A 56,408-nucleotide genomic window follows, 5' to 3' on the forward strand; every position below is an offset into this window, starting at 1 on the left:
CGACAACACCAGGCCCGCACCAGCCACTACAAACGACGCGGACATATCCCCTGACCTGGCCACCAGTCACGGCAAGCACCGTTGCAGTACTAGGATGCCGCCATGAGCCAACCACTGCGGGCGGTGCTCGGTGAAGACCAGCCGATCGTGCGCGAAGGCATCGTGACCATCCTGCGCAAGGCCGGGATCGACGTCGTCGAGGCCGTCGAGGACGCGGTGGACCTGGTCCGTGCCACGGAGGAGCACCTTCCCGACGTGGTGATCACCGACATCCGGATGCCGCCGGGTCTGCAGGACGACGGTCTGCGGGCCGCGCAGAAGATCCGTGCGACATGGCCCGAGACGGCCGTGATCGTGCTCTCCCAGTTCCTGGACGCCTCCTACGCCCTCGATTTGGTGGGCGACGACCCGAGCGGAGTGGGCTATCTCCTCAAGGAGAAGGTGGCGAGCCCGCAGATCCTGATCGACGCCGTCGAGCGGGTCGTCGCGCGTGACTCGGCGCTCGACCCTGACGTGATCTCAGCCCTGCTGGGACGCAAGCGTCCGGAGGATCCGCTGGCCGCGCTGACACCGAAGGAGCGCGAGGTCCTGGCGCTGATGGCCGAGGGTCACTCCAACACCGGGATCTCCCAGAAGCTCTTCGTGAGCGTGGCCGCTGTGGAGCGGCATGTGACCGGCATCTTCATGAAGCTGGGGCTCAGTCAGACGGCCTCGGGGCAGCACCGGCGGGTCCTGGCGGTGCTGCGCTACCTCGGCCAGTAGCCCCGAAGCGACCCCGCGCGGCGGCTGACGGTCAGGGTGCGGAGCGGGTGAACAGGCTCCGCAGATCGGCGTCGAAGAGCCGGTCCTTGGCGACGAAGGACTCGATTCCCGCTGGGCGCAGTTCCTCCGGCGACCACAAGGACTTGTCGGTGGAGGTCAGCACGATCCGCGGCGGGTCGTCCTCCTCGGCCAGCCGACGCGCCACGCTCAGCCCGTCCAGGTCGGGAAGGTGCAGATCCAGCAGCAGCCCGTGGGGGTGATGTTCGCGCACCGCGGCCAGAGCCGAGGCCCCGTCCCCGGACTCCGCCACGACACGCAGGCCCCGTGCCGTCAGCAGCGTCGTGGCGATGCGGCGGAATCCGGGGTCGTCGTCGACGACGACGATGTTGATGCACATGGTCTCAGCATGCACAGCGCCCTCGCGGCCGGACCATAGGGGGAGCCCTACGGTTTGGGTGTCGCCCTCGGGGCGCCCCACCCTGAACACTGGGGCCGGGAGGTGGTCACGCGGGACGCGCCGCACCGACAGGATCCGGCCTGAGGCGAAGCCTCGACTGCCGTACACCTCCCGGCCGATGGTCTTTCGGCCAGCGGCGACTCACCGGCCGACACGACGTCTAAGGTCGACCGGTGACGAGTAGCAACACGACAGGTTTCCCCGTCCTCGACGAGACCCGTCCGGCAGCGGCGCCCGGAACCTGGCAGGAACGTCTTCGCTGGTTCGGTTACGTGGCACGCCCCGGCACCGGGGTTCGCGAGCGACTTGTTCCGCCCTTCCCGAAGCCGCCCGCCCGCCTGTGGGAGTTCACACGTGTCGCGCCGGAACGGGCGTACCGCCTCACGAAGGTGATGGAGTGGCTCGGGCCGGTACTCGTCGCCGTCCTGGCCGGGGCCATCCGCTTCTGGCACCTCGGCCGGCCGCGGGCCGTCATGTTCGACGAGACGTACTACGCCAAGGACGCCTGGTCCATGTTGCGGCTCGGATACGAGGGCACCTGGCCGGACCGCAAGATCGCCGACCCGCAGATCCTCGCCGACCCCCAGGTCATCCCGCTCTCCGATCCCGGGGCCTTCGTCGCGCACCCGCCGATGGGCAAGTGGGTGATCGCCGTCGGTGAGTGGATGTTCGGCCTGGACCCGTTCGGCTGGCGCTTCATGACGGCCGCTCTCGGCACCCTGTCGGTGCTCATGCTGTGCCGAATAGGCCGCCGCCTGTTCCGGTCGACGTTCCTGGGCTGCCTCGCCGGTGCGTTGCTGGCCATGGACGGTCTGCACGTGGTGATGAGCCGTACCGCGCTGCTGGACCTCGTCGTGATGTTCTTCGTCCTGGCCGCCTTCGGCTGTCTGCTGATCGACCGGGACCATGCCAGGGCCCGGCTCGCGGCGGCCCTGCCGGTCGGCGCGGACGGCACTGTCCGGCCGCACGCGCATACCGGTGACCGCGTCGGCACGGGGCTTCGTCCCTGGCGGCTCGCCGCCGGTGTCTGCCTGGGACTCGCGGCCTCCAGCAAATGGAACGGCCTGTACGTCCTCGTGTTCTTCGCCGTCATGACCTTGCTCTGGGACGTCGGTGCCCGCCGCGTCGCCGGGGCTCGCCGGCCGTACCGGGCCGTGCTGCGCAAGGACTTCGGCTGGTCGGCGCTCTCCCTGGTTCCGGTCGCCGCGCTGACCTATCTGGTGACCTGGACCGGCTGGTTCCTGTCGGACGACGGCTACGGCCGCCACTGGGCGGACGGCCGCGGCGGCACCTGGTCCTGGATACCCGGGCCGCTGCGCAGCCTGTGGCATTACGAGCACGGGGTCTACGAGTTCAATGTCGGGCTCCACTCCGCGCACACCTACGAGTCGAACCCGTGGAGCTGGCTGGTCCAGGGCCGGCCCGTGCTCTTCCACTACGAGTCCCCGAAACCCGGACAGGACGGCTGTCACACGGCGGCCGACTGCTCGCAGACGGTCCTCGCGCTCGGCACTCCACTGCTGTGGTGGTCGGCCTGCGCCGCCCTCGTGTACCTGCTGTTCCGCTGGGCGCTGCGCCGCGACTGGCGCGCCGGCGCCGTGCTGTGCGCGGTGGGGGCCGGCTATCTGCCGTGGTTCCTCTACCAGGACCGCACGATCTTCTCCTTCTACGCGGTCGTCTTCGTGCCGTACCTGTGTCTGGCCGTGGCGATGGCGCTGGGGGCCCTGGCGAGTCCGAAGGGCGCGTCCGACACCCGCCGTACCGTGGGCGTCGCGGCGGCGGGCGTGCTGGTTCTGCTCATCGCCTGGAACTTCGTCTACTTCTTCCCGCTCTACACCGGCCAGACGATCCCGTACCCCGAGTGGAACTCGAGAATGTGGCTCGGCACCTGGGTGTGAGACCCCCGCGAAAAGTAACCACCTTGACAGGTGACGTCTTTCCCTGCGAACCTCGCGTCACCAGTCAGAGCAGTTACTTCGCGTAAGGACCACCCATGACAGTCGTACGGTTCGATCTCGTCTCCCGGCTCAGCCAGCAGGAGGTGCTGGCGGTACTGACGGACTTCAGCCCCTCACGCGCGGAGTCCTGGCCCACGATCGACGCCGACCACTTCGAGGTGCACGATCTCGGTGACACCTGGGCCGAGGTGACCGAGGGCACCGCCGCCGCCTGGGAGCGAGCCCGCTACGAGTGGGAACCGGACGGCGACACGGTCACCATCACCACCCTGGACTCCAAGCTCTTCGGGCCCGGCGGCGGCTGGGTGTTCCGGATGACCCCCGAGGGCGACGGCACGCGGGTCGACGTCGAACTGACACGGCAGCCGGCCACCTTGAAGGGCAAGATGCTCGCCGCCCTCCTCCCACTGGCCGCCCCCGCATCCTTGCGCAAGTCTTTCGCGGGCCCCCTCCAGGGCAGGCAGGCGCCCACAGCACATTGACTCACGGCAGCTTTCCCGCCGCCCGCACGATGGACCCCGGCGCCGTCAGCCACCGCGCGCGGCCCCACCCTTTGACCGTCAAGTGACCGATGTGCGGGTTCCGTCCCAGGCGAAGAGTGAGAGTCACAGAATTCTTCCCACGGAGGGGACCCCCTGCCATGCAACGTGACCACTCACCACTGCGGGCCCGCTCGTCGTCCGACCTCGTGCCGCCGCTGCTACTGGACGTCGATCAGATGCTCGACGAGTTCACGCGAGTGCCGATGCGGGCGAGGTTCCGTTTCGACCCGGACATGGCGTCGGTGATCACGGTCGAGTTCCTGACCGGGCGAGGGCCCGGCCTCCTCTGGCACATCGGCCGCGAGCTCCTGCACCGCGGGGTGTCGTCGATGAGCGGCACGGGCGACGTCCGGATGTGGCCGACACTGCCCGGGACGCGGCCCTCGTCGTGGCTGCTGCTGGAGTCCGAGGAGGTGGAGGCCCTGTTCGAGCTCCCCACCGAGGCGCTGACGCGATGGCTCGACGCCACCTATCAAATCGTCGCGGCCGAGGCGGAGATGGACGGTCTGGACTGGGACGGCTTCCTCATGGGACTGCTCGACGGGCCAGGGGCACCGCCGGAGTGACCGACCGACCGGTCCGCGCCTGCTTCCCACTGCGTCACCTGTCAAAGCGGTGACGCAAAGGGATTGCCGTCATCACCCGGGCGCCCGGAAGCTGACACATGTGTGCCAACCCCGGCGCCCGACGACAAATGCCTTGCGACAGGCCGCGCACGCGGCGGACGAGGAGGAACGACGTGAGGACCAGTAACCCGATCTTCTCCGGCTGGGGCGCCGCCCGTGACGCGGGCCCGGCGGGCATGTACCAGCGCGAGCCCGCGCCCGCCACGGTCGGCGCAACGCCGACCGGCGACTACGGGACCAATCCCTACGCCTCGCCCGCCGCCACCCGCATGCCGGTCGGCTCGGCCGCGGTGACCATGGACGACGTGGTCGTCCGCACCGCCACGACCCTCGGCGTCGTAGCCCTGACCGCCGTACTGTCCTGGCTGCTGCTGCCCGTCGACGAGGCGAACATCGGCCGGTCCTACGGCATCGCGCTCGGCGCCGGTCTCGCCGCTGCGGTGCTGTCCCTGATCCAGGCGTTCCGGCGGGCGCCGGCTCCGGGCCTGATCCTCGGATACGCGGCGTTCGAGGGCGTCTTCCTGGGAGTGCTGTCCAGCGCGGTCTCGACCTACCTCTCGCCGGGTGTGGTCGCCCAGGCGGTACTCGGCACCCTGGCCGTCTCCGCGGGCACGCTCGTGGCGTACCGGATGCGCTGGATCCGGGTCACCCGGCGGTTCACCGGCTTCGTCCTCGCGGCCGCGACCGGATTCCTGCTGCTGCTCTTCGCCGACCTGCTCTTCTCCGCGTTCGGCGCGGGCAACGGGCTCGGTTTCCACAGCGGCATCCTCGGCATCGCCTTCGGTCTCCTCGGCATCGTGCTCGGCGCGGCTTTCCTCGCCCTGGACTTCAGGCAGATCGAGGATGCCGTCGCCTACGGCGCACCGCGCGAGGAGGCCTGGCTCGCGGCTCTCGGGCTCACCATGACACTGGTGTGGATCTACCTGGAGGTGCTGCGCGTGCTGACCCTCTTCAACAGCGACAACTGAAGCCTGTCGACGAACGCCTCAGGGGCATGCGCGGTGCGCATGCCCCTGAGGCGTTTTCCGGACGCGTTTCCGCATGGCCCGAACTCCGTACCGGGCCACGCTCGTTGCCATGACGAAGCCCTCGGAAACCACGAGAACGCAAGGACGGGAGAGAGGTCCCATGAGCCTCCACGAGCAGTGCCTGTACGAGGACGGCGGGGTGAACCTGGGTCCGGCCTTCAAGGCGGACGCCCCCCAGCGGTACGCCCGGCTGCGCGAACTCGGCCCCATCCACCCGGCCCACTTCCACCTCGGTCTGCGCGGCTGGGTGGTCGTCGGCCACGACCTGGCCCGGGAGGCCCTCACGCACCCGGGCCTCCTCAAGGACTCCACGCCCGCCGCCGAGGCCCTGGCCGCCGCCGGATACGTCCTCAACAAGCCGTCCGTGGGGCTGGGCGCACAGATGCTCGAGGCCGATCCGCCCGAGCACGGCCGCCTGCGCCGGCTGGCCGCGGCCGCCTTCACCGCGCGCCGCACGGCGGAACTCGCCCCGCGCGTCGAGCAGATCGCCCACGACCTGCTCGACGCCCTGCCACGGACCGGCGAGACCGACCTCGTCGAGGCCTTCAACGCGCCGCTGCCCGCCACCGTGATCGCCGAACTCCTCGGCATCCCCGAGCAGTACCACGCGGACTTCCGCCGCTGGTCGAGCCACGCCCTCCAGGTCACCTCGCCCGAGCACCGCCCTGCGCTGGCCGCCCTGCACGGCCTCCTGACCGACCTGATCGCGGACAAGCGGCGTGCTCCCCGCGACGACCTGCTGTCCGCCCTCGTCGGCGTCCGCGACGAGCGGGACGGCCGGCTGTCCGAGGAGGAACTGGTGGGCACCGCCCTGATGCTCGTCGTCGCGGGCCATGAGAGCACGGTGAACCTGCTCGGCAACGCCACCCTGGCTCTGCTGCAACACCCCGACCAGCTCAGGCTCTTGCGCGAACGGCCGGCGCTGATGCCCTCCGCGGTCGAGGAGTTCCTGCGTCACGACACCTCCGTCGAGCGGTCCACGAGCCGCTACGCGGCCCACGACCTGGAACTGGGCGGAGTGCTCATCCCGCGGGGAGGCATCGTCGTCGTGGCTCTCGGCTCGGCCGGCCACGACGCCCCGCAGGCCGACGACACCGACCCCATGGTCCTCGACGTGACCCGGCCCGGCGCCCGCCATCTGGCCTTCGGACACGGTATCCATCACTGCCTGGGCGCCCCCCTGGCCCGGCTGGAGACCGCCGTCGCCCTGCGGACCCTGCTGTCCCGCGTCCCGGAGCTGGAACTGGCCGTGCCGGTGGAGTCGTTGGAGTGGATCGGCTCCGGCATCATCCGCGGCGTACGGTCCCTGCCGGTGCGCTACCACCTCGGCTGACCGTCGTGCCACCCGACCCGCACAACGGCAAGTCCCGGCCCGCGCCACGGGGCGCGGGCCGGGACGGCACCGGAAAGGGTACGGCGGTCAGACGGTGCGGGTCCGCAGTTGGCGGGTCTTCCAGCCCAGCAGGCCGGCCTGGGCGATGAAGAACACCCCACCGCCCGTGGCGTAGACGGACAGCACGTCGAGCGAGGGATCGTCACCCGCCGCCTGGATGTTGTAGAAGACGCCGACGAGGAAGGACAGTCCGCCCGCGATCAGCATCGGCCTCTGCTTGCCCAGCTCGGGGCCGCGCCGCTGGAGCCCGACGACCACCTGGGCGGCGCCGGATACGACGGCCCAGGCGCCGAACACATGGAGCACCGGGACGACGCCACCGGCCCCGGCGATGCCGACCGCGACGGCCGCGAGCGTGCTCAGCACGCCGTTGAACGCCGTGACCCGGCGCTCCGAGCCGTCGGGCAGGGCGCGGTGGTCGATCAGTGAGGACACCGCGTCGATGAGCGGGTAGACCACCAGCAGGGTGATCGCCACGGCGTCGACGTCCTCGTGGGCTCCGGCGAACGCCAGCGCCCACGCCACGGCCAGGACGCCGCGGCCCAGGTACAGCCTCAGCAGAGAGGAGCGGCTCTCGGTCAGCGCCGAGTCCGTCGGCGTCGTGGCCTGCGTGCTCATGATGGTTCGGCCTTTCTCAGGTCATAGGTGTCGAAGGTCCGGTCAGTGCCGGGAGGGGGAGACGCAGCGGAAACTGGCGGCGGCGTCCGGGTCGCCGTAGCCCTGGTAGCGGGACATCTTGGGGTAGCTGCACAGGTTGCGGGCGAGCTGTTCGCCGTCGGCGTTGACGAGGGTGGCGGGCAGCGTCTTGGGCGCCTTGCCGTGCTCGACCCAGGCGGTCAGAGCGGCGAGGCCGTCGGCCGAGCCGTCCTGACCGTTGAGGCCGCAGTGGTTGGTGCCGGGGGCGAGGAAGAGACGGTGGAAGTCGTCGACCTTCTTGGCGCCGCCCATCTCGCGCTCGACCTGCTCGCGGTAGTCCACGGTGCCCTGGGTCGGGATGAACTCGTCGGCCTGCCCGTGCCAGGTCAGCAGCTTGCCGCCGGACTTGCGGAAGGCGGACAGGTCCGGGTCGGCCGTACCGATGACCTCGTCGTACTCGGCCCGGGACTGCTGGAACAGCTGGGTGAACTCGCCGTAGGTGACCGTGGAGAGGTCGAAAGACGGGTCCTTCTTCACCCAGTACGACAGCCAGGCCGCGGGCACCGGGAAGGGGGCGCCCTTGATGACGCCGTCGGGGTCGGGCGCGCTGGAGGCCAGGCCCCTCAGGTCGGCGCCGACCGGGACGCCGGGCCAGAGCTTCTTGCCCGTGGTGGTGCGCGGGCCGTCCCAGATCTTGCGTACCACGGCCGCGTCGGCCGCCGTGATGGTCAGCTCCTCGCCGTTGCACACGACCTTGGTGCCGATCAGCCGCCGGGGGTCGAAGTCGCACCGGGAGGCGTCGTTGACGAGGCCGTCCCTGGCGCCGTCGAGCGGGTCGCAGGCCTTGACGGCGGCGTTGGTGAAGGCGTCGAGCTCGCAACCCGTGGGATAGGTCCGCTCGTTGTTCATGACGACCTGCGGCCAGAGTGTGGCGACCTCGTACTCGGCCCAGCTGACGGCGGGCGCGTCGGCGAGGATGCCGTCGTAGTCCTCGGGGTAGCGCTGGGCTTCCATGTAGCCCTGGCGTCCGCCGGTCGAGCAGCCGGTGAAGTAGGAGTAGGCGGCGCTCCTGCCGTAGACCGCGCCGACGACCTGCTTGCCGACCACGGCTGCCTCGTGCTGGGAGCGGGAGGCGAAGTTCTTCAGCAGGGCGGTGTTGACCTGTCCCTCACCGTTCAGTGCCCAGCTGGTGTCGAGGACGTCACCGACGCCGGCGTCGGTGGTGGTGGCCGCATAGCCGTTCTTGACGGCGGTGGCCAGATCGACGCCGTTGTCCCCGGCCCGGTAGGCAGCGCCCCCGAGCCCCTGGAAGCGGCCGTTCCAGCCCTGCTCGGGCAGCCAGGTGCGCACCGTGGCGTGGTCGTCGGCGCCGGGGTGGGAGATGGTGGTGGTCACCTCGCAGAAGGCCGGCACACCGCTGACCTCTCCCCCCAGCAGGCCGGTGCCCTTGACGGTGCCGCCCGGCCGGCTGACCGCCGTCACGGACTCCACCTCGGTGCCGGCCGGGGCCTTCACCGTCACCGGGCCACAGTTGAAGGGGTGGGCGGCGTCGGCCGACGCCGTCGGCAGGTACACCGCCGCGGTCAGTGGCACGCCGGCCGCGAGGGCAACCAGAAGTCGTCTCATGGGATTCCGTCCAAGAAGTAGGTGTGCGCCTCGACCGGGCGGCACATATGTACAACTCTGATCAGGCAATGGATGTACGACAACAGTCAGTTGACGGTCCGCGCACCCGGCCCTCGAAGGGGATCAGGTACGAACGTGTTAGGTCATTCGGCGGTCGAGGTGTGCCCGGGGGGTCACCTCTTGTCCGCGCTTTCGTCGCGCTCCTCGCCCAGCCACTTCGAGTGGTACCGCCGCGCCCAGGACCGGCTCACGTAACCGGTGCGCATCCCGAGCCGCGCCTCCGGCTCCTCCATGGCCCGGCGCACGTGCTCGCATACGGCGATGGTGATGGCCCAGGCCAGCACGTCGTGGACGAAGATCGCGCTGGTGCGGGAGAGGGAGGGCAGAAACTCCATGAACCACATCAGCAGGCCGGTGAACATCATGACCAGCACGGCGCCGGCGATCCAGCCCGCGTAGACCTTCTGCCCCGCGTTGAACTTGCCGGCCGGGCGTGCCTCGGGCGAGGTTCTGCGGTTGCGTACCGCTCGCAGCCACTGCCGGTCGTACGACGCGAAGCGGTTCAGTCTGCGCAGGTCCGCGCGGAACTCCGCGGAGAGGAGCCCGAGGAGGAAGGGCAGCGGCAGCAGGATGCCCGACCATTCGTGAACCGTGATCATGAGGTGCCGCCGCCCGACCAGCAGGGCGAGCGGGCTGATGTACAGGCATGCGGCGGTGATCAGGCACAGCAGCATCAGGTAGCCGGTGGCGCGGTGGACCAGGCGCTCGGCGGTGCTGAAGCGGCGCACCCGGCCGGAGGAGTCAGGCTCCGTCGCCGTCCCGGTCGGCGCCGTCGAGCCAGCCGTCGATCGCATATCCGCGTTCCTCCCAATAGCCCGGGATCACCTTGTCGGTGACCGATATGCCGGACAGCCACTTGGCCGACTTGTAGAAGTACATGGGCGCCACATACAGGCGGACGGGTCCGCCGTGCGCGTGGGTGACGGGCTTGTCCTGCATCTTCAGAGCCACCAGGACGTCCGAGCGGCGGGCCTGTTCCAGGGTGAGGCTCTCGGTGTAGGCGCCGTCGAAACAGGTGAAGCGGATCGCCGTACCCGGCGAGCGCACCCCGGCGGCGTCGAGAAGGTCCGCCAACTTCACCCCCTCGAAGGGTGTTTGGTTCACGCGCCAGCCGTCGGTGCACAGCACGTCGTGGACGACCCGGGTCTGCGGCAGCGCGCGCAGATCGCCGAGGGTGTAGGTCTTGGGTCGGTCGACCAGTCCGTCGACCCGCAGCGTGTAGTTCGTCTCGTCCTTGTGGGGCACGGAACCGACGACGCTGTAGTACCGGAATCCGCCCGGATTGGGCAGCAGGCCGGTGAGGCCGGTCGAGTCGACCTCGGAGGCGGCGGCGAGGACGTTCTCCCAGCCGCGCTGGAGATAGGGCGCGGCGGCGAGCCCGGCGGCCCCCGCACCGAGCATGCCGAGCATCGCCCGCCGCGCCACCGGCGCGCCCTCGGCCCCTGGTTTCGACTGTCCTGCCATGGTCAGTGTGCTCCTTCAGACGGCGGGTCCACACGTGTGAACGCCATCGGCCGAGCACCGCGACGTCACCGGTTAAACTGGTGACGATCGTGGCACACCGCCACGGCGGCCGTCAACCGGGGGTCCCCACACATGTGCGGGAAGCACGCGACGCGGGCTGCTACGCTGGCCCGCGACACAGACCTTCGATCGAGGAGTCGCAGACGTGGTGGGTGACGACGACATCTCCGGGTGAGATCCGGATCTGACGGCCACCGGCCGGCGCGGAGAGCGCTGCCGAGGTGGTCCGCTTCGTCGTACCCCCTTTCCCCACGTCTGCCCAGGGCAGAGATACGAGTCCTGCCCCTCCGTACCTTCGAGGTCACTGCCATGTCCGACGCCGCCGTCGTCTGCTCGAACCTGTCCTTCGCCTGGCCCGACGACACCCCGGTCTTCCAGGACCTGTCCTTCTCCGTGCCCCCGGGCCGTACCGGCCTGGTCGCCCCCAACGGCTCCGGCAAGAGCACCCTGCTCAAGCTGATCGCCGGTGAACTCAAGCCCGCCACCGGCTCGGTGACGGTCACCGGGACGCTGGGCCACCTCCCGCAGAGCCTGCCCCTGACCGGCGATCTCACGGTCGCGGAGGTCATCGGCGTCGCCGAGGTGATCCGCGCCCTGGACGCCGTCGAGTCCGGAGACGTCAGCGAGGAACACTTCACCACCATCGGCGACGACTGGGACATCGAGGAGCGCACCCGCGCCCAGCTCGACCGCCTGGGCCTCGCCGGCCTCACCCTGGACCGCAGGCTCAGCACCCTCAGCGGCGGCCAGGTCGTCTCGCTCGGGCTCGCCGCCCAACTCCTCAAGCGCCCCGAGGTGTTGCTGCTGGACGAACCCACCAACAACCTCGACCTGGAGGCCCGGCACCAGCTGTACGACGTCCTGTCCGACTTCACCGGCTGTCTGCTCCTGGTCAGCCACGACCGCGCCCTGCTCGACCGCATGGAACGCGTCGCCGAACTCGGCAGCGGCGAACTGCGCCTGTACGGAGGCAACTTCACGGAGTACGAGGAAGCCGTCCGGGCCGAGCAGGAGGTCGCCGAGAAGAACGTCCGCAACGCCGAGCAGGAACTGAAGCGAGAGAAGCGGGAGATGCAGCAGGCCCGCGAACGCGCCGAGCGCCGCGCGAGCAACGCCGCCCGCAACCTCGGCAACGCGGGCCTGCCCCGCATCTTCGCGGGCAACATGAAACGGGGTGCGCAGGAGTCCGCGGGCCGGTCCGGCCAGATGCACGCCTCCCGGGTCAGTGAGGCCAAGGCCCGCCTCGACGAGGCCGGGCGCGCCCTGCGCAACGAACAGCGCATCACCCTGGAGCTGCCCGACACCCACGTGCCCGCCGGACGCAACCTCTTCTTCGGCAAGGGCCTGCGGATCCGGCTCGGGGGCACGCCCGTCTTCGCGGCGGGCGGGCTCGACCTGACCGTCCGGGGGCCCGAACGCATCGCACTCACCGGACCCAACGGCGCGGGCAAGAGCACCCTGCTGCGGCTGATCACCGGCGAACTCGCCCCGGACAGCGGGGAGATCAAGCGCGGCGACGGCCGCGTCGCCTACCTCTCGCAGCGCCTGGACCTGCTGAACCCGGACCGCACCGTGGCGGAGAACTTCGCCGCGTTCGCCCCCGAGCGACCCGAGGCGGAGCGGATGAACCTCCTCGCCCGCTTCCTCTTCCGCGGGGCGCGGGCCCACCTGCCGGTCGGGGTGCTGTCCGGAGGTGAGCGGCTGCGCGCCACCCTGGCCTGCGTACTGTGCGCCGAACCGGCCCCCCAGCTCCTCCTGCTCGACGAGCCGACCAACAACCTCGACCTGGTCAGCGCGGCCCAGCTGGAGAGCGCGCTCAACTCCTACCAGGGCGCCTTCATCGTCGTCAGCCACGACGAGCGGTTCCTCGCCGAGATCGGCGTCAACCGCCGGCTGCGACTGGCCGACGGGCAGCTCAAGGAGACGGGCGCACCCGAGGTGTGACCCGTCGGCGTGTGCAGTGGCCCGCGTCCGAGGCTCCGTGCCCGGCGGGCCGTACATCGATCACGTTGGACGGTTCCCCATGCCACAGCCCGCTCTGCTCGCCCACGACATCGTCCGCGACCTCGGCGGCCGACGCGTCCTCGACGGCGTCTCCCTGACCGCCTCCCCCGGCCGCCGCCTCGGCCTGATCGGGGAGAACGGCGTCGGCAAGTCCACCCTGCTACGGGTGCTCGCCGGCGCGGACGAGCCCGACTCCGGAAGCGTCACCCGCCCCGCCGACCTCGGCTTCCTCCACCAGGAAATGCCCTTCGACGCCCACGCCACGATCGCCGAGGTGCTCAACGAGGCACTGCGCGAGGCCCGCGAGGACCTCGCCGAGCTGGACCGGCTCGGCGAGGCACTCGCGCGTCTTGCCGAGGACGACCCCGGGCACCAGGAACTCCTCGACGCCTACGGCAGCCGCCTCGAACAGGCCCAGGACCGGGAGTCCTGGGACGCCGACCGCCGGGCCGCCATGGTGCTGGACGGACTGGGCCTCGCCGCGTTCGGGCACGACCGCGCACTCGGCTCGCTCTCCGGCGGACAGCGCGGCCGGCTGGCCCTGGCCGCGCTGCTCGTCCGGCGGCCTTCGGCCCTGCTGCTGGACGAGCCGACCAACCACCTCGACGACGGCGCCGCCGACTTCCTGGAGGAACAGGTGCGCGCTCTGCCCGGGACCGTAGTGGTCGCCAGCCACGACCGCGCCTTACTCGACGCCGTGTGCACCGACCTGATCGACCTCGACCCGGCGGTGGACGGCCCGGTCCGCTACGGCGGCGACTACAGCGCCTACCTGTCCGAGAAGCGCGCCGAGCGGGAACGCTGGGAGCGGCGATACGCCGAGGAGCAGGAGGAGTTGGCGGAGCTGCGCCACTCGGCGGGAGTCACCGCGCACCGGCTCGCCCCGGACCGGGGCCGCACCGACAACGAGAAGATGGCTACGGGCACCGGGCCGGACGGGTGCAGAACCAGATCTCCCGCCGGGTCCGCAACGCCGCCCGACGACTGGACGAACTCGAGCGCACCCAGGTCGCCGAGCCGCCGCGCCCCTTGCGCTTCACGGCCGGAGAACTGGCGGCCCGCGCCGAGGACTCCCGGCCCTTGATCTCCTTGCGCGACGCACGGGTGCCCGGCCGACTCGCTCTGTCCGGCCTGGAGGTGTCGGCGACGGACCGGCTGCTGGTCACGGGCGGCAACGGCGCGGGCAAGTCGACTCTGCTGGCCGTACTCGCCGGGCGCCTGCGCGCCGAGGGCGAGGTGCACCGGCCCCGGCGGCTGACGGTGGGGCTGCTCACCCAGGACACCGTCTTCGAGCGGCCGGAGCGCACCGTCCGGGACACCTACGAGCTGTCGCTGGGCGAGCGGCGCGCCGAGAAGGTACCGCTGGCCTCCCTCGGACTGATGCACGAGGCCGACCTGGGCAAGCCGGTCGGACAGCTGTCCGTCGGCCAGCGCCGCCGGCTCGCGCTGGCCCTCCTCGTGGCCCGTCCGCCCCAGCTTCTCCTGCTCGACGAACCCACCAACCACCTCTCCCCGCGGCTGTGCGACGAACTGGAGTCGGCGCTGGGCCCGGGCCCAGGCGCGATCGTCGTGGCCAGCCACGACCGCTGGCTGCGCCGACGCTGACAGGGCCGCGAGCTCAGACTGGAGCGGGGGCGCAGTCACCGGGAGGGCCGCTCCTGACCTGCACCGACAGCGCGAGAGGACGTCCTGCCACCAGGTGGGGCGTCCTGTCGGGTCCCAGGACTTCTTGCACCCCGCCCGAGTCACCTGTCAAGATGGTGATGTGAATCTTGACCATGTATTCGTGTGCGGACACCCGGCGCTCGACTTCGCGGCCACCCTCCGAGCCAGGCGCTCGACCCGGTTCGAGATGTTCGTGACCCCGGAGCGGCTGAATGCCTGGTACCTGGAGTCCGGTCTCGTGGACACCATCACCCCCGGCGACGAGATCGACGTGCGTGCGGCCACGACGCTGCGCGAGGCCATCTACCGGCTCGTCACCGACCGCCGGCTCGGCGAGGAGTTCGACGCGACGGCGCTCGACACCGTCAACACCGCCGCGCGCAAGACCCCGGTGACGCCCCAGCTCACCAAGGCCGGACGGCGCACCGAGGCCACGCCTGAACAGGCGCTCGCGACCGTCGCCCGGCAGGCCGTCGAACTCCTCAGCGGACCGGACGTCCCCCTGATGAAGGAGTGCAGCAACCCCGAGTGCACACGCGTCTACATCGACCGCTCCCGGGGCATGCGGCGCGAGTGGTGCGGCATGGAGTCCTGCGGCAACAAGATCAAGGCCGCCGCGTACCGGGCCCGCAAGAAGGCGGCCACGACCGCCTGAGGTGTCAGGGGTCCAGGGCGCCGCGCTCCCGGTAGTCCCGCGGTGAGGTCCCCATCACACGTTTGAAGGCGGTACTCAACGCGCTGTCCGAGCCGTAGCCGACCGAGTGCGCGATGGCCGTGAGGGTCTCCCCGCCCTGGCGGAGCCGCTTGGCCGCCAGCTCGATCCGCCAGGCCGTGAGGTACTCGTACGGACTTTGCCCGACCGCCTTCTTGAACCGCTCGGCGAGCGCGGTGCGGGACACCGAACCCGCGTGCGCCAGTTCGGCGACCGTCCACGGGCGAGCCGGGTCCCGGTGCACGCAGGCCAGCGCCGCGGCGACCGCCGGGTCGGCCAGACCCGCGAGCCAGCCGGGACCGGCATGCTCCCCGCCGGCCAGGTGGAACCGCAGCACGCGGACGAGCATGACGATCGCGAGGTGCCCCGCGATCAGGTCGGCGCCCATCCGCCGCTGCCGCAGCTCCTCGTCGATCGCGTCCAGCACCCACCCGACCGTCTCGGCCCGGCCCGTGCCGGCCGGCAGGTGGAGGACCGGTGGGAGTCCGTCGAGGAGCAGTTCCCGCGCCCGTAGACCGAAGGAGAAACGCCCACCCAGTAGGTGCACGTCCTCCCCCTCGCCCGCCCGGGCCACACCCGCGTCGGCCTTGGCGAAGAGCGACCGCGCCGGTACGGCCGGAACCTCCGGCTCGCTGCGGAGCGTGAAAGCACGTCCCTGGGTCAGCAAGAAGCAGTCGCCCGCCGACAGCTCGACCGGCTTCGGCACCCCCTCGACCTCCAGCAGGCAGCTCCCGCGCCGGACGGCGTTGAACTTCACACCGGGAGGCGGCGGGAACGCGACCGCCCACCGGCCGCCCGCCACCAGGCCGGCCGAGAGATGACCGCGCGTGTCGAGCAACGCGAGGACGTCCTCCAGCGGATCCACGCCGTCTTCCTCCCCTTGGCCGCGGACGCGTGTCCCGGTCCGCCGCCCACGTCGGGCGGGACCGGCGCAACGAGCCTACTGGCGTGGACGAGCGCGCAAGTCTCCCGGACGTCCGAACATGGTGCCCAGGGGGTCACGCTCTCTACTCTGATGAGCGGGAAAAGCGAGACATGTCTCTTCCCGCACGATGGCGTGCAGACACGTGTGCTCCTTCCCGCCTCCTCGTCCCGGAGCTCCACTGCCCCGAACCAGAGGCGTGCGCCCGCATGCGCCGCCGGTTCCCTTCGAGAAAGTCGTCTCCACATGAGCAGCGCGCTGCTCAACGTCCCCGTCATCCTGCTCGTCCACGGTGCCTGGCACGGCTCCTGGTGCTGGGAGCTGCTGGCTCCCGAACTCACCTCGCTCGGCTGGCGGGTGGAGACCGTCGACCTTCCGAGCGCGTCGGCCGACCCCCGCAACACAGCCGGGATGTACGACGACGCCCGCGTCGTGCGCGCCAAGCTGGCCGGGCTCGACGGCCCGGTGACGGTCCTCGCGCACTCCTACGGCGGGCTGCCCGTGACCGAGGCCGGGGCCGCTCCCCACGTGTCCCGACTGGTCTACCTCTCCGCCTTCCAACTGGACGAGGGCGATTCCCTGTCCGGCCTGAGCGGCGGTGCCCTGCCCAGCGGCGAGACCGGCACCCTGCCCGCCCACGAGGACGCGAGGAACCACCTGTACGCGGACGTCCGGGACGACGTGGCACGGCGGGCGGTCGACCGTCTGGTGCCGCAGACCGTCAAGTCCTTCAGCGAACCCTTGACCACCGCGGCCTGGAAGTCGGTGCCGTCCACCTACATCGTCTGCGAGCAGGACCGCGCGGTGGATCCCGGATTGCAGGAGCAGCTGGCGGCACGCTCGGAGCGGTCGTACCGGATCGCGGCCGGTCATTCCCCCTTCCTGTCGCTGCCGGTGGAACTGGCCCGGCTGATCACGAAGGACGCGGAGCAGTGACGAGGGCGCGCCGACGGCCCTGAGGGGGACTCGGGCCGTCGGCGCGGGAACGGGGGTGGACCGCGAAAGACGTCCTCGGCGAGTCCGCGGCCACCCAGCATCCTCACGGACTCATGAGGATGGCGAACAGCTCGGTTCGGGACGCATCACACGTGTGCCTACGCGAGAACCCGTACATGTGAGCGTCCGCCATGTTGCGCGAAGCAGCCGAGATTGTCGAGCCGCGAGCCCTTTCCGTCGGACGCCCGCCCGCTTGACCATCCGCCACCGGCAAGGGCCTTGACAGGGGAGGATCCGACGCAACAGCCTATGGCAACGTTGTCAGATCACGGGAGCCGCACCCGCAACAGCCGCCGCGCGGCTCCCGAGCACCCCTGGGATTGGACGACTCACCCATGGCCGATCAGCCGTGTCCCTCGCACCACCCCTCCCGACGCGCCGTCGTCGCGACCGGTTCGACCCTGCTGGCCGGCTTCGGCCTCGGCACGGTGTTCTCACCAGCGGCCGACGCCGCGGACCGCACCGCGAGCGCGGCCTCGACCGGCACGTCCGCACTGGCTGAACTCGCCGTCCACCGACCGGTCCGGGTCTCCTCGCAGGCCTACGCGCCCACCCAACCCGAGTTCATCGTGGACACGATCCCCACGCGCGGAGTGCGGGGAACCGGTTGGCGCGCTGAGGCGGGCGATCCGCAATGGGTCGAGGTCGACCTGGAGGCCGACTGCCGCGTCGACCGCATCCGGCTGACCTTCGAAGCCGACGCGAGCGACCCCGTGTTCACGCCGCCCACCAGCGGCAACCCCCGCCAGGGCACCACCGGCAAGGAGATCCTCTCCAGTTACGCGACCGAGTTCGTCGTGGAGACGTCGCGTGACCGCGACTCCTGGACCAGCGCGTACCGCACCACCGCGGGCACCGGCGGCGTCGTCGACATCCCGCTGGCCGCACCCGTCACCGCACGCTGGGTACGGATGACGGCCCGCAGGCGCTCCAGCCCCAACCCGCTGGGCCTCAACGGCTTCGAGGTGTACGGCACCGCCCCGGGACGCCGCCCCGAGGCCACCGGCTGGACCGATTGGGGCACCCACCGCGAGCACCCGCCCGCGCTCGCCGTGACGGACGACGGCACGGTGCCGCTCGAGTCAGGCTGGACCCTCACCCTCGACGACTGGGCGGACGGCGACGGCGCCGCCCTGTCGAGGACCGGCGTGGACACCAGCCGCTGGCTGCCGGCGACCGTACCCGGCACCGTGCTGGGTTCGCTCGTCGAACAGGGCAGGCTGCCCGACCCGGTCGCGGGCCTGAACAACCTGCGCGTTCCCGAGGCCCTGTCCCGGCACTCCTGGTGGTATCGACGGCAGTTCGACCTGCCGCGCGGCCTGCGCACGGGCGCGGGGCGACACGTCTGGCTGGAGTTCGACGGGATCAACCACAAGGCGGAGATCTTCCTCAACGGCCGCGCGGTGGGCGAGGTTACCTCCCCCTTCGCCCGCAGCGCCCACGACGTGACCGGTCTGCTGGCGGAGCGGGGCGACAACGCCCTCGCCGTGCGCGTCTCCCCCATGCCGGTGCCCGGCAGTCCCGGCGACAAGGGACCGCAGGGCGAGGCGTGGGTGGACGCGGGCGCCACCACGATGAATCTCAACTCGCCGACCTATCTGGCCTCTTCGGGCTGGGACTGGATGCCCGCCGTACGCGACCGGGCGGCCGGCATCTGGAACCACGTACGCCTGAGATCGACCGGCCACATCGTGATCGGCGACCCGCGTGTGGACACCGTGCTGCCCGCGCTGCCGGACCTGTCGGTGGCCGAGCTGACCGTGACGGTCCCCGTGCGCAACGCCGACTCCGCCGCCCACGAGGCCACCGTCACCGCCTCGTTCGGCGACGTCCGCGTCTCCCGTACGGTCACCGTCCCGGCCCGCTCTGACATCGATGTCATCTTCACGCCGGGCGCGTTCGACGCCCTGCGGGTCGACGACCCCGAGCTGTGGTGGCCCAACGGCCTGGGCGAGCCCGCGCTGCACGACCTCACGCTCGTCGCCCGCACCGGTGGCGCGGAGAGCGACCGGCGCACCACCCGTTTCGGCATACGGCAGTTCGGCTACGCGTACGACACCCCGCTGAAGTTCACCCCGTCCTCCGACGCCTGCACGCAGACCGTCCAGCTCGGCGCCCAGCGCGCACGCCACGTCCGCGTCCGCTGTCTGACCCGGGCCACCGGCTGGGGCAGTTCCCTGTGGACGCTGGCCGTGTACGACAGCGCCCGTCCCGGCAACGACCTCGCCCTGCACGCCCCGGCCGAGGCCTCCAGCACCGACGAGGACGGCCACGGCCCGGCCAACGCGACCGACGGCGACCCCCGCACCCGCTGGTCCTCCGCCCACGCCGACGACCAGTGGATCCGCGTCGACCTCGGCTCCGTGCAGAGCTTCGACCGGGTCGACCTGACCTGGGAACAGGCCTACGCGCTGACCTTCGTCGTGCAGGTCTCCGAGGACGGCGAGCAGTGGACCGACGCGGCCTCCGTGGACAACACGGCCGTCCCCCTGCCCTTCAACACCGCCGACGCCGCGCTGCGGGTGACCGACTTCGAGGCCCGGACCGCCCGGTACGTCCGTCTGTCCTGCGGGGTCCGCCACACCAGTTGGGGCAACTCCCTGTGGTCGCTGGCCGTCGTGGACAGCGCCAGGCCCGGCACCGATCTCGCCCTTCGCCGGCATGTGACGGCCTCCACCGAGGAGGACGACCACCCGGCCGCGCACGCCACCGACGGCAGCCCCGGCACCCGTTGGTCCTCCGCCTACGAGGACCACCAGTGGATCCAGGTGGACCTCGGCGAGACGCGGACGTTCGACCGCGTCGCCGTCCTGTGGGAGCAGGCGTACCCGAAGACGTACACGATCCAGGTGTCCGACGACGGTGAGAACTGGACCGACGTCACCACCGTCTCCAACACCCCGGACCCATTGAAGATCAGCGTCAACGGCGTGCGGGTGCTGGTGCGCGGCGGCAACTGGGGCTGGGACGAACTGCTGCGCCGGATGCCCGCCGAGCGGATGGAGGCGGCTGTGCGGATGCACCGCGCCATGAACTTCACGATGATCCGCAACTGGGTCGGCAGCAGCAACCGCGAGGAGTTCTACGCCGCTTGCGACCGGCACGGCATCCTGGTGTGGAACGACTTCCCCAACGCCTGGAGCATGGACCCGCCCGACCACGAGGCGTTCCTGTCCGCCGCGCGCGACACCGTGCTGCGCTACCGCATCCACCCCAGCGTGGCGGTGTGGTGCGGCGCCAACGAGGGCAACCCGCCCGCCGCGATCGACCAGGGCATGCGCGAGGCTGTGGAGGGCCAGGCGCCGGGCATCCTGTACCAGAACAACTCGGCCGGCGGCATCGTCACCGGCGGCGGTCCCTACGGCTGGGTCGAGCCGGAACGGTACTTCGACCCGTCGACCTACGGCAGCAAGGACTTCGGCTTCCACACCGAGATCGGCATGCCCGTCGTCTCCACCGCCGCCAGTACCCGCGCAATGGTCGGCGAGGACGGACCCGCGTGGCCGATCGGTGGTGCCTGGTACCACCACGACTGGAGCGAGCGCGGCAACCAGGCACCGCACACCTACAAGGCCGCCATCGAGACCCGCCTCGGCACCGCCCGCGACCTGGACGACTTCACCCGCAAGGCCCAGTTCGTCAACTACGAGAACTTCCGCGCCATGTTCGAGGCCTGGAACGCGCACCTGTGGGACAACGCCAGCGGACTGATGCTCTGGATGTCCCACCCGGCCTGGCACAGCACCGTCTGGCAGACCTACGACTACGACTTCGACGTCAACGGCGCCTACTTCGGCTGCCGAAGCGCCTGCGAGCCACTGCACATCCAGGCGGATCCGGTGAACTGGCAGATCATCGCGGTCAATCACACGCGCCGGGCGCTGCAGGACGCGAGGATCACGGCCGAGACGTACGACCTCACCGGCCGCGGTGTCGCGGCCACCCGGCACGCCCGTGTCGACGTGGCACCGGCGGCCTCGGCCAAGGCGTTCACCGCGGAGTTCACGGACGACCTGCCGGACCTGCATCTGCTGCGGCTGACCCTTCGTGACGAACGTGGCCGGGTGCTCTCCCGCAACACCTACTGGCGGTCCCGCACTCCGGGAGCCCTGCGGGCCCTGAACCAACTCCGACAGGTCCGCCTGTCGGCCTCCCTCACGCAGGTGTCGCGCGACGGGGACTGGCGCGAGGCGACCGCCACGGTGCGCAACCGCGGTTCCGTCGTGGCGGCGATGACCCGGCTCTCCCTGCTCGACCAGAAGGGCGACCGGGTCCTGCCGACGCTCTACGACGACAACTACCTGTGGCTGCTGCCCGGTGAGACACGCACGATCACGCTCTCCTGGCCGGCCCACGCCCTCGCCTCGGGCCGCCCTGTGCTGAGAGCGGAGGGCTACAACACTCCCCCGGTCACAGCGCGGGGGTGAACCTGCCGGGCCACATGTAACCGAGGTCGGCCTCCTTCCCTGTGGAGGAGGCCGACCTCAAGGCCCGCACATACGCCGGACAGCCACACACATTCTTCACCGGTCGGGAAGAGCAACTTGCCCGGAGCACCTGCCAGAGTTGACACTTATCTGCGAGAGGTCCACCGTGTGGGTACCATGCGCAGCGTCACCCGTGTCGAGGGAGGAACAGTGTGACCAGCCAATCAGCCGCCACGCTCCGGTCGCGTTACCTGGAGCAGGCCGCGTCGGACCTGGAGCAGAACCGTCGGCAGCAGCAGGAGTTGACGGAGAAGCTCACCAGGTTGAAGCACGAGGAAGGGCTCCTGGCGGGCATCCTGGACCTCGCCGAGCGGTACGAGGGTTTCTCGGACGCTTCGCGTCTGCCCGAGCAGGCGCAGGACGAGCCCGTCGTGGCGAAGCCCAGGCGGACGCCGTCCGCAGGCGGTTCCAAGCGTTCGGCGTCGGCGAAAACCTCCAAAGCCACGGCGAAGAAGTCCGCTGCCAAGAAGTCACCCCAGCCCCTGCTCGGTGACGTCCTGGCGGACCTGCTCTCCCATTACGAAGAGCCGCGTGCGGCCAAGGAGTTGCGGGACGAACTGCTGCAGAAACACCCCGACCGCAACCCGACCCCGCAGGTCGTGCGGAACACCCTCGAATCCCTGGTCGCCAAGGGGCGCATCGAGCGCCACAAGCAGGATCGCTCAGTCATGTACACCCTGGTGGAGCCGGGCGCGGCCGCCTGACGCCCGCCTCCACCGGAGCACCGCCTAACCTCGCCAGATGTTGTCGAAGGCGGCGTCCTCGACGTCCCTGCGCAGCCGTACGGCCCGCAGCTCCGTCACCGCGTCCCCGACGGCTCCCACCACCTTGGTGACCGCGTCCCCGTCGGGGCTTTCGTGGTGGTCCGACGATGTGTCCTCCATACTCAGGACCGACGTCAGAGCGGCGAGAACGGGCTCGCCCGATGCCTGGCGCTCCGCCGCGCGGCGGCGCTCCGGTGCGTCGGTCGGCACACTGCGCGAGGACCGCGGCCGAAGGCCGCGCGCCCTTGAGGGTTCGAGGAGCCCAGCCCCTTCCAATTCCTTCGCATAGACCCCGGCGAGTCCGCTGCCGCGACGCCACAACCAGTCCTCGACCGTCTCGTAGGGCTCCCGCCCGACGAGCGCGGTGACGGCCTGATCCAGCAGACGGTCGCCTGTCACCGGTTCGGGACCGGGCACCATGCGGTCGCCGTCCAGGGCCAGCGCCCCGGCCGCCAGCAGGTCGATCGCCTCGGCACCGGCCAGCGCCAGGGAGAGGTCGCCCCGCTCCACGGTCCGGTCGGGCGGCAGGCTCAGGGCGACGAGCGCGAGGTCACGTGCGGTGGTCATCGGTCCCTCCTCGTCTCCAGCAGGCGCAGCCATACCTCACTGATGGTAGGAAACGCGGGCACGGCGTGCCACAGACGCTCGACGGGCACTTCGCCGGTGATGGCGACCGTGGCCGAGTGCAGGAGTTCGGCGACCCCCGGCCCGGCGAAGGTGGCACCGACCACGGTCCGGCGGTTCCGGTCGATGACCAAACGTGCCCGGCCCTTGTAGTCGGAACGGTACTGATGGGCGCCGGCGAGCTGACCGATGTCGTAGTCGACGACCTCCACCGCCCGACCCTCGCGCTCCGCGCCGGCGGTAGTCAGCCCCACGGTCGCGATCTCGGGGTCGGTGAAGACCACCCCGGGGACGGCCACGCTGTCGGCGGCCGCGCTGTGCGGTGCCCAGCGTCCGGTGTCGAGAGCCTCGCCCCGGGCCCGCGCACCGATCACGGAACCGGCGATGCGGGCCTGGTACTTGCCCTGGTGGGTGTAGAGCGCCCGGCGGTTGACATCGCCGACGGCGTACAGCCAGTTCCCGGGTATGCCGGTGACGGTCAGAGTGTCGTCGGTGGTGAGCCAGTCGCCCGGTGTCAGCCCCACCGTGTCGAGCCCGATGTCCTCCGAGCGCGGGGCGCGGCCGGTGGCGAAGAGCAGTTCGTCGGCGGGGAGTTCACCGCCGTCCGCCAGGGTGATGCGCAGTTCGCCGTCAGCAAGCCGCTCGGCAGCGACGACCCACGTGTCGAACCGTATGTCCACCCCGGCTTCCCGCAGGCGCTCGGCGACCAGTTCACCCGCGAAGGGCTCCATCCGCGGCAGCAGCACGCCGTCCCGGGCGAGCAGCGTCACCCGGGAGCCCAGGCCCTGCCAGGCGGTGGCCATCTCGACGCCCACCACCCCGGCGCCGACGATCACGAGGCGGCCCGGTGGCCGCCGGGCGCTGGTCGCCTCGCGGCTGGTCCAGGGACGCACGGTCTCGATCCCCGGCACGTCGGGCAGCGCGGCACGGCTGCCGGTGCACACGGCGACGGCGTGCCGGGCCCGCAACCGCACCGTACGACCGTCGGGTGTCTCCACGGACACCTCGCGCTCTGCCACCAGGCGGCCGTGTCCGCGCAGCAGGTCGATGCCGGCCGACTTCAGCCACTCGACCTGACCGTCGTCCGTCCAGCCGGCGGACATGCGGTCGCGATGCGCGAGGACCGCCTCGGCGTCCAGAGGGCTCTCGAGGGCCGGGCCGAGACCTGGAACGTGCAGCGCGTCGGCGCGTGTCAGGACGGGGCGCAGCAGTGCCTTGCTGGGTTCACAGGCCCAGTACGAGCATTCGCCGCCGACGAGCTCACTCTCCACGACGACGGTGCTCAGGCCCGCGGCGGTGGTGCGGTCCGCGACGTTCTCGCCGACCGGTCCCGCACCGATCACGATGACGTCGTAGGTGGCTTCGGTCTCGGTCGTCACGTTTCCTCCGGTAGGCGGGTGGGTGTCGGTGGGACGGTGTCGGTCGGAGGTGGGTCGGCCGGAGGTGGGTCGGTCCCGGCGCGGCAGGGGGTGGCCGCGCCGGGACCGGGTCTCAGCGGCCGGGAGCGCGCTCCGTGACCTCCTGCAGGAACCACTCGTTGCCGTCCACGTCCTTGAAGGCGGCGAAGGTGCCGTAGCTGGCCCGCTCGGGGTGCGGGCCGGCGACGCGGTGCGCGTCGCCCGCGTGATGGAAGGCGCCGGTCTCGTCGCGGAAGGGCCCGGCTACCTCCACGCCACGCGCGGTCAGTTCCTTCTGCGCCTGGACGATGTCGGTGACGGTCAGCTGGAGGCCGTGCAGCGTGCCCGCTTCCTGCTGGGTGAGCCCGGTTCCGAAGATGATGGAGCACTCGGAGCCGGGCGGGGTCACCTGCACGATCCGGTAACCGTCGTTGATCGGGAAGTCTGCGTCGAGGCGCCAGCCGAGCCGCCCCACGTAGAAGCCCACGGCACGGTCCACGTCGGAGACGGGGAGAATGACGACTTCGAGCTTCATGTCCATGGCTGTGTTCTCGCTTTCAATGGTTCGAAACAGGCATACGTGTGAGTCGCCGAGTCCGTCTTCCAGGGGACACGTCACCTGAGAGGGGTCAAGGCCGCCGGGCCGTATCCCGAGAGCGTCACGCTCTGGACCCACAGCCACACCTGTGTGTCGGTGGGCCAGTCCCGGTCCTCGCGGTGTCCTTCTTCGCGGGGCGGCTGCCCGGCGTTGCCGCCGGAGGGGCTCTCCATGTCAGGCCGCGGCGGCCCTGATGGTGACCGGGACGTTGTCGCGCGTCGCCTTGGAGTAGGGGCAGATCTGGTGGGCGGCGTGGGCGAGTTCCTCGGCCGTGGCCTGATCGACACCGCCGAGGACGGGGCTGAGGACCGCGGACAGCGAGAACTCGCCGTCGTCGCCATGCGTGAGCGTGATCTCGGCGGTGATGGTCGTGCTGGTCAGCCGTATCTTGCGGAGCGTGGCAGCGCGGCGGAGGGCACCGAGGAAGCAGGCGGCCCAGCCGGCGGCCAGGAGCTGCTCGGGGTTGGTGGCCGTGCCCGCGCCGCCGAGCTCCTTGGGGAGGGCGAGGCCCGTCTCCAGCAGGCCGTCGGAGGAGCGGACGTGTCCGCCGTTCCGGCCCTCTCCGTCGACGTCCACAACGGCGGTGTAGCTGACTGCCATGGCTGCTGCTCCCCATCTGGGTTGAAAGGTGGTGGGACGCTCCCGACCAGGACTTTCCCATTCGTCACCGGTTGAGGCAGTGACGAAATCATGGCAGTGCGACAGTCACCCGTCAAGCCAGTGACGGAGAAATTGGCCGCCCATGCGGACGCCACCGGGAACGCGACGACGCCGTGGCTTCGGTGAGCCCCTCAGGGCTACCGAAGCCACGGCGTCGTCAGTGCCGGAACGTCTCGCGGGGGCCTACAGCCCCATGTCGAGAGCCAGACACGAGTAGTACTTCCAAGAACCTTCCGGGCTGTACATGGCGTTCGCCCCGCCGCCCGGTTCACCCTCGACCTCTTCGGTCATGTCCTCGAAGCGGATCCGCTCGGGGAGCTTGCCGAACCGTGCGTGCCGAGCCGCGGCAGCGGCGTCGATCGTGAGTCCCTCGTCCATGACCATTCCCCACTTCGCGGATCGTGTGCCACTTGTCGCCTTGGACGCCATCAGAATGACCCAGCTTTCATCACCTGTCAAACCGGTGACTAGCCCCTCCGAGGCGATTAACTCCTCCCCTTGAGGGCGTACATGAACGGGAGCTCCCCATGCCATGTCCCGGACGAGCGCGGGTCATACGGTGATGGTCTTGTACTCGGTGTAGGTGCCGAGGCCGACCGCACCGTACTCCCGGCCGATGCCGCTGGCCTTGAAGCCGCCGAACGGGCCGTCGAAGGCGACGGAGGCGCCGTTGACGGTGACGGTGCCAGTGCGGACCCGCCGGGCGACCGACAGCGCGTGCTCCTCGTCGGCGGACCAGACGCCGCCGGACAGGCCGTACTCGGAGTCGTTGGCGATGCGGACGGCGTCGTCCTCGTCGTCGTAGGCGATGACCACCAGGACCGGTCCGAAGATCTCCTCCTGCGCGATGCGCATGGAGTTGTCGACGTCGGCGAAGACGGTGGGGGTGACGTAATTGCCCTTCTCCAGGCCCTCGGGGATGTGCGGCCCGCCGGCCACCAGGCGGGCGCCCTCCTCGATGCCGAGCTGGATGTAGTTGCGCACCCGCTCCTGCTGGTCGGGGCGGATCATCGGGCCGATGAAGGTGTCGGGGTCGGCCGGGTCGCCGACCTGCAGCGACTCGACCAGTTCCTTCAAGGCGGCCACGACCTCCTCGTAGCGGCTGCGCGGGGCGAGAATCCTGGTCTGGGCGATGCAGGACTCTCCGTTGTTGAGGAGGGAGCCGAACTTCACGCCCGCGACGGCCTTTTCGAGGTCGGCGTCGGGCAGGATGATCGCGGCGGACTTGCCGCCCAGCTCCAGGCTGACCCGCTTGAGCTGCTCACCGGCGATCGCGGCGATGCGGCGCCCGGCCCGGGTCGAGCCGGTGAAGGCGATCTTGTCGACCTCCCGGTGCGAGACCAGGTGTTCGCTGGTCTCCCGGTCCGCGGGCAGCACACTGATCACACCCTCGGGCAGGCCCGTCCGCTCCAGCAGTTCAGCCAGGAAGCCCATGCTCAGGGAGTTCTCCGGGGACACCTTCAGGACGACGGAGTTACCCGCCAGCAGGGCCGGGATGATCTTCGAAGTGGCCGAGGAGAAAGGCGAGTTCCACGGGATCACCGCCGCCACGACCCCGATGGCCTCACGGCGCACCACGCTGCGTACGGGGGAGGCGGGGTCGGAGGGCGCGAGGGTCTCCTCCCAACCGAATTCCTCCGCCGCCTTCAGGTAGGCGTTCGCCTGCCGGGTCAGGCCGGACTGTCCGGCGCGGGTGAACCATCCGGCCGAGCCGTTCTCCAACGAGATCAGGTGTGCGATCTTCTGCGCGTTCTCCTCGCGCAGGCTGTTGAAGCGGCGCAGGAGCGCGATCCGCTCCGCGGGTGGGGTCAGGCGCCACTCCCCCGCCTCGAAGGACGCGCGCGCCGCGGCGACCGCGCGGTCGATGTCCGCCGGCTGCGCCTGCGCGGCGCGGCCGACCACCGACCGGTCGTGCGGCGAGGCGATGTCGAGCAGGTCCGGCCGGCTCGGCTCGACCCAGGAACCGCCGATGAAGAGCCGGTTGTAGGTGATCATGCGCTGTCTCTCTTCCGTGCTCTATTCACTCGGACCCTGCATCCAAGTGTCACATCAATGTAGCAATTGCCTGCGTTAGATGCGCGTAAGCGTGAAGGATGGCCCGCCGTAGCCGCCCTTCAGTCGAATGACCTCGCGCACGTCGGCCATCTCCACCCGCGACAGACCGTCACATGACTGATGTGTGTGCATGTGTCACGGGCGAGAGTGTGGGGCGTCGGCCCACCGGGGCGACAGAGCGCATTACGGAGGTTGTTCACATGATCAACAGGCGTACCTTCAGCAAGGCCGTCGGCCTGGGCACAGGCGCGGCCGCGGTCTCGCTGTCAGGCCTGCCGAGCAGCGCGTTCGCCGCGCCGGACACGGGCGACACACGTGTTCCCACCGTGCCGACCGTCACCCCGGGCACGCACACCGGATTCGCCACGCTCAAGCAGGTCAGGGCAGGGGTCCTCGACATCGGTTACGCCGAGGCCGGGCCCGCCCATGGCCCGGTCGTCATCTGCCTGCACGGCTGGCCCTACGACATCCACAGCTTCGTCGACGTCGCCCCGCTGCTGGCCGGCCTCGGCTACCGGGTCATCGTTCCCTACCTGCGCGGTCACGGAAGCACCCGGTTCCTGTCACGCCGTACGCCCCGCAGCGCCGAGCAGTCCGCCATCACGCTCGACATCATCGCGCTGATGGACGCGCTGAAGATCGACAGGGCCGTGCTGGCCGGCTTCGACTGGGGTTCGCGGACCGCCGACATCATCGCGGCGCTGTGGCCCGAGCGTGTCAAGGCCCTTGTCTCCACCAGCGGTTACCTCATCACCAACCGCAAGGCGCAGCTGGAGCCCGCGAACCCGGCCGTGGAGCGCAACTGGTGGTACCAGTGGTACTTCGCCACCGAGCGCGGCGAGAAGGCCATGGAGCAGGTCGACGAGCGCATCGCGCTGTGCCGGTACGTGTGGACCCTCGTCTCCCCCAACTGGGACTTCGACGACGCCACCTTCCAGCGCACCGCCGAGGCGTTCAAGAACCCCGACTACGCCGCCGTCGTCCTGTACAACTACCGCTGGCGGATCAGCCTGATCGAGGGCGAGCGCCGGTACGACCGCTACGAGAGGCAGCTGGCCGCCCAGCCGCCCATCGACGTCCCGACCATCACCCTCGACCCCGCCCTGGACCCCTTCACCGCGCCCGGCGACGGCTCCTCCTACCGCGGCCACTTCACGGGGCCCTACGAGCACCGCACGATCGCGGACATCGGCCACAACCTCCCGCAGGAGGCTCCCACGACGTTCGCCCAGGCCGTCGTCGACGCCGACCACCTCTGAGTCCGCCCGACCTCCGCCTCGGACGGCTGACACACGTACGGCCGGACAGGAGAAGCATCCCTGCCCGGCCGCGTGTGCGCTCGGAACTCAGAACTCAGGACTCAGGACTCACGCCTCGGCACGCTTCGGCAGCCGCCAGTTCGGCCGCGGGAAGTGGCAGGTGTAGCCGTTGGGGTAGCGCTGGAGGTAGTCCTGGTGCTCCGGCTCGGCCTCCCAGAACTCACCGGCCGGCACGACCTCGGTCACCACGGGCCCCGGCCACAGTCCGGACGCCTCGACGTCGGCGATGGTGTCCTGCGCGACGAGCCGCTGCGTGTCGTCGGCGTAGAAGATCGCCGAACGGTAACTGAGGCCGATGTCGTTGCCCTGCCGGTTGCGCGTGGTCGGGTCGTGGATCTGGAAGAAGTACTCCAGGATCGCCCGGTAGTCGGTGACCTTGGGATCGAAGACGATCTCGATCGCCTCCGCGTGCTTTCCGTGATCGCGGTAGGTGGGACGAGGCTTGTCGTCGTCGCCGCTGTACCCCACCCGGGTGCGCACCACCCCGGGAAGGGACCGGATCAGCTCCTGCATACCCCAGAAGCAGCCGCCGGCCAGCAGCGCCCTCTCCTCGACGTCACTCATGGCGCATCGCCTTTCTCTCCGCGTCTGTCCACGAGGGTCAACCTCGCACACCGGGCTCGAATTCCCGCATCTTCCGTCACCACCTTGACAGGTGATGAGAGGGATGACAAATTCGTCACCATTCAGGGCGGTGACGCGATCTGGTGAAGACCGGCCGTCCGCCCTTACTCGTAGCGCCTGGAAGGGGCATTTTCGTGCTGAGCATCAACGGTGGACGCAAGCGGCTGGTGACAGGTGTGGTCTCGCTGGCCACGGCGGGGCTGGCACTCGGAGCGTTCGCCCTCAGCGGCACCGCCTCCGGCGCGACCAAGACCACCGGCGCCGACCACAGCACCAAGCCGACCATCGTCCTGGAGCACGGCGCCTTCGCCGACGGCTCCAGCTGGAACGGCGTCATCGCCGACCTGCGCGCCGACGGCTACCCGGTCGTCGCCGCCGCCAACCCGCTGCGCGGACCCGCCTCCGACGCCGCTGCCCTGCGCACCCTCCTCGACCACGTCAAGGGCCCGAAAATCCTCGTCGGCCACTCCTACGGCGGCAACGTCATCAGCCAGGCGGCCACCGACGACCCCCAGGTGAAGGCGCTCGTCTACGTCGCCGCCTTCCTCCCCGCACCCGGGGAGACCGCCCTGGAGCTCACCAACAAGTACCCGGGCTCCACCCTCCCCGGCACCCTTGACCCCGTCACCTACCAGCAGGCCGACGGCACCACCGCCACCGACCTGTACATCCAGCAGGACAAGTTCCGCCGGCAGTTCGCCGCCGACGTCCCCGCGCGGCAGGCCGCCCTCATGGCCGCCGCGCAGCGCCCCATCGCTCAGGCCGCGCTGGAGGAGAAGGCCACCACGGCCGCTTGGAAGACCAAGCCGACCTGGGACATCGTCACCACCCGCGACCTCAACATCCCCGCCGCGGTCCAGCGCTTCATGGCCGAGCGGGCCCACGCCCACACCACCGAGGTCGCGGCCTCCCACTCGGTCGCCGTGTCCCACCCGCACCTGGTCGCGGATGTCATCGAGCGAGCCGCCCGGGCCACCGTCCGCTGACCCCCCGGACAGGTCCGGCGCACCGGACGACGCCGCCGCTCGCACCCCGGAGCGGCGGCGTCGCCGTACGGCCTGAGGCCCTTCACCACAGCGGACGTCGGCCGGGCCCGGGCCGGTCTCGCCGACGCACTGGACCCCAGGGGCAGGGCCACAGCCCGGAACCTGCCGGACGCTCTCGACCACGAAGGATGGGGCGAGCCCGTCGACGTCCCACAAGGGCCGCGACTCCCAGGGGCGGCCGCGGCGCGGAGCAGGACGCTGTTCACCGTCATCAAGTCGCCGACGACGAGCGGCACCGCGACGGAACCGTCCCCGGTCACCGGCTCCAGGTCCTGACCCGCCCCGACGCGATCCCGCGCCACCGTGACCCCGGTCCGCGACGCCCAGCCGCCGTGACGGTGCGGCGGCGGCCCTGGGGCGGCACTGGCCGAACCACCGGCCGTCCGTCGTCAGGTCAGTTCGCCAGCCCGTAGAAGCGCATCGGCGAGTTCGGCTCGAAACCGATCCTCGGATACACCGGCGCGCCGGCGACGGTCGCGTGCAGGGTGGCCCTCGTCAGTCCGGTCGCGCGGGCGCCCTCGTACAGCGCCTTTCGGGTGACCGCCTCGCCGTAGCCGCGGCGCTGGTGCTCCGGGTCGGTGGCGACGAGCACGACGAACAAGCGGCCATCGGCCTCGACAGTGGCCGCGCAGGCGACGGGGACGCCGTCGCGTACGGCCAGGAACGCGTAGACCTCCTCCTTCCACAGTGCGGAGCCCTCCAGCCCGTCACGGCCGTCCTCCAGGCTGAGGCCGTACGCGCGGGAGTTGATGTCCGCGTAGGCCCGCAGTTGTCCGTCCGTGGTCACGCGCTCGAAGGTGAGCTCCCGATGACGGGGCTCCGGGATGGGCAGCAGGTCGCCCGCCATACCGGTGCCGGGGAAGGCATGCGCCAGGCCGGACCGCCGTACGGCCTCGTCCAGGACCGCGCGCGCGTCCTGCGCGAGGAGGTCCTCGAAGAGCCACAGAAAGCCCGGCTGCCGCTTGGACCGCATGATGTCCGCCGCCTGACCGAGCCGCTGCTCCAGGAGCCCGGCGTCCGCCCCCACGTCGGTGAGGGTGATCGCGTTCCAGAACGCGAAGCGGCAGTCCGCCCAGCGCACGGCGACACCGGGCAGATCCCGGACGTCCGCGTCCTTGTCCCGGTCGAGCACCATGGCCCGCCACACCGTGGAGAGCTGCCCCACCGATTCGACCGCCGCCGCGAGATCCCTCATCGGCACTCCTCAACTCCTCTTTCTTTCTCGGCACCCGTCCTGCCCAGCACTCTGCTCAGGCGGGCGCGATGCCTGATGGGCGCCGGACTGCACCGCCACGGGCAGCCCGTGCCGCGCCGCGAAGCGGACCGCCGCACGCACGTCCGACTGGCCGGCCGCGCGCACCACCAGGATCGGCCGGAGGCCCCAGGTCCGGGACTCGTTCCGGCCGCCCAGCCATTCGGCTCTCGTGGTGCTCGGTGACAGGGAGAACCGGATGCCCGGTGTGTCGGACAGTCATCCCGATGGTCGAGGAGGACACCCATCACGTCCGGTTCCACAACCACCGTTTCGAGGTCTGCGACGGCGAATGCCGGCGCACAGGCTCTCGGAGAACGCCCCGGCGCTGTCCTCCGAGAGCCGCCGCGGCGTCTCAGCCCGCGGCGACGGTGTCCTTGGCCGCGGGGACGGGGGCGGCGCCGGTGTTCCCGGTCCGGCGGGCCGGCTTGAGGAAGAGGGCGAGGAGGACGCCGACGGCCAGGGTGGGGGCGATCCAGAGGTAGCCGGTGGCCGTGGCGTGGGCGAAGGCGTCCAGCGCGGTGTCGCGCAGTGCGGCGGGCAGGTCGCCGATGGTGTCGGGGCGGGCCGCGTCGAAGCCCCCGCTGGTCGGCAGGTCGTCGGTGCGGTCGGCGAAGCCGGTGTTGAGGAGCGTGCCGAAGACGGCGACCCCGAAGGCGGCGCCGATGGAGCGGGCGAAGGTGACCACCGCGCTGGCGGCACCGAGGTCGGCGGCGGGCACGCTGTTCTGGACGGTGGTCAGCACGACCATGGGCACCATGCCGATGCCGATGCCGGTGATCAGGAAGTATCCGCTGAGCACCAGGGTGCCGGTGGCGGCCCCGATAGTGCCCAGCAGGAGCAGCCCGGCGAGGTTGGCGGCGAGACCCGCGAGCAGGATCGGGCGCAGCCGGTCGGCGTGTGCGGACCAGCGTCCGGCCAGGGACTGGCTGAGGACCAGACCGGCGACGAGGGGCAGCATGTGAACGCCCGAGAGGGTGGCCGAGACCCCTTGCACGATCTGGAGATACGTCGGCAAGTACACCAGGACCGCGAACATGGCGGCGTTCGCGAAGAACCCGATCAGCGAGGAGAAGACCACCGTCCTGGAGGCGAGCATCGCCGGCGGCAGAACGGGGGCGGCGGCGCGGCGCTCGACGGGCACGAGCAGGAGGGCCAGGGCGACGGTGGCGGCGATCAGTCCGATGATGGACGGCGAGCCCCAGCCCCAGCGCTCGCCGAAGGACGTGATCAGGACCAGTCCAGTGGCGATGGCCGCCAGCAGGGTGGCGCCGAGGTAGTCGATACGGGCCTTGGCGCCGCGGGTGGCGGCGGGCAGCGCCCGCGCCGCTATGGCCAGGGCGACGAAGCCGACGGGCAGGTTGATCAGGAAGGCCCACCGCCAGGACAGCTGGTCGGTGAAGACACCGCCCAGCAGCGGTCCGACGATGCTGGCGACGCCGTACACCGATCCGAACAGGCCCTGGTAGCGGCCCCGTTCGCTCGGCGCGACGATGTCGCCGACCAGGGCGAAGGTCAGCACGATCATGCCGCCGCCGCCCACTCCCTGGAGCACCCGGGCGCCGATCAGCTCGGGAAGGTTCTGTGCCAGGCCGCAGGCGACCGAGGCCACCAGGAAGATCGTGGTCGCGGCCAGGTAGAGCCGCTTGCGGCCGAACATGTCGCCGAGCTTGCCCCACAGCGGTGTCACCGCCGTGGACGCGAGCAGATAGGCGGCGCTGACCCAGGCGATGTCGTCGAACCCGTTCAGGTCCTGCGCTATGCGGGGCAGCGCGGTCGACACGATGGTCTGATCCAGGGCCGCGAGCAGGACCGCGAGGATCAGCGCGCTCATCGCCGCGGCGACACCGCCCTCCCGGGGTGAGGGGGACTGTGACTTCGGCATCGGAACTTGCCTTTCGCTTGGCACTTCCAGAATTATCTGTCACTTCAATGTAGCATTTAGATGCCAGATCTCTACATCCATGAGGTGCTAGTTGTCTCAGAGGTCACAGAGCGGGCTAGACTGCCTGCCGTGAGAGCCGACGCCGTACGCAATCTGGAAGCCGTGCTGACCACCGGAGCCCGCATGCTCGCCACCGATCCCGGCGCGAGCATCGCGAGCATCGCCGCCGAGGCCGGCGTGGACCGGCGCACCGTCTACCGACGCTTCGCCTCGCGCGAAGAACTCCTCGCCGCCATCTACGAGTCCCGGCTGACAGCCATCGAAGAGGCCATCGAGGACGCACGGCTGCGCGAGGCCCCCGTCGCCGTCGCCCTGCACCGCTACGTCGAGAACATCATCGCGGTCAACCGCAGATGGCCCGTCGACCTCGCCCGCATGCTCGCCGACGACACCGTCCGCCAACGCCGGGACGCGTCCGCCCACGAGGTCGACGTCTTCCTCGAACGCGCCACCGAAGAGGGATTGCTGCGCCCCGGACTGCCCGAGGGCTGGGCGAGCGCGCTGCTGCCCCAGCTCATGCACCTGGTGTCCGGGCGGCTGCCCGAACTGAGCCCCGCGCGGGCCGCGGACGTCGTGGTCGACACCCTGCTGAACGGTCTCGGAGCACCCTGACACGACGACACCCTCGGAAACACATGGCCATGCTCACACCAGCATGGTCGGGATTCCACGGCACATGTGTCGAGCTGCGGGTCGTCGCCCGGCCATACCCTGGGAAGTGCGAGCAACAAGAACCTTTTCGGCCACCCCGCGTGACGAGGTCACCCGAGCCGTCTACTCTCCTCGTGTGAGGTCCGAGGTGTGAGGCGGGCGGTGGGTGGCGGCACGTCACAACCGGCCCCCGCTCCCACCCGGAGCCCGCTCCGCACCCGCAGGTGACGGGCCGGACACCGGCCGCGCAACCATGATGCGGCGGAGCGACGTAACCTCGCTCTTGCGCCTCAGCGGGGAAGACAGTGGGGGAAGTATGGAGTCCGTCGTCGGGACCATGTTCGGCCGCGCACGCGAACAGGAAGTGCTGTCCGAGTTCGTGACGGCCCCTGAAGGACGGGCACTCGTGCTGCGGGGCGAGACAGGCGTCGGCAAGAGCGCCCTGCTGGACCATGCGGCCGGGCTGGCGGCCCGCGAGAACCACCGGGTGATACGCGCGGCCGGTGTCGAGGCCGAGACAGAGCTCCCGTTCGCCGGGCTGCACCAGTTCCTGTATCCGCTGCTGTCCCACGTCGACCGCCTGGACGACGTGCACCGGCGGGTTTTCGACGTCGTCTTCGGAAGGAACGAGAGCACACCCCCGTCGGTCATGACCCTCGGCATCGCCGTGTTGGACCTGCTCTCGCTCGCCGCGTCGCAGAAACCCCTGTTCCTGGTCCTCGACGACGGCCAGTGGCTGGACTCCTCCAGCACCGAGGTGTGCGGATTCGTCGGGCGCCGGCTCACCGGCAGTTCCGTGCGGCTCATCGTCGGCCTGCGCTCCGACATACCCTCGGGCTTCGACACCGCCGCCCTGTCCGTGCTGCCCGTGACCACACTGGACGAGAAGGCATCCGAGCAGCTCCTCGACCTGCGCCACCCCGGCCTCGACGCCAGGATCCGCCGGCTGGTCCTGGACGAGGCGCAGGGAAACCCGCTGGCCCTGCTGGAACTTCCGCCCTACGTCGAGCGGGCGGGTCTGCACTCGGCCGAGAGCGTCGGGTACACCGGCGTCCCGCTGCCCTTGCGACTTCAGCAGGTGTACGGCTCCCGCATCGGGGCTCTCGGCGACGCCCTGCGCGCCGAGTTGCTGCGCGGCGCCCTGGACGGCGTCGAGGCGGGTACGGCGGCGGGCGGCAGCCGTGGCACGCGCTACCGGATGCGGGACGCGGACGAGGCGGTGGCGGCCGGCCTGTTGGACATCGACCCGCTCAGTGGCGCCTTCGTCTTCCGGCATCCTCTGGTGCGGTCGACCGCGGTCCAGCTGGCCACCCCGAACGAGCGGCGGGCGGCACACGCGGCTCTCGCCCAGGTCCACCGGGACGACGTGGAGCGTCGGGCCACCCACCTCGCCGCCTCGGTGGTCGACCCCGACGAGGAAGTCGCGCTCGCGCTGGAGGCCGCCGCGGAGTCCGCCACCCGACGGGGCGGCGCGGTGGCCGCCGTGGCCTGGCTGACCCGGGCCGCGGAGCTGAGCGGGCGGCACGAGGACCGCTCCCGAAGGCTCGGTGACGCGGCCTTCGTCGCCGGCCACACCGGCCGCCTCGACCGGGCCCGGCAACTGCTCCGCTCCGACACCGCGTCCGGGCCGGGCGACTCCCCGGCCGCGGTGGTCGCCTCGGCCTATGCCGCGCTGTACGAGGACGGGGACGTACGGTCCTCGCAGCACTTGGTGCGGGCGGCGATCGAGAGCATCCGGGACAGTGGCGCGGAAGAGCCGAGCGAGGTGCTGACCCGGCTGGTCAACCTGCTCCTGGCCATCAACCAGTACGCGAGCGACGAGACGTCCTGGCAGCGGACGCATGAGCTGCTCGACTCACTGGGCGACCTGGTGCCGCCGTACTCCCGCATCTACCAGGACTCCTGGAGCGATGTGGTGCGGCGCGGGACCGGCGTCCGTGAGCGGGTGGAGCGGGCGTTCGCCGACCTGCGCGTGCTCGAACCGTGGGACATCAGCCGGCTGAGCGTCGCCGCCTACCACGTCGACACCCTCAGCCAGTACCGGCCCCATCTGCAGCGGACCGTGGACCGGGAAGTGGAGACCGGGGCCATGGCGCCGGGCATGACGATGCTGCATCTGATCATGCTCGACCAGATCGCGGTCGGTGAGTGGGCAGAGGCCGAACGCACCGGGCAGCGCGGCCTGGAGCTGATGACGTCGTACCGCCACGACCTGTTCGCGCACCACAGCCGGGCGTACCTGGGCCTGCTCGCCGCCCTGCGCGGCGACACCGACCGGGCACGCGAGTTCCAGGCCTCCGTCGACGCCTGGGCCCGGCCCCGCGGCATCGGCTTCCTCACCCAGATCGCCGACGCCATCGGCACCACCGCCGCCCTCAACGACGGCGACTACGAGGCCGCCTACCTGCACGCCATCGGCATCACACCTCCCGGCACCTTCCAGCCGTGCACCCACCAGGCCCCCCGCACCCTGCTCGACCTCGTCGAGGCGGCCCTCCACACCGGCCGCGCCGAGCAGGCCCGCGCGCACGCCCTCGCCGCCCAGCACGCCCGGCTCCCGGACATCTCTCCCCGCCTCGCCCTGGTCACGTACGGCGCCCTGGCCATGACCGCCACCGACCCCGGGGAGGCGGACAGCATGTACCGCAGGGCCGAGACACACCCCGGCGCCGCCGGCTTCCCCTTCGAACTCGCCCGCATCCGCCTCGCCCACGGCATCCGCCTGCGGCACACCCAGGGCCGTAAAGCCGCTCGGCACACGCTCATGATCGCCGCTGAGACCTTCGAACGGCTCGGCACCCCCGCGTGGACCGAACGAGCCCGGGCCGAACTCCTCACCGCAGGCTCCTCCGCCCCCGCCTCCTCGGCGGACCCCACCGCGCTGACCTGGCAGGAGCGTCGGATCGCGGATCTCGCCGCCGGCGGCCTCACCAACAAGGAGATCGGCGACCGGATGCACCTGTCGCCGCGCACGGTCAGCTCCCACCTCTACCGCGTGTTTCCCAAACTGGGCATCACCTCTCGCGCCGCCCTGCGCGACGCGCTGGGCAGGCTGCCGAGCGATCAGGACAGGTGAGGCCGGATGCCGCGCTCGTCGAGCCAGCCGAGCACATAGTCGGCCACGAAGCGCCATCCGCTGTCCGTCACCAGTGAGTGGGCACGGTCCGCGAACTGCTTGAGGTCAGTCACGGCCGTGGAGTCGCCGTACCGCTTGTAGGCCGCGCGCGTCACGGCGTCGGGCACGACGCGGTCCTCCTGACCCGAGATCAACAGCAGCGGTCCACGCCGCACGTTGCCGGTGTCCGCCGCCGCGAGCGGGCTGCGCTCCGCTCCCCCGCATCCGAGGTCGGCGAGCAGCCGGCGCGGTGCCGGTATCGCGTAGCGCTCGAAGAGCCGGCCCGCCTCCTCGGGCCCGACGGTGTTGGCGACGACGTGCCGGAACTGCTCCGGGGACAGGGACACCAGCGGGTCGGTGCCCTCGCCCGGGCCGGGCGTCGACAGCGGAACGGGGGGCGCGGGCCGGGGGACGTCGTTGATCGGGGCGGGCGCGATCGCCACCGCGGCCCGGCCCACATCGGCGCCGATGAGATGCTGCGCGATGAGCCCGCCGACGGAGTGACCGACGAGCACCGGCGAAACGTCGAACGACCGCACGATGCCGGCGTAGTGCTCCGTCAGCGTGTCCAGGCCGAGCCCGCCGAGCGGCCCGGGGGACATGCGCGTCTCGCGGGCGGACGCGGCCTCCCCGGGCCAGCCGGGGGCGACGGTGAGGAACCCCCGGCTCGCGAACCGCTCCGCCCATGCCTCCCAGGACAGCGCGTGCAGCCACGCGCCATGGATGAAGACGACGGGAGTACGGTTCACGGCTGGTTCCTCCGAGCATCACGACCACCCGGCACCGGCACGCGGGCGATGGGTTCAGCATCGTCGAGGCGTGAGCCGGGGACGACAGTCGAATGACTGAATGTCGAAGACCCCGCCCCGCGCGTGCGCGGGCTCCGGCCCGCCCCGAACGCCTCCACCTCACGGGCCCCGGGGAGGGGCAACTGCAACTGCCCGCAAACCGGCGACCGGGCACGGTGATCACCCTGAAGCCAGGTGGGACGGGACAGTCACCGCCCGGCCGACTCGACCTGACCTTGGACATCGAGCGCGTGCTCGGCGTCCGCGCGCGGCAGCCCGTCCGCGCGGAGTTCCGGTTCCATCCGGGATCCCCCTTGATCGTGAGCGTGGTGCTCCTCGTCGAGGGAGGCCCCCGGGTCCTGTGGCGGATCGGCCGTGACCTGCTGCAGCAGGGGCTGTACTCGATCAGTGGCCTCGGCGACGTCCGGGTGTGGCCCTCGCGCCTGGAGGACGGCGCCACGGCGCGGCTTCAGCCGGCCGCGGGCGACATGGCGGCCCTCTTCGAACTGCCCGTGCCGCCGCTGGCGCGGTGGCTGGAGCGCACGTATGACCTCGTCCCCGCGGGACAGGAACTCGCCGGCGTCGACTGGGACGTCGCCACCGCGGACCTGCTCCCCGCCCAGGGAGCGCCGTCCGACTGACGCCACGGGAACGCACCCCACGGGGCGGGTTGCGTCCTTCGCTCCCCGGCCGATCACGCGTGACCGTCGACCGATCCTGCGTGACCACCGACCGCGGACCACCACACGGCCGTCTGAGCCGTGGCCTCCGACACTGCGGCAAGCCGCTCGTAGTCCAGGGTGCCCGGACGGTCCGTCGACCGGTGGTAGTGCGGATTACGGAAGTTGGCGGTGTCCGTGAGCATGAGCGCGGGGACCCCGCGGTTCCAGAACGGTGCGTGGTCGCTGCGCCCCAGGTGGTTGGCAGGCGGCACGGCCAGTCCGACCAGCAGACCGAGCAGACCGTCCGGCCGTCGGTCCCGCAGCAGCAGACCCGGCACGGCCGGGGACGCCGCGGCGGCGGCCCGCTGCCACACCTCGGCCGCCGGGGCGGAGGAGCGGCGGTGCACCACGAGGGTGAAGTCACCCCGTGATCCGCGGGCGCGGGTCATGGCAGACGCCTGGGGGAAGACCCGGTCGAAACCGACGGGAAGGCGCTGCGTGCCCGGGGTGTCGTCGAAGTAGCCGACCGATTCCAGGCAGATCATTCCGCGTACACGGCCGTCCCGGCCCAGCTCGCGGGCGACTTGACGCGCGCCGATCAGTCCGAGCTCCTCCATGTCGAACACGGCGAGCACGACGTGCGGGGCCGTGGGCACCGTGGCCAGCAGCCGTGCCGTCTCCAGAAGCGCCGCCACGCCTGAGGCGTTGTCGTCCGCGCCCGGACTGCCGCTGACGCTGTCCAGGTGCGCACCCACCACGACGACCGGCCCCGCGCCGGAACCGGGCAGCGAGCCGATGAGATTCGCCCCCGACAGGCGCCGGTGCAGCCGCGGTGTGAGGGCGAGGCCCCGATGGCCGTGCCGGTCCGTGCAGCCGATCCGCCATCGGACGTCGAACGGTCGCCGTTCCACCCGCCAGCCCGCGGCCGCCAGTTCGTCACGAACGTACTCCTCGGCATGCTCCATCGCCCGGGGCGCCCGCCGTCGGCTGCGTGGCTCGGCGGCGAGGAACTCCACGTGCCGCCGCAGCCGGCCGGCTTCGGCACGCGGCCCCGGCCAGGGTGCCGGTGTCGGATCGCCGGTCATGAGCGGCTCCGGGTCGCGCCGCGGTGAGGACCTCGCAGTCGGCCGCCCGGGCGCCTTCGAGGGCGCTCAGGAGGGCGGTCGCCGGTGCGGTGATCCTGCGGGCGCCGAGGTCGATCCACGCCCCGAGGGTACGCGCGACGGCGGCTTCGGTCGCGCCCTCCCGCGCAGGGTTACGCGGCGAACCCGATGTTCGTGACGTACTCGTACTGACCCCACTCCGAGCCGAGATCCACCGTGGCGTCGCTGACCCACGCCTCGTCCAGCGCCGCGTCGTCGGCGGCGGCCCACGCCTGGACGATCCGGTCCCAGTGGCGGACGTTCAGGGTGCGGAAGGACACCACGCGCTGACGGGGGCGATCGACCTGGGACTGGTTGAGCGGGTGGAACTCGACGCGGGTGCCGCGGCCCTCGCGGTTGAGGCGGGCCAGCAGGTACCGGGCCACGTTGTTGCGGCGCACCGTGCGGTACGCGGTCTCGATGTTCTGCAGGTTCTTCCTCGACGGGCTGCGCTTTCCGTCCAGCCACGCCTTCACGGTGCGGTCGGTGACCGTGAGGCCGGACTCGCGGGCCGCGGCGCGGGCGTGGTCGGTGCGGGTGAGGTAGTGCAGACGGGCGAGGAGGCCACGGCGGGTGGTGACCGGGGTCGCGATGAATCCGGCGAGTGTGTCGAGTTGGCGGGCCACCGCCTCATGTCCCCGGATGCCACGAGCGCCGTACTTGCCGAACTCGAGGTTCCTCTCCGGCATGTGTCTCTCCTCGCTCTGCGGCAAACCGGCGCGCCCTCACGGGTGTCGTCCCTTGCAACGCACGCCGATGCTAACGGATTCGGGGCGCCGGACGGCGGTGTGCGGTCGCCCGACGTGTGACACCTCAGTCGGTGCTCTCCGCCCCGACCGAGTACACGTCCTTGATCTTCACCTCCGTGACCGCGCGGCCCTCGGAGAACACCCCGCGCCAGTCGCCGACGACGTGGAGTTCGTCGGTGCCCATCACGCGGACCACCATCAGGCCTTCGTCGTAGGCGCGGTGCGCCTTCCACCACAGGTTCGCGAACGCCTGGGAGCGGATCAGGTGCATCCAGTCGGTGCGGTACAGCTCCCGGTTGTAGTTCGACTCCCCCAGCGTGGAGACGAACTTCGAGTACATGGCCTTCACGTACTCCCCCGTCACCTCGTCGTCCTCGGTGATCGCCCGGTCCCTGGCCTCCTTCAGCGCGACCCGGAACTTCTCCAGCAGGCCCTCCGTGGCTCCCGACGTCCAGGACTCGTGGATCACCGGCGGGTCGCACAGGCCGTACTTCGGGCCCGAGATCCGCAGCAGCAGGCGCAGGGTCGGTTCGGTCACCCACAGCGGGCCCGGCTCGTCCCGGCTGCCGATCGGGTTCGGAAGGTAGGCGTCGTGCTCCCAGTCGGGCGGGGTGATCAGGTGGACGCCGGCGCGGCGGCGGTCGTGGTGGTCGCCGGTGGAGTGCTCCAACTGGCCCAGCGGCAGGTGGGTCTTGAGTGCGCTGAGATAGGCGCCGTTGATGTCGAGTGCGGTGACCTCGTGCTCGCCGGCCGGCAGTTCGGGCCGTGCCCACTTGGGTCGGGCCTCCCAGATCTCGTCGGCGCCCCGCGAGGACTGCTTGCGCAAGATGTCCGGCAGCCACGGGTGCGCGACCACCTCGTACCGGCCGCCCTTGCGCGTGTGGTCCAGCAACGCCATGGCGTCCGGGATCGCCCGCCTCACCAGTGCGTTGGTGGCCGCCTCGACGTCACCGGAGTGCTCGGCGAGCGCGGCGGCGACCGCGGATCCGATCAGGTCCGGTGTGTCGGCGGTCTTCAGACGGCGGCCCACGGGCACGACCTTCACGCCGCCACCCGCTTCCTCCTGCCGGGCGACCCCGCGGGACTCGGGCCGTTCCGCGTCCGCACGCTCGCCCACGTCGGCGGCCTGGCACTCGGTGGGATCCAGGTGCTGCGGGAATCCGGCGACCTGGTGACGGGCGGGCTGCCCGCAGAGCACACACGGCTGGGGCGCGGCGAGTACGTCGACGTCGTCGTCGCCGTGTTCCGGCTCGGCGTCCGGGTGATCGGCCTCCGCGCGACCGGTGTCCTCCGGCTCCTCGGCCGAAGCCGCCTCGTCGGCCAGTTTGGTCCGCGCCCCCTCAAGGAAGTACGCGTACTTCTCGCGCACTTCGCCGCTCGGGTCCCGGCCGGACTCCCACCCCCCGACCGTGGAAGGGCTGACGCCCAGGACCTGCGCGAGCTGCACCCGCGAGAGGTTCAACTCCTCGCGCAGGGTGCGCCGCTCCTCGGCGGGCGGCAGCGGGACCTCCTTCCTGGCCCCGGCGAGCAGCGCGTCGATCGCTCCGAAGTCCGTCAACACGCACCTCCCTCGATCGCGGCGGGACGGTGAGCGGCGGCCCGGCGGCCCAAAACGCGGCGGCGCGCGGTGGGCAGTGCCTCGGTGGCCCGGGTAGGCCCCGCCAGGAGTTCGAGGACGTCGATGCCGTAGTACTCGGCCACGGCCTCGCAGTCGGCCAGACTCCAGGACGCCGTACCGGACTGACGGCGGCTCACCTGGGCCTGGCTCACTCCCAGGGCGGCGGCGAGGTCGGTCTGCGAGTCACCGGCCGCGTGCAGCAGCGCCGCCACCGCCGATCGCACCCGCTCCTCAAGATCCATACCCATGGCGCCGACCGTACCACTCATACCTCATTCGCTATGCGCATATCGCAACGCCACTTCCATGCGGCTACGACCATGGCGGCACCGCACGTGCCACCATCACGGGGTCGGCGGGGCGAGGAGGAGGGCCATGAGCACACGCAGTGACGCGGGCGGCCGGGTGATCTGCGACATCACCATCTCCCTGGACGGGTATTCGGCCGGGCACAACCAGACCGAGGAACGCCCGTTCGGCGACGACGGCAGCGACGGATCCGGCGGGAGGCTGCACGCCTGGATGTTCGACACCCCCGACGAGAACCGGGCCGAGGTCGAACAGATGACCGCCGCTGGAGCGTTCATCATGGGCCGCAACATGTTCGGCCCCGTGCGCGGCCCGTGGGACCGGCTGTGGAACGGCTGGTGGGGTGACAACCCGCCCTTCCACGCCCCGGTGTTCGTGCTCACCCATCACGCGCGTGAGCCGCAGCCGATGGACGGCGGCACCACGTTCCACTTCGTCACGGACGGAGTCGCCTCAGCCCTGGATCAGGCACGCGCTGCGGCGGGGGGTGGCGATGTCTCGGTCCTCGGCGGTGCCACCACCATCAACCAGTACCTCGCCGCCGGCCTGGTCGACGAGCTGCGGCTGCACATCGTGCCGTTCACTCTCGGCGTCGGCACCCGCCTCTTCGACGACGTACCGCCGCTGCGGCTGGAGCAGGTCACGTCTCGGTCGGCGAGTCTGGTCACGCACGTCACGTATCGCGTGCTGCCCTGAGCTCAGGCCGGCTGCCGTGGTCCCGGAGGCCGGAGAGCAAGCCGTCGAGCGGGGCCGGCACACGGTCTTCGCCAAGGGCTTCGACGAGGACCCGGCCGTAGTGGATCTTGCGGCCCTTCTTCGTGCCCAGGAAGCGCTTGAGCTGCAGCTCCGGGGCACGGCCCTGCTGGGCGGGCTGGCGCAGGAAGGTCTGCAGCGGACGCAGGTCGCCTTCCGCGCGGACGAGTTCCTCCACCCGTGCCACGCCCAGCGCGCGGATGAGCTCGTCCTCCAGGTCGGCCGCGCAGACGAAGAAGCCGTGCCGCGCCGCTCCGGCCCGCTCGAAGCCACGGGCGTAGTACGGCCGTTCGGCCTCGTCGCACAGTCCCGTCAGGCGCAGGCCGAGTCCGGTCGGGCCGAGGAGTCCGGCGTAACGCCCGACGCTCATCGCGCCTCCGATCGACAGGACGCACGCCCCCTCCGCCGCCAGGTCCCTGCCGCGGCGCTCGGCGAGCGCGTTGACCGCCGCGACATCACTGAGCCCTTCGACCAGTACCGCCACCCGCACGGGCAGCCGCGCGGCCAGGTCCCGCGCGGGGTCACCGGGGCCACCCGCCGCCCACGCCGTGACCGCGTCCCGGAACGCTCCCATGTCAGCCATGGGACGAGTCTCGGCCCGTTCCCGGCCCCGCGCGAGGGAATTTCCGCGATCCGGCGCCCGCGGTCGTCATGCGGCGGGCCTGCGGGTGGCACGGCCGCCCTTGGAGACGATCGTCGTGACGTTGACGCGCTTGCTGAACCGGTAGGTGAGCAGCGGACTGCCGCTGACGAACTCCTTGTACGCGACGGCGGCGCGGCCGGTGAGGCGCATCCGGCCGGGGGTGTCGTCGGGCCGGGTGAACTGGATGACGGCGTCCCGGCGGCCGAGGCTGACCGGCTGGTGGAAGTAGCCGAAGCGGAACGGCCTGGCCGTCCGGCCGCGCACGAGCCGCGCGATGGTGTCGGCCGTGTACTGGGCGGTGGGCAGCCCGCTCTGACAGGTGCCGTGGATCCGCCCCCAGGCCAGGCGTACGGCGGCGGCGTCGCCGATGGCGTGGATCTCGGGGTGGGACACCGACCGCAGCGTGGCGTCGACCATGACGAGGCCGCGGTCGTCGGTGGCGATCCCGGCGTCGGTGGCGAGCGGGGACACCTTGACGCCGGTGGTCCACAGGCAGGCGTCGAAGGGGACGAGCCCACCGTCGTCCAGTTCGACGGTGCCGGGCAGCACCTTGGTCACGCGGGCACCGCTGACCACCGTGACGCCGAGGCGGTCCAGCGCGCGGTGCAGGTAGGCGCGGGCCTTGGCGCCCATCATGCCGCCGGGCTCGTCCAGGCTGATCAACCGGACGTCCAGGCCGGGGTGGCTCTCGGCGATCTCGGTCGCCGCCTCGATGCCGGTCAGGCCACCGCCGCAGACGGCGACCGTGCCACCGGCCGCGGCCACCTCGGTGAGCCGTGCGGCGAAACCGCCCGCGATCTCGGGGGTGTTGAGGGTGAAGGCGTAGGTGTCGGCGCCGGGAACCTTGCCGGTGTCGGCCGAGCTGCCCAGGGCGTAGACGAGACGGTCGTAGGCGAGGACACGTGTGCCGTCGACGACGACCTGCCGGGCCTCGGGGTCGACGGCGGTGGCGGCGCCCTGCACGAAGGTCACACCCGTCCCGGCGAGCAGGGCGGGGATCCGGTGGTCGGCCAGCTCCTGCCCGGCGGCGATCTGGTGCATCCGCAGCCGCTCCACGAACCGGCTGGAAGGATTGACCAGAGTGATCTTCACACCGGTCCGGCGGGTGCGGTGGGCGAGCCGGATGGCGCAGAACATGCCCGTGTATCCGGCGCCCAGCACCACGACGTGGTGATCCTTGCTCATCTCGATCTCCAGGGTCTCGCACCGGCTTCGGCGCCGGTGACACCCCTTTGACAGGCTGCGCGCGGCGGACCTGACCGACCTGCGATGTGAACCACGTCACACCCGTATGGGTGGGTGCGGCCGGAGGGGCCGGGCGCATGGGGCGCGCGGCTGCATATATCTGCCCCCTCGGGTGCGCCAGCGCTCACCTCATACGGCGAATTGCGCCCCGCCCCTATAGCCACTGTCCGTCGGCGCCCGCTGCACTGGGCCATCCACCGATCACCTACGACCGCAAAGCGCAACAACACGACAGTCGCGACCCCACACGAATCACGCCGACCGACAGGCCCCGCGCAACCGCGCGGAGTCGTCCCGGACGTCGGCACCCCACAAGGAGGCTCGGATGGCACTCGCAGAATGGACGAGGTCGATGGAGTGGCTGGCGGCGGCGTCGGAGGACCCCCGCGCCTGCAAGGACGAATGGCAGAACGGCTACACCGGCATCGCGCTGCTGGCGGTCGGCCGGTTCTGGGACGTACTCGTCGTCCCCGAGGAACTGGGGCTGCGCGTCGTCGGCATCCTCGACGAGCTGCCGCTGGTCCAGCCCGGCCCCTGCCTGCTGGACACCCGCACCCACCACGTCGGCTTCCTCCTACCCCCGGACCCCCACGCGGTGTGGGTCGGCACGGGCGTGCGCTACCTGAGCAGGGGCGCCTGGATCGCCGCTCCCGCACCCCACTGCCGCTGGGGCGATCTGCGCTGGCTGTGTCCCCCGGACGGCACCGGCAACCTCACCGTGCCCGAGGTCCTGGAACTGACCCTCCAGCGCTGCGCCGCCGAACTCTCCCACCTCCAGGGCGATCCCGCCCCCAGAACGCCCGCCCGCCCAGCGGACAGCGGCCAGCAGGAGGACACGTCGTACAAATCCCTGGCCGGCGCGGGCACACCCCACAGGTACACGACCGAAACCGGCCAGGAGTTCAGCTAGCCGACCCGGTCGCCTCGGCGTGGCTCGCCAGGCGCCGCTCGACGGAACATCTCGTGCGGGTCTGCGGTCAGCGGCCGGTCGTGCCGTCGATCTGTTCGCGGAGGATGTCCGCGTGACCCGCGTGGCGGCCGGTCTCCTCGATCATGTGCGCGAGTGCCCAGCGGACACTGGGCGCGGGGCGGTCCGGCCGCGGGCGCGGGAGCGGTGCGCCCAGGTCGGCGCAGCCGTCGAGTACGTCGTTCGCGCGCTCGACGGCGTCCCGGTAACGGGCCACGACGTCCGCCACGCTGTCCTGCGGCGCGGCCTGGAAGGTCCCCTGCCAGTCGGTGACTCGCTCGCCGAGGAACAGCGAACGCTCCACAAAGGTCAAGTGGTTGACGAGCCCCAGCAGGTTCGTACCCGACGGCACCCGCGCGGAGCGCACCTGCGGTTCGGGGGCGCCGTCGACCTTCGCGGCGATCGAGGTCCGGAGGTAGTCGAGGAAACCGCGCAGGACCTCGACCTCGCTGTTTCCGGTCCGGGGCGGCGGGGCGTCGGGGCGCCTGGGGTTCGATGGCACAGGGATCTCCTTGGCTCCGGGGCTTTCGGGGGGCTGCCGCCGGTCAGGCAATACGGCGGATGAGGAGGACGTGGTCGGTGACATCGGCGGTACGTCCGTCAGGTCCGGTCGCGATACGTCGGGGTGCCTCGGCCCGCTCGACCGTCCACGTCGCCTGGTCCAGGACCATGTCCGACGCGACCTCCTGCGGACTCGCGTAGCGCAGGACGGGATCCTGGTTCCACGACCAGGGCGCGGTCGAGCCGTGGTCGACGACCAGCAGCCGTCCGTCGGCGCGCAGGGCCCGCGCGGCCGTGCGCAGGACGGCTGCCCGGTCCAGGTCGTAGGGGGTGTGCAGATAGTGGGCACAGATCAGGTCGAACGCGCCGGGCGGAAACGAGGTCTGCACGTCGTGTCGTACGGCCGTGACGAGATCCCCCAGCCCCTGCGCGCGAGCCAGGTCGGCGAGCCGGTCGACCGCCACGGCCGAGATGTCGGTGGCGGTGACGCGCCACCCCTCACGGGCGAGCCACAGCGCGTCGCCGCCGTCACCGCATCCGAGGTCCAACGCGGCACCGGGCGGCACGCCCGTCACCGTCTCGGTGAGGCGGAGGTTCGGCCGCGGTCCCTCGTCCGGCGGCCGGGCCGCGTAGACACCGTCCCAGAACGCGACCGCATCGGTGGTGCTCATCAGGGCTCCTCGTGTCGGTGTACGCGGAAGTCTCGCGGGCCCTTCACGATTCGGCACGCAACCTTGCCGTTCCGGCAAGTCCGGTCCTGCCCGGAGAAGCGGGCATGCCCTGCGCCCCCTTCCCACACCCCGGGGAGGTATTGGGTAGGGTCGGGGCAGTCAGGGCCACCAGCCGGAGACGGAGTGCAGAAGTGCGAGTGAGTCGGCGTGTACGCGCGGGGGGTGCCCTCGGGCATCTGCTGCTCGTCGCCGTGCTCACGTTCGGGATCTTCGCGATGCACACCATGGGGCATCCGGAGGAGTCGTCCGGCGCTGCCATGAGCACCGCCTCGCATGCGTCGGCAGCCGACACGGGGGCTCAGGCGACGCCACATGCGGGCGCGTCCGCCCATACAGACTCCTCCACGGAGGCGTCCTCGCACGAATCCGGCATGGCCATGGACATGGCCTCGCTGTGTGTGGCGGTCCTGTTCGGCGCGTGGGTGCTCGCCGCGCTGCTGAAGTCCGCGTTCGCCCGTCACCAGGAGTGGCTGGCGCGGCTGCGCGCCCAGGTCGGAGCGGTCCAACGCCCCAACCCGCCGCCTCGCGGCCCTGATCTCACCCAGTTGTCGGTGCTGCGGCTGTAGGCCGAAGCGCACTCGCGGGCGCGCATGTGCGCGCTCCCGCGACTTCGCGTTCGCCAAGCACAGTCACAGAACCGACGTAAAGGGTGGAATCAACCATGACCTCGTTCACGCGCGCCTCGCTGCGCCGCACGCCGATCCGTCGTATCGCTGCCGCCGGCCTCGTCACCGCCGGTGCACTCCTCCTCGCCGCCTGCGGCGACGACGACATGGACGGCATGGACCACGGCAGCGACGGCGGCTCCGCGTCCGCCGCCGCCCCCGACAGCGCCGCGGGCTTCAACGACGCCGACGTCACCTTCGCGCAGATGATGATCCCGCACCACGAGCAGGCCCTGGAGATGGCGGAGCTGGCCGAGGGCCGCGCCTCCGACGTCGAGGTCAAAACCCTCGCCGCGCAGATCGAGAAGGCCCAGGACCCCGAGATCAGGACCATGAAGGGCTGGCTGACGGCCTGGAAGCAGCCGACCGCCGCCGAGTCCACGCCCGGCATGGACCACGGAGACCACGGCAACGGCCACTCGAGCGGTGACGGCATGATGTCCGACGCCGACATGAACGAGCTCAAGTCCATGAAGGGCGCCGAGTTCGACAAGGCCTTCGCCCAGATGATGATCGAGCACCACAACGGCGCCATCGCCATGGCCGAGGACGAGCAGAAGAACGGCGAGAACTCCGACGCCAAGACCATGGCCGGCGCCATCGTCAAGGGCCAGTCCGCCGAGGTGAAGCAGCTCCAGAGCATCGTCGACCGGCTCTGAGCCACCGGTGACGCGGGTGTCGTACGAGGCCCGCGTCACGCCTCCGTGGGCCGGGGCCCGCACACCACGGGCCCCGGCTCACGATCGCTCTCAAGCCCCTCGCAAACGCACCGAGATCCCCTGAACGCCCAACCAACACCGACACCGGCAACGCACATGGCCCGCCCCGGAGTCCGGGGCGGGCCACGTGTTTCGAGCGCCGGGCAGGCCTTGCACCTGCATTTCCCCGCAGGAAGCGGGGCGTCTTTCCTTGGACCACCAACGCAGCACCGGTTGCCCTTGGTTGCGGCGACCAGCTCAAGATCAATCATACCAGCATCTCGCCGGTCCGCCGACCTTACGCCCCCGCCTCCAGGAAGCGGTCCGTGACGGCCAGCGCGGCCGCCATGATGCTCAGTTGGGGATTCACCTCCGGGCAGCTCGGCAGCACCGAGCCGTCGGCGATCAGGACGCCGTGGACCCCCCGCAGACGGCCCTCCGGGTCGGCCGGGGCGCGTTGCGGGTCCGAACCGGCGGCGGCCGTGCCCGTCGGATGGAACGCGGACACATGGAGGTCGCGCGCCGCCACCCCGTCCAGGAACGACTCCAGCTCGTCCGGCGTCCGCGCCCTCGGTGCGTGCGCCACTCCCGTGAGGACCTCCTCGGCTCCCGCGGCGAACAGCAGGCGCCCCATGGCTCGTTGGGCCCGGAGAAGGCGGTCGGCGTCCCGGGTGGCCAGGGAGTAGCGCAGCAGAGTGCGTTCCCGGCCCAGGACGCTGCCCGACGGCCGGTCGGCGATCATGGCGCCGAGGGTCGCCAGGTGCTCGGTGCCGTCCAGTGCGCGGCGCAAAGCCTGGCCGACGCCCGGCAGTACGAAGGACGTCATGCCCGGCGGTGCGGCGGTGGCCTCGATCAGGATGCCGTCGGCGTGCAGTTGCTCCACTCCCACGCTCTGGAGCACGCCGGCGTCGCCGGTGACGGGGTCGCCGAAGCGGCCCGCGACGCTGATCGCCGGGTGCACGCTCAGGTTCCGGCCCGTCCGGGGGTGTCCGCCCAGGCCGGAGCGGCGCAGCAGCGGCGGGGTCTGCAGGGCGCCCGCGGCGACCACGATCAGCGGGCTGAGGATCTGCAGTTCGCTGCCGTCCGGGCGGCTGACCAGCACCCCGGCGGCGCGCGGGCCGCCAGGCTGGTCGGGATCGGTGAGGATTCGCCGTACGCGGGCACCCGTGACGATCCGGGCACCGGCCGCGCACGCGTCGGGGAGCACTGACAGCTGAACGCTCTGTTTGGCGCCGGTGGGGCAGCCGACGACGCACTGGCACGAGCCCTTGCAGCCGGGTGCGTTACGGCGCAAGGGGGCCGCCCGCCAGCCGAGTTCCCTCGCTCCGGTCAGGGCGAGCAGGCCGTTGGCGCCGAGCACGTCCAGCGGCTGCCGTGCCACGCGCAGCGTGCGCTCCACCTCGTCCAGGTGCCCGTCGAAGCCCTCGGCGGCGGCGAACCCGTGCCCGCCGCGCCAGCGGGCCACCACCGCGGCGGGAGTGCGGTAGCAGGTACCGGAGTTGACGACCGTCGTCCCGCCCACCGCGCGCCCCACCGGCAGGACGAGCGGCGGATGGCCCAGCGCGATGGTCGCGCCGCCGTCACGGTAGAGGTCGGTGAAGCGGTCCAGCGGCGCCCGGCGCCCGAAGGACGCGGTGGTGTGGTGCTCCCCCTCCTCCAGGACGACGACCCGCAGGCCCGCTCGGGCCAGTGTCCTGGCGGCCATGGCGCCGCCCGCGCCCGACCCGACGACGACGGCGTCGGCCGTGGAGCGCGTCGGCCACTCGCGGGAGGGGGTGCAGTCCAGCGGCGGATCCTCGGTGGCGGGCGCGGGCGACGCGGGGGCCCGGTGCAGCGCCCGCTCGGTGCCGGCCGCGAGCAGCACCGGAACCTTGACCGCGTCCAGCAGCGGCAGCAGGGCCGGCCGGGAGGCGAGTTGGGTCACAACGCGCTCGCGCTCGACCGAGCCGAGGGTGGCCAGGCGGCGCCCCGTACGCGCCACGGCGTAGGCGTCGATCGCCCAGGAGGCGCCGCGGATGCCGGTGCGGGCGGGCACGGGCAGGGCGTCCAGCAGGGTCTGCAGGCGCCGCGGGACACCGCGGGTCCACTCGGCTGTGCCGTCGTCGGCGAGCAGCGCCGCGGCGAGTGCCGCGAGAGCAGTCGGCGTGCTCATCGGTCGCCGACCTCCGCGTGGGCGGTGCCCGACAGCCGCCATACGGCCTCCTGACGCCACCGTCCCCACCAGTGCTCCAGGTTCACCACGGCGTCCGCGGTCTCGCTGTTGCGGCAGACGGCGCCGGACCCGTCGGGGTCCGTGTAGTCCAGGGCGAGGGTCCGCTCGGGCGGCTGTGTCACCGTCACGCGGATACGACGTGTGCCGACGCGGCCGGTCACGCGCCACTCGGGCAGGCCGATGTCGGCGCGGAACCGGCCGCCGCCCGCCCAGCCCACGGCCGCGCGTTCCGCGCGCCGGGGCCAGGTGCGCCCCTGGCGCAGCAGGCGCAGGAAGACCAGCGGCGGCAGCCGGTGCAGGCCGCGCCGCATGGACACGGCGGCGATGATCTCCAGTACGTCGCCGCCGCCGAGGTCAGCGTGCAGCCAGGCCCAGCGCCGGGCGTTGCCGTGGCCGTAGATACGGGCGCTCGCGCCGACCGCGTTCTCCAGCCTCAGCTCGGAACTGCCGTGGCGCAGGGTGCCGTTGTAGCGGCATCGCGCGGCGGGCAGCATGTGACTGGCGGGCAGGACGGGACGGCGCCAGGACCAGCGGGGGAAGGTGTGGACCGGCGAGCCCTGGGGTGTCTCGGTGAGGTCCCAGGTGAAGGAGCCGGCCGAGCCTTCGAGGCGCCCGGGCCGCGCGCTGACCTGCCCGGCGAGGAAGCCTTGCCGGTCCCCGGTCCACGGTACGGGGCCGAAGCGGGCGTGTTCGGCGGGCCCGTCCTTGGGGAAGACGGCCGTCCAGCCGTGGGCGTAGGCGGGGGATCCGTCGGTGGGCGCCACCAGTTCGTGGTGCAGCCAGACGCCGGTGCCGGTCGCCTGGTCGGTCAGGGTCGTGTACCAGACCTCCGTGCGGCCCGGTGTGCCGTCCCAGCGCGGGGCCAGGTCCCCCGAGGCCCCGGCCCGGGGGAAGCGGAAACTGGTCAGGAACGGCAGGAGTCCGGTGGCGAGGGGGAAGCGCAGGGTGCCCTCCCCCGCCTGTGCGCCGTCTTCGTACAGGGTGAACGGCAGTACGGTCATCGAGGTGAGCGGCCGCGCGGGCGAGACGGACTTCCAGCCGTCCAGGAGCAGGCGGCGGCCTTCCAGGGTGAAGGTGACGCGGTAGCGGATTCTGCGGCGGGCCAGCGGGGAGATCTCCAACTCCCCCACCGCTTCGGCGTCATCGGCGCGCCCGGCTACGCGCACCCGTCCCGTCAGCCGCGCCGGCGTCGTGCGATGGGGCAGCAGCACCGTGTCGGCGCGGACGACGAGGTCCAGCCGTACCGGCCGCTCGCGCTCCTCGTCGGCCAGGCGCACGCGGCCCAGCATCGTCTCCTTGAACTCCGTCCCGCGGGCGGTCACCAGGCACCGTCCCGGGGACGGCGGGAGCGGGCCAGGTCCTCGAGCATGATGCGTTCCGTCGCGGACAAGTAGGCGCCGGCAGCCGTCCGGGCCGCTTCCTGGTCGCCGGCGGCCACCGCGTCGACGACGGGAGCCAGTCGCTCGTGCGCCGCCCGCGCGTCGGCGAACGGCCCCACCAGTGCGGCCCGCACCGGGAGATAGGCGTTGAACAGGGTGTTGGTGAGCAGTACGTACACGCGGTTGCCCGTCGCGCGGGCCAGCGCCCGGTGCACCTCGGCATCCGCCAGCTGCGCCTCCTCGCCCCCCTCGGCGTCGGCGACCGCGGCCAACAGCAGGCGCAGTTCGCCGACTTGGCTCGGGGTGGCGCAGGTGGCGGCCCGCTCGGCGATCAACGCGCCAATACTGCGCCGTACTTCGAAGATCTCACCGATCCAGTCCGGGCTGTGCCGTACGAGCATCGGCAGCAGATCGGCGCCGCCGAGACGCAGGAAGTCCCGTACCCGGGTACCGACTCCGTGCCGCGTCTCCAGCAGCCCCGCGTGCACCAGCCGGCCGAACGCGTGCTTGAGCGTGGTGCGGTTCACCCCGAACTCGTCGGCCAGTTCCCGCTCGGGGGGCAGATAGCTCCCGGCGGGATGACGCCCGCCGAGGATGTCCTCCCGCAGCCGCTTCTCCAGTACGTCGACCGTGCTCTCGCGCTCCAGCGCGCCCATTCCGACTCCCAGCAACCCGAAGACTCAGTGGTTCAGTGGCTCAGCCACTGAACCACTTGGTTGACGCGGGGTCAACAAGTCGCGCGCGAGCGCCCGCTCAGATCTCGGGCTGCTCCGGCGGCTCAGCGGGGGACTCCGCCGGCGGGCGGAACAGCACCGCCCGGGCCACGGGCGGGGCGAACAGGGCCGTGACCGGCGCCGACAGGGTCAGTACGGCACGGAAGGCCCGCCCCACGACGGGGTCGCCGGGGGCACAGTCCGTGACGCGCTGGAGATACCAGTCGGCGACGCGGTCCGCGGGGCGCCCGTCGACCGCGTTTCCGACCGCGCCCGGCATCTTGCGGTCAGCCCCGGCGGAGATGTCCCAGGCCAGCCGGGAGGACGTGAGCAGCGCCTGCTGCACGCGGCGTGTCGTGGGGGTCCGGCGCGCGTCGGTCAGCGCGTCGCGCAGGGCGACCGCGTTCATCGCGGCGACGGCCATGCCCTGGCCGTAGATCGGGTTGAAGGTGCACAGGGCGTCACCGGTGGCGAGGAACCCGGCCGGGCCGCGGGCCGAAAGGTCGTAGCGACGGCGGATGTTGGCGGTGCGCCGGAACCCGAACGGCGGCGAGAGCGGCTCCGCCTCGTCCAGCCACCGGTGCAGCGGGGGATGCGGCAGCCGCTTGGTGTACGTCACGAACTCGTCCTCGCCCGTGGGCGGTTCATCGCCCCGCAGGCCTGAGACGATGACCAGATGACTGCCGTCCTCCAGCGGCAGGGCGCCGCCGGCGTGGACCTGGTCGGGGCTCGGGTAGACGTAGTAGCCGGCGGTCACCCCGTCCAGGACACCGCTCTTGCCGCGGTAGACGCGCGAGGCGTACGCGAGCCCCGTGTCGATGGTTTCCTCGTACGGCGCCTCCGCCCCGATCGCCGTGAGCCACTGCGATGCCTTCGTACCGCAGCCGGAGGCGTCGACGACCAGATCGGCCTCCAAGGGCCGCTGCTCACCGCGCTCTTCGCCCGTCCGGTCCCGCAGCAGCACGCCGCGCACCCGCGTGGCGTCTCCGAGGAGCCCGGTGACGTCCGCGCCCTCCACCACACTGATCAGGGGGTTGGCCAGGACCCGGCGCCGTACGAGCTCCTCCAGCTGTGCGCGGGAGCCGGTGTAGATGTGCGTCGTCTCCGGAACCCGGCGGAACCAGCGTCCGTTCTGCCACAGCACCAGGTTCGTGGGCAGCCCCACCCGGGGCGCCCCCGCCGCCCGCAGCTCGGCCAGAAAGCCCGGGAGCAGCGACTCCAGGGCCGACTGTCCGCCCGCCAGCAGCACATGCGGGTGGCGGCCCTGCGGCACACCCGAGCGCGCCGCCGCCCCGTCCGGGAAGCGGTCTCGCTCCACCACGGTCACCCTGTCCGTGTGTTCCGCGAGAACGTGTGCCGCGAGCAGCCCCGCGAGGCTTCCGCCCACGACGACCGCGTGCCGCCCGGCCCGGCCGCCGTCCACGTGCCCACGAACCGTTGCATCCGACGAGTTCACCGAACCGCTCCCCTGGTCGTCCGATCCGTCCGATCGCCACATCGCGTCCGCCTGACCGCCACGTCGCGACAGACCAGCAGTATCGCGCCCCTCCCGGCGGTTGGCCGTTTTCCAGCCCTCTCACGCCTCCCCCCATACCCCCGTCCGCCCCCTGCCCCGGGCGGACGACGGTTCGTTCACGCCCGGACGATCGGCCGAATTTCGCCTCACCGCCCCGGACGCCGGACGCGGGTGCGGGTCACCCGGTAGGGTCCGGGCGTGCGTTGATCCTCCGCGCGGCGGCCCTGTGCCGCCGCGGACGGTGCGGGGCGCCTCCCACCACGGGGGCCGCCCCGGCAGGCATACCCGCCACCACCCGACCGGAGACACGCAGTGACCGCTCAACCGCCCCTGGCCTACGACGCGTTCGTCGACCTCGCCACCGCCGACCCGGCCGTCGTCGGCCTCGTCCTCAAGGGCTCCCGCGCCCACGACGGCATGGTCTCCCGGCACTCGGATCACGACCTGTACGTGGTCCTCGCCGATGACACGCCGACCGGCCTCACCCGTCTCGCGGGCCATCGCACGGCCGCGCTCGACCTGGTCGTCCTCACGCTCACCGAGTTCCGCTCGGCCGACCTGCCCGGCTTCGAGCGTTACGCCCTCGCCCGCGCCCGAGTCGTCCTCGACCGGCTCGACGGAGGCATCGCCCGCATCCTCGCCGACAAAGCCCGCCTGACCGGCGACGAGGCGTTCCAGGAGGCCCACGGCCACCTGGACGCCTACACCAACTCCCTCTACCGCTCCCTGAAGAACCACCGCGACGGCCATTTCCTCGCCGCTCGCCTCGACGCCACCGACAGCGTCCGGTTCCTGCTGGAACTCCTCTTCACACTCGACCGGCGGCCCAGGCCGTACAACAAGTACCTGGAGTGGGAGCTCACGCGGCATCCGCTGCCGGGCTGGGACACCGACGAACTGCTCCGAGCCGTGGAGCGCGTCACCTCGACGGCCGACCCGGGCGTGCAGCGTCGCCTCTTCGCCCTCGTCGAGGCCGCGGCCCGGCGAGCCGGGCACGGTCAGGTGCTGGACGCCTGGGGCGAGGACCTCGACCTGGTGCGACCGCACCCAGGTGCCGGGACCCTCGGCAGCCCTTAGCGGGCCGCGCCGGTGCCGAGGCTGCCCAGGATCAGTTCGGTCAGGGCGGTGACCGCCTCTTCGGGTGACACGCTCTCCCGGTGCAACTCCCCCGCGATCGCCCCGGCCGCACCCAGGAGGGCGGCGCAGCGCAGTCGCAGGCGCTCGCGGGAGAAGTGGGTGTACGGCGACAGCGCGGCCGTCATCAGGTCCGTGTAGCGGTCCGTGGGCTCGGTCGCGTCCCGGTCCGGGCCGCCCTTCAAGGCGGCGGCCACGGCGGTGAGTTCGGGCATGTCGGTGGCGCACGCGAAGTAGGCGGCGCTGATGACACCGGCGACGCCGGCGGGGGTGGCCGGGGCGTCCCGCAGCGCCTCGGCGATCGCGGCCAGGTGGCGGTCCTCCAGGCGCTGGTGGAGGGCGCGGAGCAGGCCGGGTCGGGTACCGAAGTGGTCGTACACGATGGGCCGGCTGACTCCCGCGGCCTCCGCCAGCGTGACGAGCGTCAGTCCGTCGGTGCCCTGGTCGCGGACCAGACCCAGGGCGGTGTCGAGCAGCTGTTCCCGTCTGGCCCGCTTGGACATCCGGGGCGTCGTGGTCGCCATGGCCCTCCCTC

General features: G+C 71.5%; 50 protein-coding genes and 1 pseudogene. 22 read left to right on the forward strand and 29 right to left on the reverse strand.

Features of this window, described 5'->3' with window-relative positions:
* Nucleotides 1–102: 102 nt before the first annotated feature.
* Entirely contained in the window at nt 103–762 is a 660-nt protein-coding gene (locus ACWDRW_RS25000) for a response regulator transcription factor (protein ID WP_451726267.1), read from the forward strand.
* 31 nt (nt 763–793) lie between these two features.
* On the opposite strand, the gene ACWDRW_RS25005 is transcribed toward ACWDRW_RS25000, so the two are convergent.
* Nucleotides 794–1,159, reverse strand: a complete 366-nt coding sequence (locus ACWDRW_RS25005) for a response regulator (protein ID WP_451726268.1) — start codon at nt 1,157–1,159, stop codon at nt 794–796.
* 233 nt (nt 1,160–1,392) lie between these two features.
* Between ACWDRW_RS25005 and ACWDRW_RS25010 the strand changes: the two genes are divergently transcribed.
* From ACWDRW_RS25010 to ACWDRW_RS25030, 5 genes are all read left to right on the forward strand, one after another.
* Nucleotides 1,393–3,117, forward strand: coding sequence for a dolichyl-phosphate-mannose--protein mannosyltransferase (locus ACWDRW_RS25010; protein WP_451726269.1), 1,725 nt, complete (start codon nt 1,393–1,395; stop codon nt 3,115–3,117).
* Between the two features lie 95 nt (nt 3,118–3,212).
* Entirely contained in the window at nt 3,213–3,659 is a 447-nt protein-coding gene (locus tag ACWDRW_RS25015; protein WP_451726270.1) for a hypothetical protein, read from the forward strand.
* Between the two features lie 158 nt (nt 3,660–3,817).
* Nucleotides 3,818–4,285: an SsgA family sporulation/cell division regulator gene (locus ACWDRW_RS25020; protein ID WP_451726271.1), complete on the forward strand. Its 468-nt coding sequence runs from the start codon at nt 3,818–3,820 to the stop codon at nt 4,283–4,285.
* Between the two features lie 173 nt (nt 4,286–4,458).
* On the forward strand, nt 4,459–5,313 hold the full coding sequence (locus ACWDRW_RS25025) for a Bax inhibitor-1/YccA family protein (RefSeq protein ID WP_451726272.1): 855 nt from the start codon (nt 4,459–4,461) through the stop codon (nt 5,311–5,313).
* 160 nt (nt 5,314–5,473) lie between these two features.
* Nucleotides 5,474–6,706, forward strand: a complete 1,233-nt coding sequence (locus ACWDRW_RS25030; protein ID WP_451726273.1) for a cytochrome P450 family protein — start codon at nt 5,474–5,476, stop codon at nt 6,704–6,706.
* Between the two features lie 87 nt (nt 6,707–6,793).
* On the opposite strand, the gene ACWDRW_RS25035 is transcribed toward ACWDRW_RS25030, so the two are convergent.
* From ACWDRW_RS25035 to ACWDRW_RS25050, 4 genes are all read right to left on the reverse strand, one after another.
* Complete coding sequence (locus ACWDRW_RS25035) at nt 6,794–7,384, reverse strand: DUF308 domain-containing protein (RefSeq protein ID WP_451726274.1); 591 nt, start codon at nt 7,382–7,384, stop codon at nt 6,794–6,796.
* 42 nt (nt 7,385–7,426) lie between these two features.
* Nucleotides 7,427–9,028: a tannase/feruloyl esterase family alpha/beta hydrolase gene (locus tag ACWDRW_RS25040; protein WP_451726275.1), complete on the reverse strand. Its 1,602-nt coding sequence runs from the start codon at nt 9,026–9,028 to the stop codon at nt 7,427–7,429.
* Nucleotides 9,029–9,201: 173 nt separating this feature from the next.
* Nucleotides 9,202–9,882, reverse strand: coding sequence for a cytochrome b/b6 domain-containing protein (locus tag ACWDRW_RS25045; protein WP_451726276.1), 681 nt, complete (start codon nt 9,880–9,882; stop codon nt 9,202–9,204).
* The gene (locus tag ACWDRW_RS25050; RefSeq protein ID WP_451726277.1) at nt 9,830–10,552 is read right to left on the reverse strand and encodes a molybdopterin-dependent oxidoreductase; all 723 of its coding nucleotides are present in this window, start codon (nt 10,550–10,552) and stop codon (nt 9,830–9,832) included. The genes ACWDRW_RS25045 and ACWDRW_RS25050 overlap by 53 nt, the downstream gene beginning before the upstream one ends.
* 369 nt (nt 10,553–10,921) lie before the next feature.
* Here ACWDRW_RS25050 and abc-f point away from each other — a divergent pair, with 369 nt between their 5' ends.
* The 3 genes and pseudogenes from abc-f to ACWDRW_RS25065 all read left to right on the forward strand — a co-directional run bounded on the left by abc-f (nt 10,922) and on the right by ACWDRW_RS25065 (nt 14,936).
* On the forward strand, nt 10,922–12,556 hold the full coding sequence (gene abc-f, locus ACWDRW_RS25055; RefSeq protein WP_451726278.1) for a ribosomal protection-like ABC-F family protein: 1,635 nt from the start codon (nt 10,922–10,924) through the stop codon (nt 12,554–12,556).
* A 79-nt stretch (nt 12,557–12,635) separates the two neighbouring features.
* Nucleotides 12,636–14,221: pseudogene (locus ACWDRW_RS25060) on the forward strand (ABC-F family ATP-binding cassette domain-containing protein).
* A 160-nt stretch (nt 14,222–14,381) separates the two neighbouring features.
* Nucleotides 14,382–14,936 (forward strand): CGNR zinc finger domain-containing protein, encoded by a 555-nt coding sequence (locus ACWDRW_RS25065; protein ID WP_451726279.1) that lies wholly within the window; start codon nt 14,382–14,384, stop codon nt 14,934–14,936.
* A 4-nt stretch (nt 14,937–14,940) separates the two neighbouring features.
* Here ACWDRW_RS25065 and ACWDRW_RS25070 read toward each other — a convergent pair whose 3' ends face one another.
* Nucleotides 14,941–15,858 (reverse strand): AraC family transcriptional regulator, encoded by a 918-nt coding sequence (locus ACWDRW_RS25070; RefSeq protein WP_451726280.1) that lies wholly within the window; start codon nt 15,856–15,858, stop codon nt 14,941–14,943.
* Nucleotides 15,859–16,161: 303 nt separating this feature from the next.
* Between ACWDRW_RS25070 and ACWDRW_RS25075 the strand changes: the two genes are divergently transcribed.
* From ACWDRW_RS25075 to ACWDRW_RS25085, 3 genes are all read left to right on the forward strand, one after another.
* Nucleotides 16,162–16,851 carry an alpha/beta fold hydrolase gene (locus ACWDRW_RS25075; RefSeq protein ID WP_451726281.1) on the forward strand — a complete coding sequence of 230 codons (690 nt, stop codon included), beginning with the start codon at nt 16,162–16,164 and terminating at the stop codon, nt 16,849–16,851.
* 395 nt (nt 16,852–17,246) lie between these two features.
* Nucleotides 17,247–21,338, forward strand: a complete 4,092-nt coding sequence (locus ACWDRW_RS25080; RefSeq protein WP_451726282.1) for a discoidin domain-containing protein — start codon at nt 17,247–17,249, stop codon at nt 21,336–21,338.
* Between the two features lie 212 nt (nt 21,339–21,550).
* Entirely contained in the window at nt 21,551–22,102 is a 552-nt protein-coding gene (locus ACWDRW_RS25085; RefSeq protein WP_451726283.1) for a hypothetical protein, read from the forward strand.
* A 24-nt stretch (nt 22,103–22,126) separates the two neighbouring features.
* Here ACWDRW_RS25085 and ACWDRW_RS25090 read toward each other — a convergent pair whose 3' ends face one another.
* The 6 genes from ACWDRW_RS25090 to ACWDRW_RS25115 form a co-directional block, all read right to left on the reverse strand.
* A complete protein-coding gene (locus ACWDRW_RS25090; RefSeq protein ID WP_451726284.1) occupies nt 22,127–22,729 on the reverse strand; it encodes a GPP34 family phosphoprotein in 603 nt (200 codons plus the stop codon).
* Entirely contained in the window at nt 22,726–24,165 is a 1,440-nt protein-coding gene (locus ACWDRW_RS25095) for a dihydrolipoyl dehydrogenase family protein (RefSeq protein WP_451726285.1), read from the reverse strand. The genes ACWDRW_RS25090 and ACWDRW_RS25095 overlap by 4 nt, the downstream gene beginning before the upstream one ends.
* Before the next feature lie 112 nt (nt 24,166–24,277).
* A complete protein-coding gene (locus ACWDRW_RS25100) occupies nt 24,278–24,724 on the reverse strand; it encodes a VOC family protein (protein ID WP_451726286.1) in 447 nt (148 codons plus the stop codon).
* 231 nt (nt 24,725–24,955) lie between these two features.
* Nucleotides 24,956–25,381 (reverse strand): organic hydroperoxide resistance protein, encoded by a 426-nt coding sequence (locus ACWDRW_RS25105; protein ID WP_451726287.1) that lies wholly within the window; start codon nt 25,379–25,381, stop codon nt 24,956–24,958.
* Between the two features lie 243 nt (nt 25,382–25,624).
* Nucleotides 25,625–25,819: a hypothetical protein gene (locus ACWDRW_RS25110; RefSeq protein ID WP_451726288.1), complete on the reverse strand. Its 195-nt coding sequence runs from the start codon at nt 25,817–25,819 to the stop codon at nt 25,625–25,627.
* 174 nt (nt 25,820–25,993) lie between these two features.
* Complete coding sequence (locus ACWDRW_RS25115) at nt 25,994–27,436, reverse strand: aldehyde dehydrogenase (protein ID WP_451726289.1); 1,443 nt, start codon at nt 27,434–27,436, stop codon at nt 25,994–25,996.
* 260 nt (nt 27,437–27,696) lie between these two features.
* Here ACWDRW_RS25115 and ACWDRW_RS25120 point away from each other — a divergent pair, with 260 nt between their 5' ends.
* Nucleotides 27,697–28,755: an alpha/beta fold hydrolase gene (locus ACWDRW_RS25120; RefSeq protein ID WP_451726290.1), complete on the forward strand. Its 1,059-nt coding sequence runs from the start codon at nt 27,697–27,699 to the stop codon at nt 28,753–28,755.
* Nucleotides 28,756–28,863: 108 nt separating this feature from the next.
* Here the strand turns inward: ACWDRW_RS25120 and msrA are convergent, their stop codons facing one another.
* Entirely contained in the window at nt 28,864–29,379 is a 516-nt protein-coding gene (msrA, locus tag ACWDRW_RS25125; RefSeq protein ID WP_451726291.1) for a peptide-methionine (S)-S-oxide reductase MsrA, read from the reverse strand.
* Between the two features lie 194 nt (nt 29,380–29,573).
* Here msrA and ACWDRW_RS25130 point away from each other — a divergent pair, with 194 nt between their 5' ends.
* Complete coding sequence (locus ACWDRW_RS25130; protein ID WP_451726292.1) at nt 29,574–30,425, forward strand: alpha/beta fold hydrolase; 852 nt, start codon at nt 29,574–29,576, stop codon at nt 30,423–30,425.
* A gap of 454 nt (nt 30,426–30,879) precedes the next feature.
* On the opposite strand, the gene ACWDRW_RS25135 is transcribed toward ACWDRW_RS25130, so the two are convergent.
* Nucleotides 30,880–31,680, reverse strand: a complete 801-nt coding sequence (locus tag ACWDRW_RS25135) for a GNAT family N-acetyltransferase (RefSeq protein WP_451726293.1) — start codon at nt 31,678–31,680, stop codon at nt 30,880–30,882.
* A gap of 412 nt (nt 31,681–32,092) precedes the next feature.
* Entirely contained in the window at nt 32,093–33,622 is a 1,530-nt protein-coding gene (locus tag ACWDRW_RS25140; RefSeq protein ID WP_451726294.1) for an MDR family MFS transporter, read from the reverse strand.
* A 183-nt stretch (nt 33,623–33,805) separates the two neighbouring features.
* Here ACWDRW_RS25140 and ACWDRW_RS25145 point away from each other — a divergent pair, with 183 nt between their 5' ends.
* Together ACWDRW_RS25145 and ACWDRW_RS25150 are read left to right on the forward strand one after the other, a co-directional pair.
* Nucleotides 33,806–34,294 carry a TetR/AcrR family transcriptional regulator gene (locus ACWDRW_RS25145; protein WP_451726361.1) on the forward strand — a complete coding sequence of 163 codons (489 nt, stop codon included), beginning with the start codon at nt 33,806–33,808 and terminating at the stop codon, nt 34,292–34,294.
* Between the two features lie 355 nt (nt 34,295–34,649).
* Nucleotides 34,650–37,409 carry a helix-turn-helix transcriptional regulator gene (locus tag ACWDRW_RS25150; RefSeq protein ID WP_451726295.1) on the forward strand — a complete coding sequence of 920 codons (2,760 nt, stop codon included), beginning with the start codon at nt 34,650–34,652 and terminating at the stop codon, nt 37,407–37,409.
* Here ACWDRW_RS25150 and ACWDRW_RS25155 read toward each other — a convergent pair.
* The gene (locus tag ACWDRW_RS25155; RefSeq protein ID WP_451726296.1) at nt 37,397–38,197 is read right to left on the reverse strand and encodes an alpha/beta hydrolase; all 801 of its coding nucleotides are present in this window, start codon (nt 38,195–38,197) and stop codon (nt 37,397–37,399) included. The two genes, ACWDRW_RS25150 and ACWDRW_RS25155, sit on opposite strands and share 13 nt — an antisense overlap.
* Nucleotides 38,198–38,556: 359 nt before the next feature.
* Between ACWDRW_RS25155 and ACWDRW_RS25160 the strand changes: the two genes are divergently transcribed.
* Nucleotides 38,557–38,877, forward strand: a complete 321-nt coding sequence (locus tag ACWDRW_RS25160; RefSeq protein WP_451726297.1) for an SsgA family sporulation/cell division regulator — start codon at nt 38,557–38,559, stop codon at nt 38,875–38,877.
* A gap of 53 nt (nt 38,878–38,930) precedes the next feature.
* Here ACWDRW_RS25160 and ACWDRW_RS25165 read toward each other — a convergent pair whose 3' ends face one another.
* The 4 genes from ACWDRW_RS25165 to ACWDRW_RS25180 form a co-directional block, all read right to left on the reverse strand.
* Entirely contained in the window at nt 38,931–39,983 is a 1,053-nt protein-coding gene (locus ACWDRW_RS25165; protein ID WP_451726298.1) for a M28 family peptidase, read from the reverse strand.
* Between the two features lie 170 nt (nt 39,984–40,153).
* Complete coding sequence (locus ACWDRW_RS25170; protein ID WP_451726299.1) at nt 40,154–40,729, reverse strand: transcriptional regulator; 576 nt, start codon at nt 40,727–40,729, stop codon at nt 40,154–40,156.
* Nucleotides 40,730–40,853: 124 nt separating this feature from the next.
* Entirely contained in the window at nt 40,854–42,347 is a 1,494-nt protein-coding gene (locus ACWDRW_RS25175; RefSeq protein ID WP_451726300.1) for a helix-turn-helix domain-containing protein, read from the reverse strand.
* Nucleotides 42,344–42,655, reverse strand: a complete 312-nt coding sequence (locus ACWDRW_RS25180) for a helix-turn-helix domain-containing protein (RefSeq protein ID WP_451726301.1) — start codon at nt 42,653–42,655, stop codon at nt 42,344–42,346. The genes ACWDRW_RS25175 and ACWDRW_RS25180 overlap by 4 nt, the downstream gene beginning before the upstream one ends.
* 127 nt (nt 42,656–42,782) lie before the next feature.
* Here ACWDRW_RS25180 and ACWDRW_RS25185 point away from each other — a divergent pair, with 127 nt between their 5' ends.
* Entirely contained in the window at nt 42,783–43,412 is a 630-nt protein-coding gene (locus tag ACWDRW_RS25185) for a dihydrofolate reductase family protein (protein WP_451726302.1), read from the forward strand.
* Here ACWDRW_RS25185 and ACWDRW_RS25190 read toward each other — a convergent pair.
* On the reverse strand, nt 43,390–44,052 hold the full coding sequence (locus ACWDRW_RS25190) for a TOPRIM nucleotidyl transferase/hydrolase domain-containing protein (protein WP_451726303.1): 663 nt from the start codon (nt 44,050–44,052) through the stop codon (nt 43,390–43,392). The genes ACWDRW_RS25185 and ACWDRW_RS25190 overlap by 23 nt on opposite strands.
* 66 nt (nt 44,053–44,118) lie before the next feature.
* Nucleotides 44,119–45,297 carry an NAD(P)/FAD-dependent oxidoreductase gene (locus ACWDRW_RS25195; RefSeq protein WP_451726304.1) on the reverse strand — a complete coding sequence of 393 codons (1,179 nt, stop codon included), beginning with the start codon at nt 45,295–45,297 and terminating at the stop codon, nt 44,119–44,121.
* A 385-nt stretch (nt 45,298–45,682) separates the two neighbouring features.
* Between ACWDRW_RS25195 and ACWDRW_RS25200 the strand changes: the two genes are divergently transcribed.
* Nucleotides 45,683–46,267 carry a hypothetical protein gene (locus tag ACWDRW_RS25200; RefSeq protein WP_451726305.1) on the forward strand — a complete coding sequence of 195 codons (585 nt, stop codon included), beginning with the start codon at nt 45,683–45,685 and terminating at the stop codon, nt 46,265–46,267.
* A gap of 67 nt (nt 46,268–46,334) precedes the next feature.
* Here the strand turns inward: ACWDRW_RS25200 and ACWDRW_RS25205 are convergent, their stop codons facing one another.
* Both ACWDRW_RS25205 and ACWDRW_RS25210 read right to left on the reverse strand, forming a co-directional pair.
* Nucleotides 46,335–46,826: a DinB family protein gene (locus ACWDRW_RS25205; protein WP_451726306.1), complete on the reverse strand. Its 492-nt coding sequence runs from the start codon at nt 46,824–46,826 to the stop codon at nt 46,335–46,337.
* Between the two features lie 43 nt (nt 46,827–46,869).
* Nucleotides 46,870–47,496 (reverse strand): SAM-dependent methyltransferase, encoded by a 627-nt coding sequence (locus ACWDRW_RS25210; protein ID WP_451726307.1) that lies wholly within the window; start codon nt 47,494–47,496, stop codon nt 46,870–46,872.
* Nucleotides 47,497–47,693: 197 nt separating this feature from the next.
* Here ACWDRW_RS25210 and ACWDRW_RS25215 point away from each other — a divergent pair, with 197 nt between their 5' ends.
* Both ACWDRW_RS25215 and ACWDRW_RS25220 read left to right on the forward strand, forming a co-directional pair.
* Nucleotides 47,694–48,122, forward strand: a complete 429-nt coding sequence (locus tag ACWDRW_RS25215) for a DUF6153 family protein (RefSeq protein WP_451726308.1) — start codon at nt 47,694–47,696, stop codon at nt 48,120–48,122.
* Nucleotides 48,123–48,217: 95 nt separating this feature from the next.
* Nucleotides 48,218–48,880, forward strand: coding sequence for a DUF305 domain-containing protein (locus tag ACWDRW_RS25220; protein ID WP_451726309.1), 663 nt, complete (start codon nt 48,218–48,220; stop codon nt 48,878–48,880).
* A 337-nt stretch (nt 48,881–49,217) separates the two neighbouring features.
* On the opposite strand, the gene ACWDRW_RS25225 is transcribed toward ACWDRW_RS25220, so the two are convergent.
* From ACWDRW_RS25225 to ACWDRW_RS25240, 4 genes are all read right to left on the reverse strand, one after another.
* A complete protein-coding gene (locus ACWDRW_RS25225; protein ID WP_451726310.1) occupies nt 49,218–51,071 on the reverse strand; it encodes a GMC family oxidoreductase N-terminal domain-containing protein in 1,854 nt (617 codons plus the stop codon).
* On the reverse strand, nt 51,068–52,453 hold the full coding sequence (locus ACWDRW_RS25230) for a hypothetical protein (RefSeq protein WP_451726311.1): 1,386 nt from the start codon (nt 52,451–52,453) through the stop codon (nt 51,068–51,070). The genes ACWDRW_RS25225 and ACWDRW_RS25230 overlap by 4 nt, the downstream gene beginning before the upstream one ends.
* On the reverse strand, nt 52,450–53,166 hold the full coding sequence (locus tag ACWDRW_RS25235) for a FadR/GntR family transcriptional regulator (protein WP_451726312.1): 717 nt from the start codon (nt 53,164–53,166) through the stop codon (nt 52,450–52,452). The genes ACWDRW_RS25230 and ACWDRW_RS25235 overlap by 4 nt, the downstream gene beginning before the upstream one ends.
* A 97-nt stretch (nt 53,167–53,263) precedes the next feature.
* Nucleotides 53,264–54,610 carry an FAD-dependent oxidoreductase gene (locus ACWDRW_RS25240; RefSeq protein WP_451726362.1) on the reverse strand — a complete coding sequence of 449 codons (1,347 nt, stop codon included), beginning with the start codon at nt 54,608–54,610 and terminating at the stop codon, nt 53,264–53,266.
* Between the two features lie 441 nt (nt 54,611–55,051).
* Between ACWDRW_RS25240 and ACWDRW_RS25245 the strand changes: the two genes are divergently transcribed.
* The gene (locus ACWDRW_RS25245) at nt 55,052–55,816 is read left to right on the forward strand and encodes a hypothetical protein (protein ID WP_451726313.1); all 765 of its coding nucleotides are present in this window, start codon (nt 55,052–55,054) and stop codon (nt 55,814–55,816) included.
* Here ACWDRW_RS25245 and ACWDRW_RS25250 read toward each other — a convergent pair.
* Complete coding sequence (locus ACWDRW_RS25250; RefSeq protein WP_451726314.1) at nt 55,813–56,397, reverse strand: TetR/AcrR family transcriptional regulator; 585 nt, start codon at nt 56,395–56,397, stop codon at nt 55,813–55,815. The genes ACWDRW_RS25245 and ACWDRW_RS25250 overlap by 4 nt on opposite strands.
* Between the last annotated feature and the right edge of the window lie 11 nt (nt 56,398–56,408).

Source organism: Streptomyces sp. NPDC003635 (genome assembly GCF_053587635.1).

Excerpts from the sequence above, each read along its gene's own strand:
- ACWDRW_RS25110 (WP_451726288.1), bottom strand. The coding sequence starts at position 25,819 with ATGGACGAGGGACTCACGATCGACGCCGCTGCCGCGGCTCGGCACGCA.
- ACWDRW_RS25120 (WP_451726290.1), top strand. The coding sequence starts at position 27,697 with ATGATCAACAGGCGTACCTTCAGCAAGGCCGTCGGCCTGGGCACAGGC.
- ACWDRW_RS25200 (WP_451726305.1), top strand. The coding sequence starts at position 45,683 with ATGGCACTCGCAGAATGGACGAGGTCGATGGAGTGGCTGGCGGCGGCG.
- msrA (WP_451726291.1), bottom strand. The coding sequence starts at position 29,379 with ATGAGTGACGTCGAGGAGAGGGCGCTGCTGGCCGGCGGCTGCTTCTGG.
- ACWDRW_RS25195 (WP_451726304.1), bottom strand. The coding sequence starts at position 45,297 with ATGAGCAAGGATCACCACGTCGTGGTGCTGGGCGCCGGATACACGGGC.
- ACWDRW_RS25020 (WP_451726271.1), top strand. The coding sequence starts at position 3,818 with ATGCAACGTGACCACTCACCACTGCGGGCCCGCTCGTCGTCCGACCTC.
- ACWDRW_RS25145 (WP_451726361.1), top strand. The coding sequence starts at position 33,806 with ATGCTCGCCACCGATCCCGGCGCGAGCATCGCGAGCATCGCCGCCGAG.
- ACWDRW_RS25105 (WP_451726287.1), bottom strand. The coding sequence starts at position 25,381 with ATGGCAGTCAGCTACACCGCCGTTGTGGACGTCGACGGAGAGGGCCGG.
- ACWDRW_RS25050 (WP_451726277.1), bottom strand. The coding sequence starts at position 10,552 with ATGGCAGGACAGTCGAAACCAGGGGCCGAGGGCGCGCCGGTGGCGCGG.
- ACWDRW_RS25185 (WP_451726302.1), top strand. The coding sequence starts at position 42,783 with ATGAGCACACGCAGTGACGCGGGCGGCCGGGTGATCTGCGACATCACC.
- ACWDRW_RS25030 (WP_451726273.1), top strand. The coding sequence starts at position 5,474 with ATGAGCCTCCACGAGCAGTGCCTGTACGAGGACGGCGGGGTGAACCTG.
- ACWDRW_RS25015 (WP_451726270.1), top strand. The coding sequence starts at position 3,213 with ATGACAGTCGTACGGTTCGATCTCGTCTCCCGGCTCAGCCAGCAGGAG.
- abc-f (WP_451726278.1), top strand. The coding sequence starts at position 10,922 with ATGTCCGACGCCGCCGTCGTCTGCTCGAACCTGTCCTTCGCCTGGCCC.
- ACWDRW_RS25220 (WP_451726309.1), top strand. The coding sequence starts at position 48,218 with ATGACCTCGTTCACGCGCGCCTCGCTGCGCCGCACGCCGATCCGTCGT.
- ACWDRW_RS25045 (WP_451726276.1), bottom strand. The coding sequence starts at position 9,882 with ATGCGATCGACGGCTGGCTCGACGGCGCCGACCGGGACGGCGACGGAG.
- ACWDRW_RS25040 (WP_451726275.1), bottom strand. The coding sequence starts at position 9,028 with ATGAGACGACTTCTGGTTGCCCTCGCGGCCGGCGTGCCACTGACCGCG.
- ACWDRW_RS25140 (WP_451726294.1), bottom strand. The coding sequence starts at position 33,622 with ATGCCGAAGTCACAGTCCCCCTCACCCCGGGAGGGCGGTGTCGCCGCG.
- ACWDRW_RS25250 (WP_451726314.1), bottom strand. The coding sequence starts at position 56,397 with ATGGCGACCACGACGCCCCGGATGTCCAAGCGGGCCAGACGGGAACAG.
- ACWDRW_RS25210 (WP_451726307.1), bottom strand. The coding sequence starts at position 47,496 with ATGAGCACCACCGATGCGGTCGCGTTCTGGGACGGTGTCTACGCGGCC.
- ACWDRW_RS25165 (WP_451726298.1), bottom strand. The coding sequence starts at position 39,983 with ATGACCGGCGATCCGACACCGGCACCCTGGCCGGGGCCGCGTGCCGAA.
- ACWDRW_RS25005 (WP_451726268.1), bottom strand. The coding sequence starts at position 1,159 with ATGTGCATCAACATCGTCGTCGTCGACGACGACCCCGGATTCCGCCGC.
- ACWDRW_RS25190 (WP_451726303.1), bottom strand. The coding sequence starts at position 44,052 with ATGGCTGACATGGGAGCGTTCCGGGACGCGGTCACGGCGTGGGCGGCG.
- ACWDRW_RS25225 (WP_451726310.1), bottom strand. The coding sequence starts at position 51,071 with ATGAGCACGCCGACTGCTCTCGCGGCACTCGCCGCGGCGCTGCTCGCC.
- ACWDRW_RS25115 (WP_451726289.1), bottom strand. The coding sequence starts at position 27,436 with ATGATCACCTACAACCGGCTCTTCATCGGCGGTTCCTGGGTCGAGCCG.
- ACWDRW_RS25100 (WP_451726286.1), bottom strand. The coding sequence starts at position 24,724 with ATGGACATGAAGCTCGAAGTCGTCATTCTCCCCGTCTCCGACGTGGAC.
- ACWDRW_RS25080 (WP_451726282.1), top strand. The coding sequence starts at position 17,247 with ATGGCCGATCAGCCGTGTCCCTCGCACCACCCCTCCCGACGCGCCGTC.
- ACWDRW_RS25150 (WP_451726295.1), top strand. The coding sequence starts at position 34,650 with ATGGAGTCCGTCGTCGGGACCATGTTCGGCCGCGCACGCGAACAGGAA.
- ACWDRW_RS25135 (WP_451726293.1), bottom strand. The coding sequence starts at position 31,680 with ATGAGGGATCTCGCGGCGGCGGTCGAATCGGTGGGGCAGCTCTCCACG.
- ACWDRW_RS25180 (WP_451726301.1), bottom strand. The coding sequence starts at position 42,655 with ATGGGTATGGATCTTGAGGAGCGGGTGCGATCGGCGGTGGCGGCGCTG.
- ACWDRW_RS25075 (WP_451726281.1), top strand. The coding sequence starts at position 16,162 with ATGAGCAGCGCGCTGCTCAACGTCCCCGTCATCCTGCTCGTCCACGGT.
- ACWDRW_RS25170 (WP_451726299.1), bottom strand. The coding sequence starts at position 40,729 with ATGCCGGAGAGGAACCTCGAGTTCGGCAAGTACGGCGCTCGTGGCATC.
- ACWDRW_RS25000 (WP_451726267.1), top strand. The coding sequence starts at position 103 with ATGAGCCAACCACTGCGGGCGGTGCTCGGTGAAGACCAGCCGATCGTG.
- ACWDRW_RS25235 (WP_451726312.1), bottom strand. The coding sequence starts at position 53,166 with ATGGGCGCGCTGGAGCGCGAGAGCACGGTCGACGTACTGGAGAAGCGG.
- ACWDRW_RS25035 (WP_451726274.1), bottom strand. The coding sequence starts at position 7,384 with ATGAGCACGCAGGCCACGACGCCGACGGACTCGGCGCTGACCGAGAGC.
- ACWDRW_RS25090 (WP_451726284.1), bottom strand. The coding sequence starts at position 22,729 with ATGACCACCGCACGTGACCTCGCGCTCGTCGCCCTGAGCCTGCCGCCC.